This window comes from Paracoccus sp. SSJ (genome assembly GCF_030234105.1).
Classification (GTDB): domain Bacteria; phylum Pseudomonadota; class Alphaproteobacteria; order Rhodobacterales; family Rhodobacteraceae; genus Paracoccus; species Paracoccus denitrificans.
The window spans coordinates 165,637-206,796 of record NZ_JASSPE010000008.1; the positions used below are offsets into that span (position 1 = coordinate 165,637).

At 67.4% G+C, this 41,160-nt stretch carries 41 protein-coding genes, 1 tRNA gene and 1 pseudogene; 16 read left to right on the forward strand and 27 right to left on the reverse strand.

What is annotated here, in order from left to right; genetic code table 11:
* The first annotated feature begins 45 nt into the window (after positions 1-45).
* A complete protein-coding gene (locus QPR87_RS11300; protein WP_285049626.1) occupies positions 46-1,200 on the forward strand; it encodes a DUF6456 domain-containing protein in 1,155 nt (384 codons plus the stop codon).
* A 70-nt stretch (positions 1,201-1,270) separates the two neighbouring features.
* On the opposite strand, the gene QPR87_RS11305 is transcribed toward QPR87_RS11300, so the two are convergent.
* Complete coding sequence (locus tag QPR87_RS11305; protein WP_041530163.1) at positions 1,271-1,819, reverse strand: peroxiredoxin; 549 nt, start codon at positions 1,817-1,819, stop codon at positions 1,271-1,273.
* A gap of 142 nt (positions 1,820-1,961) precedes the next feature.
* Between QPR87_RS11305 and lipA the strand changes: the two genes are divergently transcribed.
* The 3 genes from lipA (at position 1,962) to QPR87_RS11320 (ending at position 4,294) form a co-directional block, all read left to right on the forward strand.
* On the forward strand, positions 1,962-2,909 hold the full coding sequence (gene lipA / locus QPR87_RS11310; RefSeq protein WP_074810345.1) for a lipoyl synthase: 948 nt from the start codon (positions 1,962-1,964) through the stop codon (positions 2,907-2,909).
* Positions 2,910-2,958: 49 nt separating this feature from the next.
* Positions 2,959-3,042: transfer RNA gene (locus tag QPR87_RS11315), tRNA-Leu, on the forward strand.
* Positions 3,043-3,517: 475 nt separating this feature from the next.
* Positions 3,518-4,294, forward strand: a complete 777-nt coding sequence (locus QPR87_RS11320) for a P-loop NTPase family protein (RefSeq protein ID WP_285049627.1) — start codon at positions 3,518-3,520, stop codon at positions 4,292-4,294.
* Positions 4,295-4,391: 97 nt separating this feature from the next.
* On the opposite strand, the gene QPR87_RS11325 is transcribed toward QPR87_RS11320, so the two are convergent.
* The 4 genes from QPR87_RS11325 to QPR87_RS11340 form a co-directional block, all read right to left on the reverse strand.
* Positions 4,392-4,751, reverse strand: coding sequence for a TonB-dependent receptor domain-containing protein (locus tag QPR87_RS11325; protein ID WP_285049628.1), 360 nt, complete (start codon positions 4,749-4,751; stop codon positions 4,392-4,394).
* Between the two features lie 7 nt (positions 4,752-4,758).
* On the reverse strand, positions 4,759-6,255 hold the full coding sequence (locus QPR87_RS11330; RefSeq protein ID WP_285049629.1) for a TonB-dependent siderophore receptor: 1,497 nt from the start codon (positions 6,253-6,255) through the stop codon (positions 4,759-4,761).
* Positions 6,256-6,355: 100 nt separating this feature from the next.
* Positions 6,356-7,264 (reverse strand): FecR family protein, encoded by a 909-nt coding sequence (locus QPR87_RS11335; protein ID WP_285049630.1) that lies wholly within the window; start codon positions 7,262-7,264, stop codon positions 6,356-6,358.
* Positions 7,265-7,337: 73 nt separating this feature from the next.
* Positions 7,338-7,598 (reverse strand): sigma factor-like helix-turn-helix DNA-binding protein, encoded by a 261-nt coding sequence (locus QPR87_RS11340; RefSeq protein ID WP_285049631.1) that lies wholly within the window; start codon positions 7,596-7,598, stop codon positions 7,338-7,340.
* A 71-nt stretch (positions 7,599-7,669) separates the two neighbouring features.
* Between QPR87_RS11340 and QPR87_RS11345 the strand changes: the two genes are divergently transcribed.
* Positions 7,670-8,224: a LysR substrate-binding domain-containing protein gene (locus QPR87_RS11345; RefSeq protein ID WP_285049632.1), complete on the forward strand. Its 555-nt coding sequence runs from the start codon at positions 7,670-7,672 to the stop codon at positions 8,222-8,224.
* On the opposite strand, the gene QPR87_RS11350 is transcribed toward QPR87_RS11345, so the two are convergent.
* Positions 8,203-9,588: a short-chain fatty acyl-CoA regulator family protein gene (locus QPR87_RS11350; protein WP_285049633.1), complete on the reverse strand. Its 1,386-nt coding sequence runs from the start codon at positions 9,586-9,588 to the stop codon at positions 8,203-8,205. The two genes, QPR87_RS11345 and QPR87_RS11350, sit on opposite strands and share 22 nt — an antisense overlap.
* 118 nt (positions 9,589-9,706) lie before the next feature.
* On the opposite strand from QPR87_RS11350, the gene QPR87_RS11355 reads away from it, so the two are divergent.
* From QPR87_RS11355 to prpB, 4 genes are read left to right on the forward strand one after another with little or no spacing between them, the layout of a single operon-like run.
* The gene (locus QPR87_RS11355; protein ID WP_011747671.1) at positions 9,707-10,108 is read left to right on the forward strand and encodes an acyl-CoA thioesterase; all 402 of its coding nucleotides are present in this window, start codon (positions 9,707-9,709) and stop codon (positions 10,106-10,108) included.
* Complete coding sequence (locus tag QPR87_RS11360) at positions 10,095-11,618, forward strand: MmgE/PrpD family protein (protein ID WP_285049634.1); 1,524 nt, start codon at positions 10,095-10,097, stop codon at positions 11,616-11,618. Before QPR87_RS11355 ends, QPR87_RS11360 begins: the two co-directional genes overlap by 14 nt.
* A gap of 10 nt (positions 11,619-11,628) precedes the next feature.
* The gene (prpC, locus tag QPR87_RS11365; protein WP_285049635.1) at positions 11,629-12,798 is read left to right on the forward strand and encodes a bifunctional 2-methylcitrate synthase/citrate synthase; all 1,170 of its coding nucleotides are present in this window, start codon (positions 11,629-11,631) and stop codon (positions 12,796-12,798) included.
* Complete coding sequence (prpB, locus tag QPR87_RS11370; RefSeq protein WP_285049661.1) at positions 12,798-13,703, forward strand: methylisocitrate lyase; 906 nt, start codon at positions 12,798-12,800, stop codon at positions 13,701-13,703. The genes prpC and prpB overlap by 1 nt, the downstream gene beginning before the upstream one ends.
* Here prpB and nrdD read toward each other — a convergent pair.
* A complete protein-coding gene (nrdD, locus tag QPR87_RS23625) occupies positions 13,648-14,277 on the reverse strand; it encodes an anaerobic ribonucleoside-triphosphate reductase (RefSeq protein ID WP_502921611.1) in 630 nt (209 codons plus the stop codon). The genes prpB and nrdD overlap by 56 nt on opposite strands.
* On the opposite strand from nrdD, the pseudogene QPR87_RS11385 reads away from it, so the two are divergent.
* A pseudogene (locus QPR87_RS11385) lies at positions 14,227-14,481 on the forward strand (Fur family transcriptional regulator); the annotation flags it as partial. The gene nrdD and the pseudogene QPR87_RS11385 overlap by 51 nt on opposite strands.
* A 138-nt stretch (positions 14,482-14,619) precedes the next feature.
* Here the strand turns inward: QPR87_RS11385 and QPR87_RS11390 are convergent.
* From QPR87_RS11390 to QPR87_RS11410, 5 genes are all read right to left on the reverse strand, one after another.
* Entirely contained in the window at positions 14,620-15,861 is a 1,242-nt protein-coding gene (locus tag QPR87_RS11390; RefSeq protein WP_350310454.1) for an ATP-binding cassette domain-containing protein, read from the reverse strand.
* On the reverse strand, positions 15,753-16,073 hold the full coding sequence (locus QPR87_RS11395) for a hypothetical protein (RefSeq protein ID WP_285049636.1): 321 nt from the start codon (positions 16,071-16,073) through the stop codon (positions 15,753-15,755). Before QPR87_RS11395 ends, QPR87_RS11390 begins: the two co-directional genes overlap by 109 nt.
* A 100-nt stretch (positions 16,074-16,173) precedes the next feature.
* The gene (locus tag QPR87_RS11400; RefSeq protein ID WP_011747663.1) at positions 16,174-16,491 is read right to left on the reverse strand and encodes a DUF6525 family protein; all 318 of its coding nucleotides are present in this window, start codon (positions 16,489-16,491) and stop codon (positions 16,174-16,176) included.
* Positions 16,491-17,159, reverse strand: a complete 669-nt coding sequence (locus QPR87_RS11405) for a DUF1826 domain-containing protein (protein ID WP_285049637.1) — start codon at positions 17,157-17,159, stop codon at positions 16,491-16,493. The genes QPR87_RS11400 and QPR87_RS11405 overlap by 1 nt, the downstream gene beginning before the upstream one ends.
* A gap of 91 nt (positions 17,160-17,250) precedes the next feature.
* On the reverse strand, positions 17,251-18,474 hold the full coding sequence (locus QPR87_RS11410; RefSeq protein WP_285049638.1) for a GTP-binding protein: 1,224 nt from the start codon (positions 18,472-18,474) through the stop codon (positions 17,251-17,253).
* A 110-nt stretch (positions 18,475-18,584) separates the two neighbouring features.
* On the opposite strand from QPR87_RS11410, the gene QPR87_RS11415 reads away from it, so the two are divergent.
* Together QPR87_RS11415 and QPR87_RS11420 are read left to right on the forward strand one after the other, a co-directional pair.
* Positions 18,585-19,037, forward strand: coding sequence for a nuclear transport factor 2 family protein (locus tag QPR87_RS11415; RefSeq protein WP_285049639.1), 453 nt, complete (start codon positions 18,585-18,587; stop codon positions 19,035-19,037).
* A gap of 146 nt (positions 19,038-19,183) precedes the next feature.
* Positions 19,184-20,431: a GTP-binding protein gene (locus QPR87_RS11420; protein WP_285049640.1), complete on the forward strand. Its 1,248-nt coding sequence runs from the start codon at positions 19,184-19,186 to the stop codon at positions 20,429-20,431.
* A gap of 22 nt (positions 20,432-20,453) precedes the next feature.
* On the opposite strand, the gene QPR87_RS11425 is transcribed toward QPR87_RS11420, so the two are convergent.
* The 7 genes from QPR87_RS11425 to QPR87_RS11460 form a co-directional block, all read right to left on the reverse strand.
* Entirely contained in the window at positions 20,454-20,855 is a 402-nt protein-coding gene (locus tag QPR87_RS11425) for a helix-turn-helix domain-containing protein (RefSeq protein ID WP_285049641.1), read from the reverse strand.
* Between the two features lie 40 nt (positions 20,856-20,895).
* Positions 20,896-21,996: a CobW family GTP-binding protein gene (locus QPR87_RS11430; RefSeq protein ID WP_285049642.1), complete on the reverse strand. Its 1,101-nt coding sequence runs from the start codon at positions 21,994-21,996 to the stop codon at positions 20,896-20,898.
* Positions 21,993-23,564 carry an NAD(P)-binding domain-containing protein gene (locus tag QPR87_RS23630; RefSeq protein WP_350310453.1) on the reverse strand — a complete coding sequence of 524 codons (1,572 nt, stop codon included), beginning with the start codon at positions 23,562-23,564 and terminating at the stop codon, positions 21,993-21,995. The genes QPR87_RS11430 and QPR87_RS23630 overlap by 4 nt, the downstream gene beginning before the upstream one ends.
* A complete protein-coding gene (locus tag QPR87_RS11445) occupies positions 23,561-24,616 on the reverse strand; it encodes a CobW family GTP-binding protein (protein ID WP_285049643.1) in 1,056 nt (351 codons plus the stop codon). The genes QPR87_RS23630 and QPR87_RS11445 overlap by 4 nt, the downstream gene beginning before the upstream one ends.
* 11 nt (positions 24,617-24,627) lie before the next feature.
* Entirely contained in the window at positions 24,628-25,134 is a 507-nt protein-coding gene (locus tag QPR87_RS11450) for a transcriptional repressor (protein WP_285049644.1), read from the reverse strand.
* A gap of 185 nt (positions 25,135-25,319) precedes the next feature.
* On the reverse strand, positions 25,320-26,216 hold the full coding sequence (locus QPR87_RS11455) for a nickel/cobalt transporter (RefSeq protein ID WP_285049645.1): 897 nt from the start codon (positions 26,214-26,216) through the stop codon (positions 25,320-25,322).
* The gene (locus QPR87_RS11460; protein WP_285049646.1) at positions 26,198-26,863 is read right to left on the reverse strand and encodes a DUF1007 family protein; all 666 of its coding nucleotides are present in this window, start codon (positions 26,861-26,863) and stop codon (positions 26,198-26,200) included. The genes QPR87_RS11455 and QPR87_RS11460 overlap by 19 nt, the downstream gene beginning before the upstream one ends.
* 188 nt (positions 26,864-27,051) lie before the next feature.
* Here QPR87_RS11460 and aztA point away from each other — a divergent pair, with 188 nt between their 5' ends.
* The 4 genes from aztA to QPR87_RS11480 all read left to right on the forward strand — a co-directional run bounded on the left by aztA (position 27,052) and on the right by QPR87_RS11480 (position 30,956).
* Positions 27,052-27,843: a zinc ABC transporter ATP-binding protein AztA gene (gene aztA, locus QPR87_RS11465; protein ID WP_285049647.1), complete on the forward strand. Its 792-nt coding sequence runs from the start codon at positions 27,052-27,054 to the stop codon at positions 27,841-27,843.
* On the forward strand, positions 27,843-28,709 hold the full coding sequence (gene aztB, locus QPR87_RS11470) for a zinc ABC transporter permease AztB (protein WP_285049648.1): 867 nt from the start codon (positions 27,843-27,845) through the stop codon (positions 28,707-28,709). The genes aztA and aztB overlap by 1 nt, the downstream gene beginning before the upstream one ends.
* A gap of 19 nt (positions 28,710-28,728) precedes the next feature.
* Complete coding sequence (gene aztC / locus QPR87_RS11475; protein ID WP_285049649.1) at positions 28,729-29,658, forward strand: zinc ABC transporter substrate-binding protein AztC; 930 nt, start codon at positions 28,729-28,731, stop codon at positions 29,656-29,658.
* A gap of 71 nt (positions 29,659-29,729) precedes the next feature.
* Positions 29,730-30,956 (forward strand): hypothetical protein, encoded by a 1,227-nt coding sequence (locus QPR87_RS11480; protein ID WP_285049650.1) that lies wholly within the window; start codon positions 29,730-29,732, stop codon positions 30,954-30,956.
* A 228-nt stretch (positions 30,957-31,184) separates the two neighbouring features.
* Here QPR87_RS11480 and QPR87_RS11485 read toward each other — a convergent pair whose 3' ends face one another.
* From QPR87_RS11485 to QPR87_RS11520, 8 genes are all read right to left on the reverse strand, one after another.
* The gene (locus QPR87_RS11485) at positions 31,185-31,865 is read right to left on the reverse strand and encodes a glutathione S-transferase family protein (RefSeq protein ID WP_011747898.1); all 681 of its coding nucleotides are present in this window, start codon (positions 31,863-31,865) and stop codon (positions 31,185-31,187) included.
* Positions 31,865-32,797 (reverse strand): LysR family transcriptional regulator, encoded by a 933-nt coding sequence (locus tag QPR87_RS11490; RefSeq protein WP_285049651.1) that lies wholly within the window; start codon positions 32,795-32,797, stop codon positions 31,865-31,867. The genes QPR87_RS11485 and QPR87_RS11490 overlap by 1 nt, the downstream gene beginning before the upstream one ends.
* A 111-nt stretch (positions 32,798-32,908) precedes the next feature.
* Positions 32,909-34,375, reverse strand: coding sequence for an MFS transporter (locus tag QPR87_RS11495; RefSeq protein WP_285049652.1), 1,467 nt, complete (start codon positions 34,373-34,375; stop codon positions 32,909-32,911).
* Positions 34,376-34,452: 77 nt separating this feature from the next.
* Positions 34,453-36,411, reverse strand: coding sequence for a TonB-dependent receptor domain-containing protein (locus QPR87_RS11500; protein ID WP_285049653.1), 1,959 nt, complete (start codon positions 36,409-36,411; stop codon positions 34,453-34,455).
* A gap of 161 nt (positions 36,412-36,572) precedes the next feature.
* Positions 36,573-37,706 (reverse strand): dihydrolipoamide acetyltransferase family protein, encoded by a 1,134-nt coding sequence (locus QPR87_RS11505; protein WP_285049654.1) that lies wholly within the window; start codon positions 37,704-37,706, stop codon positions 36,573-36,575.
* Positions 37,707-39,788 (reverse strand): alpha-ketoacid dehydrogenase subunit alpha/beta, encoded by a 2,082-nt coding sequence (locus QPR87_RS11510; protein ID WP_285049655.1) that lies wholly within the window; start codon positions 39,786-39,788, stop codon positions 37,707-37,709.
* Between the two features lie 28 nt (positions 39,789-39,816).
* Positions 39,817-40,410 (reverse strand): flavoprotein, encoded by a 594-nt coding sequence (locus tag QPR87_RS11515; RefSeq protein ID WP_285049656.1) that lies wholly within the window; start codon positions 40,408-40,410, stop codon positions 39,817-39,819.
* Positions 40,411-40,422: 12 nt separating this feature from the next.
* Complete coding sequence (locus tag QPR87_RS11520; protein ID WP_350310455.1) at positions 40,423-41,046, reverse strand: class I SAM-dependent methyltransferase; 624 nt, start codon at positions 41,044-41,046, stop codon at positions 40,423-40,425.
* Positions 41,047-41,160 lie beyond the last annotated feature (114 nt).

Below are 41,160 nucleotides of genomic sequence, written 5' to 3' on the forward strand. Positions count from 1 at the left end.
AACCCATAGGCGAGTTCGCCCACTCGCCTCGCAGGAAGCGAAGGAATGACCATGACGATTTTGACGGGAGAGTTCGCCCCGGACGCCCTGATTGCCGGCCCGCTGGCCGGCACCGAGTCCTCGGACTGCGATCCGCCCGAACCCTCGCCCGTCCAACGGGCCGAGGACAGCAATCTCAAGCTTTACCTGCGCCATGTCGAGGGCGGGGAAACGATCCGCTCGCTGGCGCGCGAGACGGGCTGCCATGCCTCGACGATCCTGCGCCGCATCCGCCGCTTCGAGACGCGCCGCGACGATCCGCTGGTCGATCGCGCGGTCGAGCGGGCGGCGGAAAAGGGCAGGGGTGCCGGCCCGGCCTCGCCGGGGCGGACGGGCATGAAGCAGATCGGCCGCATCCTGCGCCGACTGGCCGAGCCGGGCGCCCAGTTGGTCGTGGCCGACGGCATGGACAAGGCCATCGTCGTGCGTGACGACATCCGCACCGCGATCCTGGACCGCGAATTGGCCGAGCATATGGCGATCCGCGCCTGGGTGCAGCTTTTGGGGCAGGGCAGGGTCAGCCGCTATGCGATCTCGGCCCAAGGGCGCGAGGCGCTGCGGGCGATGCTGGCCGCCCGGCGCGGCAGCGCCTTGCCGCAGGGCGAGGATTTCGCCCTTGCCGCCCCGGTCGAGGCGACCGCCTTCGATCATGCCGACCGGCATCGGCAATGGGATGAACGCGAGATCGCCGACCCCGAGGACGGCCGCCGTCGCCGCGCCCGGGTCAATATCGCCGAAAGCCCGCTGCTGATGCTGGCGCGGCGGCGCGAGCCGGATGGGCAGCCCTTTCTTGCGCCGGAACTGGTCGCGGCCGGCGAGCGTCTGCGCGAGGATTTCGAACTGGCGCAGATGGGTCCGCGCATCGCGCAGAACTGGGACCGTTTCCTGACCGCCGGGATCGATGTCTCGCGCATGTCCGCCGGCCATGGCGGCGGTTCCGAAGGCGCGCGCAATCGCGTCGCCGCCGCGCTGCGCGAACTGGGCCCCGGCATGGGCGACCTGTGCCTGCGGGTCTGCTGCTTTCTGGAAGGCATCGAGATGACCGAGCGGCGGCTGGGCTGGTCGGCCCGCTCGGGCAAGATCGTGCTGCGCCTTGGCCTGATGCGGCTGGAGCGCCATTACCGCGAGACCTATGGCTCGGGCGCGCCGCTGATCGGGTAACGCCCCGGTCAGGGCCATGAAAAAGGGCGCCCCGGCGGCGCCCTTTCGCGTTTCCGGCTTGCGCTTGCGATCAGGCCGCGGCCTTGGTGGGGTTGGCGCGCAGCCAGTCCAGGACCGATTCCGGCGAGCTGGCGCCATAGGGATCCTCGGGGCAGTCGTCGCAGCGGCCGGGTTCCTCGAACCAGGCCTCGATGCGGCCATCGTCGACGATGGCGGCATAGCGCCAGCTGCGGGCGCCGAAGCCCAGATTGTCCTTGCGCACCAGCATGCCGACCTTTTCGGTGAACGCGCCCGAACCGTCCGGGATCACCTTCACATTGCTGAGGTTCTGCGCCTTGGCCCATTGGTTCATCACGAAGCTGTCGTTGACCGACATGCAGTAGATCGCATCGATGCCCAGTTCGGCCATTTCCCCCGCGGCTTTTTCGAAGCCCGGCAGCTGGTAGGTCGAGCAGGTCGGCGTAAAGGCGCCCGGCAACGAGAACAGAACCACGCGCTTGCCCTTGAAGTAATCGGCGGTCGTGACCGGCTGCCAGCGATAGGGATTGGGCCCGCCGACGGATTCGTCGCGCACGCGGGTCTGGAAGGTCACTTCGGGAAGCAGATCGCCTTGTTTCATCATTCGTCCTTTCATCATCCGCTCCTCCCTGCATCCGATGCCGCATCGCAGCATCGAAGGGGCATAGATGCACCCTGCATTGGCGTTGATCAAGGCCCGAAAAACCCGTAAGTTCGGCTGACTCCCAGCAAAGGATGCCGATATGGCGGATATGCCCCCGGTTCTGCGCCACCCCGAAAAGGCCCATCGTCCCGACCAGCCCCAGCCGAAAAAGCCGGACTGGATTCGTGTCAAGGCGCCGACCAGCCAGGGCTACAAGGACACCCGCGACATCCTGCGCAACAACCGCCTGTCCACGGTCTGCGAAGAGGCCGGCTGCCCGAATGTCGGCGAATGCTGGAGCCAGGGCCACGCCACCATGATGATCATGGGCGAGATCTGCACTCGCGGCTGTTCCTTCTGCAACGTGATGACCGGCAAGCCGAATGCGCTCGATGTGTTCGAACCCGGCCGCGTCGCCCATGCCGTGCAGAAGCTGGGGCTGAAGCATGTGGTCATCACCTCGGTCGACCGCGACGACCTGGACGATGGCGGGGCCGAGCACTTCGCCCAGACCATTCGCGCCATCCGCCACCGCTCGCCCGCATCCACCATCGAGGTGCTGACCCCGGACTTCCTCAAGTCGAAGCCCGGCGCGCTGGAAGCGGTGGTCGAGGCGCGGCCCGACGTGTTCAACCACAACCTGGAAACCGTGCCCGGCCTCTATCCCACGGTCCGGCCCGGCGCGCGCTATTTCCACAGCCTGCGGCTGTTGCAGCAGGTCAAGGAACTCGACCCCGGCATGTTCACCAAATCCGGCATCATGGTCGGCCTGGGCGAGGATCGCCAGGGCGTCCTGCAGGTCATGGACGACATGCGCGCCGCCGATGTGGATTTCATCACCATCGGGCAATATCTGCAGCCGACGCCCAAGCATCATCGCGTGGACCGCTTCGTCACGCCCGAGGAGTTCAAGGGCTATGAGAAGGCCGCTTATGGCAAGGGCTTCCTGATGGTTTCGGCGACGCCTCTGACGCGCTCGTCCTACCACGCGGGCGACGATTTCGCCCAGTTGCGCGCGGCGCGGCTGGCGAAGCTGGGCCGTGCCTAAGTCGGGGCTTGCAAAAACCTGCGTTGCGCCTTAGGCGGAGCGCAGAAAGGCCCGAGTGGCGGAATGGTAGACGCAGCGGATTCAAAATCCGCCGCCGCAAGGCATGTCGGTTCGAGTCCGACCTCGGGTACCAAATCCTGGTGGAAGACCAGGATGTCGCCTTACTCCCGTATGACACGCTCTCCCTTTGATGAACGGTCAGCCAAGGCTGATCGCAATGCCATTGGTGATGGGTATTATTTTACATAACTATGGTTATCGGTGATATTCAGCCATAGGGCAGCCCCACTGCCGCGACCACCGATTAATGACCATTCCGGGGCGATTTTTGACCAGTCAACGCACGATTAATGTCCATCGCGCGGACAGGGATAATGAGCTGATAGGAATCCGGCAGATGACGCTGACGCCGGGTGCTGCGTCCTGGCAACTTCTTGGGGACTCGCCTGGCGTCCGCAGGCCGGCACCGCCCGGGGCTCCCGCAACCTTGCCGGACCGCCGGAAAAGCCGCGCTTTTCCGTAGGGCGGCGGCCGTGCCCGAAGGAGGCCGCCCAATGACGTTCCTTTGCAACGCCGCCGGGCCCCCTGCCCCGGCCTGACGATGCAAGTTGCGTGGCCTGGAGCCGCCGCCGGACGACGAGGCACTGGATTACCCCGACCTAGAAACCGATGCCCAGCCCAGGATCAGCGATGCGGACCGACGCAAGCTCCGCAGGCGTGCCAGGCGCATCTTCGACGCCAGGCGAGCGGTCAGTGGCCTCGACCGCCTGAAACCCGGGGATCGTGCGCGGCTGGAGCCGCTGGCCAACGGGGCGCGGCTCGCCTGCATTGCCTCGGAATCCCGCGCCGATGAGTTGGCGGCGGAGCTGCATGCCGACATGCCCTGGATGGCGCCAGCCACCGAAATCATCTGGCGGGCCATGCGCCGATCGGTGCGCGAGGGCTGGCCCGGCCTTCGGGTGCCGCCCCTTTTGCTCGATGGTCCGCCCGGGATCGGCAAGAGCCACTGGGCGCGGCGCCTCGGCGCATTGCTGTCGGTGCCCAGCACCATGATCGATGCGACCACCGAAAGCGCCAGCTTCGGTGTGGTCAGATCCCAGCGTGGCTGGGGCGGTTCCTGTCCGGGGCGGCTGATCGTCGCCGGCGATCTCAACAACAAGCCGACAGTCCGCTGGCCGCCTATGCTCCGTCATCTGGGCCAATACGTCGATCCCACGAAGATCCACACCACGATTATTACGATAATGCGCTGGACGGCAACGACCGGCTGGCGGCGATCTGCGCCGAGGCCAGAGCGCATTTCCTGCAGAAGGCCGAACTCGTCTTCGGTAACACCCGGTTCCTGTGCTGCACGCTATGGACCGACTTCGCCCTGCTCGACATAGCAGCAGGACAAGCCGGTGCCATTCGATGTGACGGGATAGCGCGGATCCGAGGCAGCCTCGCCCTTCCGCTCGATGCGATACAGCGCGACCGAGGCGTTCAACCCGCCGCCCGGCAGCAGCCCTTGACGCCAAGCTCGTAATTGCGACCGGTGATCGGGTCCAGCGGCCGGGGCGTTTCGGGCAGCCCGGACAGGTAATTCGCCTGCGCCTTGTAGATGTCCATCAGGCTGGCATAGACGGTCCAATCGTCGGACAGGTCGTAGACCACGGCAGCATAGGGGGTGAAGATATCCCGGTCTTCGTAGCCGGTGACGCTGCGCGAGGTCAGCATGCCGTCGACTTGATAAACCTCGGTGATCGAGCTGTATTTGTAACTGCCGTATCGGTCGCCCAGCACGAAGCGCAGCTCGTCGCTGGCCTCAAGTTCGGCGCGGGCAGACCCTCTGGACCGCGCCATAGGCGGGTCAATGGGTGCGCGGCCCCAGCACCGCCGGGCGCACGAAGCTCAGTTCATGGAAATTCCAGATGGTAATGTCATCGGGGAAATCCGCCTGGTCGATAACGTAATCCAACTGGTGAGCGTTGCTGTCGCGCCAGGCGGTGCCGACGAGCAGCTTGTGATCGCGTCCCCATATGTGGAAGCGGCCGTTCAGGCTCAGGTCCACCGCCTTGGAGTGGTTGCCGGTCTTTTCGTAGAGCGAACCGACCATGCCTTCGCCGAACCTGCCGGTTTCCCGATCCACCGGTCCGTCCAGGGTCATCTGCAGGGTCTCGGAATCGTATTTCTGCCGCATGGCGTTGAACCTTAGCGTCCAATCGCTGCCAAACTGGTGCTCCACCCCGGCAAAGACCTCGCTGATGGCGTGATCGGCAAAGGTCCAGTCCGGCGTCAGCGCCACGTCCCGGCCCAGATCCACGAGACCGTAATCGTCATAGGTCGGCAGGCCCAGGAACCACTTGTTCCCGCGCTGGTTCTGATAGCTGATCCCCGCACTGACGGTCGTCGAGGGCGTCAGGTCGTATTCCAGGATGCCATAGAGCACCTTTCGCTTTTCGTCGCCGGGCGAATAGAAGAAATCGCGGTCCTGCCAGGCCCCGGCCAGCCGGCCGCACAAGGCACCGTAGCGGGTCAGCGGGCCGCCGATATCGGCCTCGATCCGGTGATTTTGCCAGCTGCCATAGGACAGGGCGATGCTGGATTGGACCCGGCCGGTGGGCCGCTTGCGCGCCAGATTGACGCTGCCCCCGGGCTCACCCGTCCCGGAAAACAGGCCCTCGGCGCCACGCAAAACCTCGACCCGGTCGTAGATCGCCATGTCGAAATCCGGCCGGAACGAGCTGTCATAGGATGTGCCAAGCGCATCGACCTGATAGTTGTTTATCTTGAACCCACGCGAATAATAGGTCGGTGCGCTGGTTGCCTCTCGGTTGGCCACGATCACCGGCGTCTTGGCCATCACCTCGCTCATACTGGTCAGGTTCTGATCTTCCAGCGTCTTGCGGGTCACCACGGTGACCGCCTGCGGCACCTCACGCAAGCTTTCCGTTCCGCGGGCAATGCTCGCCGCGCCAGCAGCATAGGAGTTACTTCCCTCGGTGGCCGCGCCACCTGTACGGATCGTAATCGGATCCAGCACAACAGAACCATCAGCACCGACGTTGCCCGTTTTCGGCGGTGTCAGCGTTATCGTGCCATCCACGATCCACAGCGACAGCCCCGTTCCCGCCGACAGCGCGGCCAGCGCCTGCTGCGGCGTCATCCTGCCGTTGACCGCAGTGCTGGTCACGCCGGCGGTGCGGGTTGCAGGCACTGCCATGTTCAGCCCCGATTGCTGCGCAAGCTGGCTGAGCGCGCCGCGCAGGGGCTGGGCCTCGATCGAAAATTGCCGCGCCTCTTGCGCGGCGGCCGTCGCTCCCATCAGCCGGCGCAAGCCCACCGTCGCGAACCCGATATCACTCATCCCGTTCGCCATCCTTGCGGGGGTCTCCATGCCCCCTCAATTCTGGAAACGGTCGCGGCGCGAAGTTCCTCAACGCTTGGGGCAATTTTTCCCGGGGCAATCACGCCCAGCCGAGGCTGAGGACAACGCCGCCGGGATTGCGTAGTCGGATGGGCAAACCATGCTCCAGCGAACGCAAGGCAGCCTCCGGGTGGCGCAGGTCCAGAACGGCGGTTACCGGCAATTCCGCCAGCCCTTCTCCCGAGATCCGGATCCATCCGGGATGCCAGTCGTTCAGGACCGCGACAATCTCGCCAAGCGGAAGCTCCTCGGCCACCAGCTTGCCGTCGCGCCAAGCGAAACTGTCCTTGGCGCGGCGGACAAGCGGCACGGGTGGGATGTTGCACCACAGGCGGAACACGCTGTCCGGGGCCAAGGGTTGGGCACTCTGACCGAGCAGGCGGGCGGTTGCCTGCCCGAGCGCCAAAACGGCGGTTCCTTCTTTTGTCCGCATATCGAGGTCGGCCACGCCTTGGTCTACTTCGATCCGGATATCGCCCACATCGATCATGAAGGGGGCACTCGCCCTTGCGATCTTAAACCACGCCTGTCCCGCGCGCAGGGTGGCATGCCTGCCGGGATCGCCGCCAAGGTCCAGACCGCTGCGTGCGCTCAGTTCGATCCTGCTGCCATCGGGCAGGGTCAGCACCTTGGTCTGGGCCGTCGCTGTAACGAATTCTCCCGGCACCTCCAGGCGCTTCCAGCCCCACTCCCGGCCGCCGGAAGACCGACCCCGCCGGCCAGAAAGCACGCCTCGCCAGGGATTTGGTCCATCCTCGGGCATCTCGCGCAGGGCGCCGGTATCCGCCCAAAGCCCTTTGGCCTGTGCGGCGGCATGCGCATGGCGCGGGCTGAGGGCGGCCCATTGCCGCCACTCCGCCGCTGTCGGGGCGTCACGCTCGCCCGAATTCATGCGGACAACGAAAGTCAAAGCCTCGTCCAGAAGGTCATCATCCGGTGATCGGGGCATTTCTCGCATCCTGGAATCCGGCCTTTCCCGTTTACTCCCAAACGATCCGGCGCCGCGAATCCTCAATGACCGATCAATATCCCGCTTCGGCAAGGCCATTGCGGCATTCGCACAGCGCGCGGACGATATGCTTCTCCGCCATCGAAACCGATACTCCCAGAAGGGGGGTGATTTCCCGATGCGCCATCCCGTGCAGGCGGCACAGGATGAATGCACGACGGCAATCCGCCGGCAGGGCGTTGATCGAGACGGCCAGAACCGCGATCTTGCGCCGCAGATAAAGCAGATCATCGGCTGCCGCATCCCCACCGGCCAGATTGTCGATGCTTTCCATCTCGACGCGATGTTCCGTTTCGCGGTTCCGCACCGCGCGGAAAACATAGCCGCGCGGATGGTCCCTGAGCGATGGCGGAACTGCGCCGGGCTTGCGCGACAGCAAGGCGCAACCAGACCGATCGTTTCGGCGGCATCGCGGCGCTTCTGGGGCACGAGATCGACCTGCTCATCACCCCCGATCCTCTGGACCTGCCGGGCATCAGCTATCGCCCGGTCTTCGACTACGAACTGGTGCTGGCGGTGCCCGAGAGGCATCCCATCGGCGCTGTCGCCATCCCCTTGGACCTTGCCGGCGAGGTGCTGATCACCTATCCGGTCGAACCGGCGCGGCTGGACATCTTCACCCGCTTCCTGGTGCCCGGCAATTGCCTGCCGCGCCGTCACCGGACGGTCGAGACCACGGACATGATACTGCAACTGGTCGCCGCCGGCCGAGGCGTCAGCGCCGTGCCCGACTGGCTCTTGCGCGAAGAGCGGGCGGGCCTGCCGATCCGTGCCGCGCGGATCGGCAAGGGGTTGCCCAAGGTGATCCATCTGGGCATCCGGCGCGGCGAAGAAGGCATCGACTACATCGCCGGCTTCCTGGACCTGGCGGCGCAGGCTCAGCCCGGGGCCGCCGAATAGGGGGCAAAGCGGGCCTCGGCGATGCTGACGGCCAGCGGCCGGCCGACCATGGGAAAGGCGCGCTGCGGGCAGGCGGGACGCTCGCATACCTTGCAGCCGGGGCCGATCCTGGTCGCAAGCTCGGGGTTCTTCAGGTCCAGGCCCCGCGCATAGACCAGCCGGTCGGCATGGGCGAGGTCGCAGCCAAGCGCCACCGCGAAGGTCTTGACCGGCGCCCCGAACCCGCCCCGGCCATGGCTGACCACGCGCGCGATCCACAGATAGCTGCGCCCGTCCGGCATCTGGGCGATCTGGCGGACGATCTCTCCGGGCCGGGAAAACGCCTCGTAGACGTTCCATAGCGGGCAGGAGCCGCCGATGCGCGAGAAGTGGAAATCCGTCGCCGATTGCCGCTTCGAGATGTTCCCGGCCCGGTCCACGCGGATGAAGAAGAACGGCACGCCGCGCGCCTCGGGGCGCTGCAGGGTGGACAGGCGGTGGCAGGCGGTCTCGAACCCCACGCCGAAGCGGCGCGAGATCAGGTCGATGTCATAGGCCACCGCCTCGGCCTCTTGCAGGAAGGCGCCATAGGGCAGGATCAGCGCGCCTGCAAAGTAATTCGCCAGCCCGATCCGCAACAGCGCCTGCGCGTCGGAGGCCAGGTCGGGATCGTCCGACAGCCGGGCGATGGTCTCGCCCTGTTCCAGAAAGGCCAATTGCGTGGCGATCTGAAAGGCCTGCTGGCCCTCGTTCAGATGGGGGGCGAGATGCAGGATGCGTGCGCCGGCATCGAAACGGCGCAGGCTCTCCGCGTCCAGTGCGATGCGGATGCCGTGACGCCCGGCCAGCCGGTCGACCAGCCCCGCCGCCATCCGCCCCGGCGGCAGCGCCGAGCCGATGGCCTCGGCCAAGGTCTCCAGTTCCGGGACATGGTTGCGGCGGTCATAGAACCAGTCGCGCACCGCCTCGAAGGCCGCGGGGGTGGCGGCGGCCTGCGGTTCGGTCAGCCGGCCGGCCAGCAGGTCGGCGCGCTCGGCGGTCTCGCGCAGCCGGGCCTGCATGGCGACGATGGCCCGCGCGATGCCGGGCATGTTCGAGGCCAGTTCCCGCAGTTCCGCCGTCGCCGCCGGCGCGCCCTGATCGGCCAGTGCCGCGCGCAGGTCGGTGATCAGCCGCGCCTCCTCGGCATCCGAGAAAAGCTGCACGTCGAGGCCGAAGGCGCCGTTCAGCCTGAGCAGCACCGGCACGGTCAGCGGGCGCTGGTTCTGCTCGATCTGGTTGAGATAACTGGGCGAGATCCCCAGGGCGCGCGCCAGCGCCGCCTGGGTCATGCCGCGTTCCTCGCGCAGCCGGCGCAGGCGGACGCCCATGAAGCTTTTCGTCATCTTCGCAACCTTCGCAATTTGCAGGCGCAATCTTCGCAGATCAACGCTTTTTCAGGAGTTTAACGGACATGGAGCTTTGTGGATAGATGCCTTTGCCAATTTTGCGAAGGCTGCGCCGATGCCCGCCCCAACCTGCATGGTCGAGATGATCTTTCCCGAACAGGCGAACCATTACGGCACGCTGTTCGGCGGCAATGCCCTGGCGCTGATGGCCAAGGCGGCTTTCGTCGCGGCGGCCCGGCATGCGGGCATGTCGGTGGTCATGGCGCGCTCGGAACGGGTCGATTTCGCGACGCCGGTGCGCGTGGGCGAACTGCTGGAGCTGCAGGCCCGCGTCATCCGCACCGGGCGCAGCTCGATGACCGTCGAGGTCTCGGCCGAGGCCGGGGAACTGACCGGCGCGCTGCGGCGCGAGGTGCTGCGCGGACGGTTCGAGATGGTGGCGGTGGATGCGGACGGTCGCCCGCAACCCATCGCACGGAAGAATTGCAACGAAGGAACAGACAATGATCACGCATGAGGTGCGGACCTACAAATCCGCCGAACATCTGCCGCGCCAGGAACAGCTGGCCTGGAAGATCGCCGAGGTCGCCGCCGACCCGGTCGAGGTCGAGGCCGAAGTGACCGAGATGATCGTGAACCGCATCATCGACAATGCGGCGGTGGCGGCGGCATCGCTGGCCCGCCGCCCGGTGGCCTCGGCCCGCGCGCAGGCCCTGTCGCAGGCGCTGTGCCATCCGTTGCAATGCGGCGCCACGGTCTTCGGCATGACTGACGCCACCCGCGTCAGCCCGGAATGGGCGGCCTGGGCCAATGGCACCGCGGTGCGCGAACTGGATTTCCACGACACCTTCCTGGCCGCGGATTACAGCCATCCGGGCGACAACATCCCGCCGATCCTGGCCGTGGCGCAGCATTGCCTGCGCTCGGGGCGCGACCTGATCCGCGGCATCGCCACCGGCTACGAGATCCAGGTGAACCTGGTGCGCGGCATCTGCCTGCACGAGCACAAGATCGACCATATCGCCCATCTGGGCCCCTCGGCCGCCGCCGGGATCGGCACGGCGCTGAACCTGCCCGCCGAGGTGATCCACCAGGCCGTGCAGCAGGCGCTGCATGTCACCACCACCACGCGGCAAAGCCGCAAGGGCGAGATTTCCAGCTGGAAGGCCTATGCCCCCGCCTTTGCCGGCAAGATGGCCATCGAGGCGGTGGACCGGGTGATGCGCGGCGAAGGCGCCCCCAGCCCGGCATGGGAGGGCGAGGACGGCTTCATCGCCTGGCTGCTCGGCGGTCCGAACGCCCGCTATCAGGTGCCGCTGCCGGGCAAGGGCGAGGCCAAGCGCGCCATCCTCGACACCTATACCAAGGAGCATTCGGCGGAATACCAGAGCCAGGCGCTGATCGATCTCGCCCGCCGGCTGGGGCCGAGGATCGGCGACCTGTCCCGGGTGGACAGCATCGTGATCCACACCAGCCACCATACGCATTACGTCATCGGCACCGGCGCGAACGACCCGCAGAAGCTGGACCCCAAGGCCAGCCGCGAGACGCTGGACCATTCCATCATGTATATCTTCGCCGTGGCGCTGGAGGATGGCGGCTGGCACCACGAACGCTCCTATGCCCCCGAGCGCGCGAACCGGCCCGAGACCGTGGCGCTGTGGCACAAGATCACCACCACCGAGGACCCGGAATGGACGCGGCGCTATCACGCCCGCGACCCGCGCGAAAAGGCGTTCGGCGGTCGCGTGGAGGTGGTGCTGAAGGACGGCACCCGCATCGGGGACGAGCTGGCGCTGGCCGATGCCCATCCCGACGGCGCCCGCCCCTTCATGCGGGAAAACTATGTCCAGAAGTTCCTGACGCTTTCGGACGGCATCATCGCCACCGCCGAGCAGCACCGCTTCCTGGACGCGGTGCAAAGCCTGCCCGACCTGCCCGCCGGGCGGCTGGGCGAGCTGAACTTCACCGTCTCGCCCACGCGCCTAGGCGGCCCGGTCCCCCATGGCATCTTCGACTGGAAATGAGGAGATCATAATGAGCGGTTCCGCCAGGAAACCCAAGAAATCGGTGGCCCTTTCGGGGGTCGTCGCCGGCAACACGGCGCTGTGCAGCGTCGGCCAAAGCGGCAATGACCTGCATTATCGCGGCTTCGACATTCTCGACATCGCCGAGGCCTGCGAGTTCGAAGAGGTCGCGCATCTGCTGATCCACGGCACCCTGCCCTCGGCCCCGGAACTGGCCGCCTACAAGGCCAGGCTGCGGTCCTTGCGCGGCCTGCCGCTGGCGGTGCGCCAGACGCTCGAGGCGATCCCGGCCGCCGCGCATCCGATGGACGTGCTGCGCTCGGGCGTCTCGGCCATGGGCTGCGTGCTGCCCGAGGCGCATGACCACAACATCCCCGGCGCCCGCGACATCGCCGACCGGCTGATCGCCGCGCAGGGCTCGATGCTGCTTTACTGGTATCACCACGCCCAGCACGGCCGCCGCATCGAGGTCGAAACCGAGGACGACAGCGTTGCCGGGCATTTCCTGCACCTGTTGCACGGCCAGCCCGCGACCGAGGCCGAGATCCGCGCCATGCACACCACGCTGATCCTCTATGCCGAGCATGAGTTCAACGCCTCGACCTTCACCGCGCGCACCATCGCCGGCACCGGCGCCGACGTCTATTCCGCCATCGCCGGGGCCATCGGCGCGCTGCGCGGACCCAGGCATGGCGGCGCCAACGAGGTCGCCTTCGAGATCCAGAAACGCTATGCCACGCCCGACGAGGCCGAGGCCGACATCCGCGCCCGCATCGCGGCGCGCGAGGTCGTCATCGGCTTCGGCCATCCGGTCTATACCGTCTCGGACCCGCGCAACGTGGTGATCAAGCGCGTCGCGCGCCGGCTGTCCGAGGACAAGGGCGCGCTGCGCATGTTCCGCATCGCCGAGCGGATCGAGGACGTCATGCTGGACGCCAAGGGCATGTTCCCGAACCTCGACTGGTATTCGGCGGTCTCCTATCACCTGCTCGGCGTGCCGACCGCGATGTTCACGCCCATCTTCGTCATCGCCCGTACCGCCGGCTGGGGCGCGCATGTGGTCGAACAGCGCCAGGACAACAAGATCATCCGCCCCTCGGCCCATTACATCGGCCCGGAAAACCGCCGCTTCCTGCCCATCGACCAGCGCGGCGGGCTGTTGTCGCTGGAGGCCGAATGATGCCCTATCTGATCGGCTCCGACCTGCCCGAGGCACCCGCCGGCGCGCGGTTCCGCGCAGCCCTGGCCCGCCCCGGCATCCTGCGCCTGCCCGGCGCCCATAACGGCATGGCCGCCTTGCAGGCCCGCGCGGCCGGGTTTCAGGCGCTTTACCTGTCGGGCGCCGCCATGACCGCCTCGATGGGCCTGCCGGACCTGGGCATCATCACCGTGGACGAGGTCGCCTTCTTCATCCGCCAGATCGCGCGGGCCAGTGGGTTGCCGCTGTTGGTCGACGGCGACACGGGCTATGGCGAGGCACTGAACGTCATGCACATGGTCCGCACGTTCGAGGATGCCGGCGCGGGTGCCGTGCATCTGGAGGACCAGTTGCTGCCCAAGAAATGCGGCCACCTGAACGACAAGAAACTGGCCCCGGCAGGCGACATGGCGGCCAAGGTGGCAGCGGCGGCGCGGGCGCGGCGGCACCTTGTCGTCATCGCCCGCACCGATGCGGCCGCGGCCGAGGGCATCGAGGGCGCCGTCGCCCGCGCCAAGCTCTATATCGAGGCCGGGGCGGACGCGATCTTTCCCGAGGCGCTGACCTCGGTCGAGATGTTCCGCGAGGTTCGCGCCCGCCTGCCGGGGGTGAAGCTCCTGGCCAACATGACCGAGTTCGGCCGCACTCCGGCGCTGTCTGCCGAAGAGTTCCAGGAACTGGGCTATGACATGGTGATCTGGCCTGTCTCGTCGCTGAGGGTCGCGAACAAGGCGCAGGAGCGGCTTTACGCGGCGCTGGCACGCGACGGCGCCACCACCGCCATGCTGCCCGAGATGCAGACCCGCGCCCAGCTTTACGAGTTGATCGGGCTCAATGCCTTCGAGGCGCTGGACCGATCCATCGCCCGCAGCGTGCTGCCCGCGTAGGGCTGACGCATCGGGCGGGGCGGTCCCGCCCGACGACCGGCGGGGCGCAAGCGCCCACCGCTCCGCCGGTCCATCCGCCAGCAGCTTCGCGGCGACATGCCGGCCGCGCGGAAGGGGCCGGACCTTCAGTCCTGCGGGTGAACCGGCCGGTTCCGGCGCGCTCCGGTGGTGCGGCAGGTCCCGGCCGAGGACTGCCGCGTGCCCATGTAGAGATGCAGCACCGTGCCGCCGGTATATTTGCGCTGCAGCGCCTCTTGTCGTTCCAGGGCCTCGAACGGGTCGCCGGTAAACCCGACCGGAAGCTGGCTGGAGTTGGTGTAGTAGGGCTCATCTTCGGTCCCGCCTGAAGGATGCCGGGGAAACGCTTCTTGTCCTCTACGGCAAAACGACAGGCAGTGCCCTCCGCCAGCGTCGCCTCCAGATTGTAGAGATGCCCGGTCTGTTCCTGGAAGGCGGTAGTGCGCCCCCGCGCATGATCGAGCAGCCGCAGCGCGAAGGCATGGCCCCATTCGGCGGCGATGTCATGCGCATCGTCGGTGAAATTGCAGATCATCCCGACGCCAAAGAGCTTCATCGGCGGGTGAGCAAGGTCGCGCCGGGGATCTCCATCGCCACGGTCTATCGCACGGTCAGCACACTTGAACGCTGTGGGCTGATCGTGCGCCACAGCTTCGCCGACGGCAGGGCGCGCCACGAAACCAGCGGTTCCGAACATCACGACCATTTCATCAATGTCGAGATGGATGAGGTGATCGAGTTCCGTTGCGACGAGATCGAGCAACTGCAGGAAAGGATCGCCAGCGAGCACGGTTTCGGGATCGTGGGCCACCGGCCGGAGATCCACGTCAGACCGAAAGCCGTAAAGAAGGGGCGCGAGCGGCGGAACCGTTACGCCCCCCTGCCCCATGGCGCTTGTTCAGGAGGCAAGCCGCAGGACATCCGCATCCGTCTGCCCGCCGCCACCCAGTTCGAGCGCCCGGTCCGCCGTCTTGCGGATCAGCTCCGCGTGATGGCTGACGATCAGCAGCGCCATGCCGGTCCCGCGGGCGGTCTCGGCCAGAAGCTGCGTCACCTCGGCCTGGGTGATCAGGTCCAGCCGCGAGGTCGGCTCATCGGCGAACAGGAACACCGGATCGAGCAGCAGCACGCGCAAGAGCGCCAGCCGTTGCAGCTCGCCCCCCGACACCTCGGTCGGGCGGCGCGCCAGCAGCGCGAGCGCAAGGCGCAGCCGCTCCATCAGCGCCGGGATGCGGGCGCCGTCCAGCTTGTGCAGCCGGACCAGATCCTCCAGCGCCCGACCCAGGCGGACATGGCGGGGAAAGGCGCTCGGCGGATCCTGGTAGAGCTTCTGAAAGCGGATGGGCGCGATGCCCGGCGCACGGCGGACCTGCCCCTGTTCCGGCCGCGCCAGCCCCAACAGCACATCGCCCAGGGTCGATTTGCCGCAGCCGCTGGGACCCGTCACGCCGAGGATCTCGCCGGGGTGCAGGGTCAGGTCCAGCCCCTGGAACAGCATCCTGCCGCCGCGCGAAATGCCGATGCCGCCGGCCTGCAAGACCGGCTCGCCCTGCGCGGTCCGGGGGCAGCCCTCGGGCCAGCTTTCCGGATCGGCGGCGATCAGGCGGCGGGTGTAGTCGTGCTGCGGGTTCGACAGCACCTGGTCGGCCGGACCCTGCTCGATCACCCTGCCCCTCAGCACCACCGCCAGGTCGCCCCCCATTCGCCGGGCCAGCGCCAGATCGTGAGTGATGGTCAGAAGCGCCCCGCCTTCCTGCACCTCTCGCATCAGCAACGCGATCACATCGTCTCGCCGTGCCACGTCCAGGCCCTTGGTCGGTTCGTCCGCGACCACGATCCGCGCGCCGCCGGTGCGGGCGGCGGCAAAGGCCACCCGCTGCGCCATGCCGCCCGAAAGCTGGTCGGGGCGGCGATCCCCCGCCCCCTCCAGCCCCAGCGCCGCAAGGTCGCGATCCGCGGCTCGCCCGGCCTCGGCCCAGGACAGGCCGCGCACCAGCGCATGGCCCTCGGCCACCTGCGCGCGGGCCTTCATCAGCGGGTCGAGCGACAGCCACGGCTCTTGCGGCAGCACGCCGACGACCCGGCCCCACAGCGACCTGTGCCGGCCCGGCTGCGACAGGTCCAGCGCATGACCCTCCAGCGAGACGCGGCCCTCGGCGTCAGGCGGCCTGCCGCATCGACGTTCACCAGCGTCTCGGCCACGTCCATCTTGATGAAGATGTTGCCGGAAGTGACCGGATCGGCGCCCTTGATCTCGAACGGGGCGACGACATCCAGCACGCCGTCATTGGCCAAGGCAGCAGAAGACAGGGCCGCGGCCAAAGCCGCGGAAGCGAGCAGTTTGCAGAGCATGAGCGTTATCCTCGGGAATTTTGTTATGTTATTATATCACTCACCTGGGGATGCAAGAGGGCTTCGCCCATGCGCCTGGCGGATCATCCCGCCCGGCCCTTTACCGGGCAGGCTCAACCCTCTCTTCCATGGCTCCGGGCGGGCATGTCCGCGCGGCGGGCGTCGCAAAGCCCCATATCCGCGGCGCGTCGCGCATCAGCATTCCCGCCTCGATCATGTCCAGCCGTCTGCAGACAGCCTCGGTATTGCCGGCCGCTTCGCGAACAAGCCTTTGCCACAGGCGCAGCGCCGAAACCGGGCTCCAGGGCAGTGCCGCCTGCGCCAGCCAGCGGCGCAACTCGGGCGGCAGGCGATCGTATTGCTCGATCGGACAGGGCCTGCGGCGGCGGCGCAGCGAGGTGGCAAGGTTGCCGCGCATCAATGCAGCCTCCGCGCCTCGGCGGCGGGTTCCACGGCGGGGTCGAGGGCCAGGAACAGCCGCACCTCGCCGGTGCCGGCGATGGGCGGGGAACGGTGCAGCAGCGTCGTGACCTCCTCGCCGGGCCACAGCGCCCCGCGCAGGATCGCGACCTCTCCGCTGCGCATCTTGCCGGCCGGCACGACCTGCCCGCTTGCGTCCCGCAGCCCGAATTGCGTTCCCGGCCCTCGATAGGTGCAAAGCAGGCGCGCGGGCATCTGGTCTACATGGAATTTCCGGCAGGCATCCGTCGTCACGGCTTCGAAGCGGAGATGCATCAGCGGGTTGCGCACGACCTGGGCAAACATCAGCGCCAGCGCCCCGATATCGCTGGCCAGCAGGTCGCGCATCGTCCCGGCGGTCAGCCCGGACAGATCGCAGGCGGCATGAATGCAGCCCTCGACCGCGCGGAAATCCACAAGCGCCCGCAAGGCCGGCAATTGACCGGCCGGAATGTTCCCGATCCATTCCGCGAAGCCGGACGAGAGGCTGCGCCGCCAGATCGCCGCCCCGACCCCTGGCTGGACAACCTGCTGTAGAACCAGCCCGCTGTCGGATTCGAGGATTTCCCGCGCCTCGGCTTGATCGGGGGATGCTCCTTGCGAAGTTACGGAAACGGTTTCGGTCATGCAGCGGCTTCTCCTTACTGTATGGTTCCTCTTGTGGACGGGGGCAGCAGCCCTGCCCCCTGCCCTTCGTCCTTTCTGTCAGCCGCCGCGCTCAGGCGACACGACGCTGCCCCCATTGCGGAAAGGGATCGGGCAACCGTGCCCAGGCCTCGGGCGTGAAGTCCCAGGCGTCGACCAGGGCGTCGTCCAGAGCCTTGGTGATGGCCGCAGGGTCCATGCCCGCGCCGATGAACACCAGTTCCTGACGCCGGTCGCCCCAGGGTTCCTCCCAATTCTTCGCCACCTCGGCGAGGCTGTCGGGATGGGTCGGCCAGCGTTCGCGCGGCACCGAGGCCCACCAGCCGCCCAGCGGCGCGACCGAGGAGACGACGCCGGCCAGGCTGAACTCCACCGCCCAGTTCGGGCGGCTTGCGACCCAGAAATGCCCCTTGGCCCGGATCACGCCCGGCAGGTCGCCGTTGAAAAGGTCGTAGATCTTGCGGGGATGGAACGGCCGCCGCGCCCGATAGACAAAGGACGAGATGCCGTATTCCTCGGTCTCGGGCACATGATCCCGGAACCCGTAGAGCTCTTTCGCCCACATCGGATGCATATGCGCGCGGTCGAAATCGAACAGGCCGGTATCGAAGATCGCATCGGCATCGACACGGCCGAAATCCGTCTCGATCAGCTTCGCGTCCGGGTTCAGCGCCCGCACGATCCTGCGCGCCCGGTCCAGCCTCTCGGGTCCCGCATCCGTCGCCTTGTTCAGCACCACCACATCGGCAAATTCGATCTGGTCGGTCAGCAGGTTGACCAGCGTCCGCTCATCCTCGTCGCCCAGGCTCTCGCCGCGTTCGGCGATGAAATCGTCGCTGGCAAAATCCGTCGTCAGGTTGATCGCATCGACGACCGTGACCATCGTGTCGAGACGCGAGACGTCCGACAGGCTGTCGCCGTTCTCGTCCCGGAAATCGAAGGTCGCGGCGACGGGCAATGGCTCGGCGATGCCGGTGCCCTCGATCAGCAGATAGTCGAAGCGGCCCTCCTCGGCCAGCTTGCGCACCCCTTGCAGCAGGTCGTCGCGCAAGGTGCAGCAGATGCAGCCATTGGTCATCTCGACCAGCTTTTCCTCGGCGCGGTTCAGTTCGGCGCCGTCGCGGACCAGATCGGCGTCGATGTTCACCTCGGACATGTCGTTGACGATGACCGCAACGCGGCGGCCCTCGCGATTGTTCAGGATATGGTTCAGCAGCGTGGTCTTTCCGGCGCCCAGGAAGCCGGACAGGACGGTGACGGGCAGGCGATTGTCGCGGGTTGGCTGGCTGAGTGGCATGGCGTCCTCGTAAATGTAATGTTATTACGTTACTCAAATAACCAGAATCACCGAGGCCAGCAATGCCGTTTTCAGGCCGGCCCACCCCGGACAGCGAGGAGAGCAGAGCCATGCTGGAAGATGTGACGACCAGCCGCGTCCGGGAGGATGCCTTGTTCGAGGCAGCCGCAGGACCCTATCTGGCTCAGGTGCGCAAGGCCCTGATGCGATGGGCCGAGGTCGTTTCCCTGGGCCGGCTGGAGGATCTGCTGGCTCTTTACGCCAGCGACGCCATTCTTGTCCCCACGATGGCGGATGAGATCGGCGGCCATGCCGACGAACGGCGGGCCTATTTCGAAAGCTTCCTCGCCAATCCCAAGCTGCGCTGCCGCATCGACACGCTGCGCAAGCGTATCAGCCACAAGCTGGGCACCGTGGTTGTCGGCGGGCATTACACCTTCACCTTCGAACGCGACGGCGCGGAACAGACGCTGCCGGCCCGCTACCTGTTCTCCTTCGAGGAAATCGACGGGGCCTGGCTGATCACCGGGCACCATTCCTCGCGCATGCCATCTTCGTCGTAATTCAAGCACGGAAACACGATGCCCCTCTTTTCTCCCCGCCTCACCGTCGCGCAGGTGAGGAAGGCCATGCGCTGGCTCCGAAATTCGATGCCGCAGGGCTGATCCCGGTCGTCACCACGGATGCCGCGACCGGCGAGGTGCTGATGATGGGCGTGATGAATGCCGAGGCGCTGACGCGCAGCATCGCAACCGGCGAGGCGCATTACTGGAGCCGCGAGACGCAGCCGGGCGGACGGCCCCATGCCGAGCGGGTCGCGCTGAACCGCGCCGGGGCGGCGGCACGCGGCGCCACGCTTTATGTCACGCTGGAGCCCTGCTGCCATTGGGGCAAGACCCCGCCCTGCGCCGATGCGATCATTGCTGCCGGGGTGACCCGTGTCGTTGCCGCCATGCAGGATCCCGATCCCCGCGTGAACGGCGGCGGCTTCGCCCGTGCCGTGGACCGGGTGATCGCCCAGGGGAAGGCCACCCATGTGCTGATCGAAACCTCGGGCAGCACCCATCCCTGGCCGCTTCTGGAGGCGATCCGCGCGCATCCCGCCCTGCGGCTGCACGGCTTCCTGTCGGTGGTGGACACGGTGACGCTGGCGCAGGATCACGACCTGGGCCGTGCCATCCTGCCCGCCGCCTCGCGCCAGTTGGCCGAGGGCCGGCGCGGGATCGAGAACCTGCTGGCCGAGCAGATCATGTTCGCCAGCCGCATCCTGCTGAGCAAGATGGACCGGGTGTCCGGCGAGACGCTGCGCACTGTCGCGCAGGCCGTCCACCCGCTCAACCCCTTCGCCGACATCATGGGCATGCAATGGGGCAATGTCCGGCTGGCCGATGTGCTGGCCTTGCCGCCCTTTGACCATGCGCGCGTCGCCACCCTGGGGGCGGAACTGACCGACTGGGACCGCGGCCGCGGCACCGCCTCGATGTCCGGGGCCGAAGGCTACCGGCTCGGCAGCATCGTGATCGCGGACCCCCGCCCCTTTCACCCGCAAAGGCTGTGGAAGGTCTATAACCATTCCCTCGGCACCGGCATCCATCGCAGCAAGGGCTTCTTCTGGCTGCCTTCGCGCGACCGGTTGCAACTGCTGTGGAACCAGACCGCCGGCAGCATCGGGCTGGAGATCGTCAATTACTGGAAGATCGCGGCGCTGGAGGACGACAGCCTGAACCTGCTGCCCGAGGAACGCCAAGAGATGCGCCGCCGCCTTGCCGGCATGTCGCCCGAGTTCGGCGACCGGCGCTGCCGGCTGACCGTGATCGGGGATCGCGACGGGCTTGCGGACTTCGCCGATGCGGTCAGGGGCTGCTTCTGCACCCCTGCAGAGGTCGCGGCCTGGAGGGCGGGCGAAGCCTTCGACGATCCCTGGCCGGCAAGCACGGCGCGATTGGCGCAGCGGTAAGCCGCCCGGCCGGGCATTGCACCTATCGGGCCGTCAGCGTCGTCCTGAAGCGGTCGCGATAGTCGCGCGGCGTCAGCGAAAACCGGCGCAGGAAGGCCTTGCGCAATTGCTCGTCCGTGGTGAAGCCGCAGCGGAAGGCGATGGCCTTCAGCGGCAGGTCGCAGTCCAGAAGCAGCGCCTTGGCCCGCTCGCAGCGCGCGCCTTCCAGATAGCTGGCAGGGGTCGTGCCCGGCGCGCCGCTCATCTGGCTGGTCAGGGCGGTGCCGAACTGCGACTCCGGTAGCCCCCCGATCCGGCCACGGCCCAATTCGTAGCCATGGCAATAGGGACAATGAAACGCGGTCTTGCCCCTGCCATCGTGAGTGGAGCCGCCTTCCAGGGCGACATGGAAATCGTCCCCTTGCCCTGTGGCACCGATAGCCACCGCACCGATTCAGGTCAGGAGCGGATAGCGCAGAAGCTGTTCACGCCCCGCCGCGTTTGAACGCATCGAGGACTGATGCCAGGAAGGGCTGCGGCTTGCCCGCCAGCGTATCGAAATCCGCGCGGATCGCGGCCTCGTCCAGATAGGTGCCGATCACCACTAGGCGGCTCGATGCCTGCCCCTGCGGCCAGGCGTCGAGCCGCGCGACCGGATAAAGCCGATGCTGCACGGCATGGACCACGGCCGGGGCGGCAGGATCATCCTGCAGCGCGACCAGCCCCTTGATCCGCAAAATCCCATTCCCCGGTGTCGAGGTCAGCTTGATCAGGAACCGCCTGAGCGCTCCCAGCTCCAGCGGCTGATCATGCATCAGCGGGATCGCAACGACGTTGCCGTGCCGGTTCAGGTTGTGGAAATCCGCTCCATGGTCGTGGTAATGATCGGTCTCGGCCATAAGCCAGGCCTCGACGCCCTCGCCCTTGCCGAAAGCTGAATAGCTGCCCGGAGCCAGCAGGCGCGCCGGATCGAAATCCGCCGCCGCCGCATCATGGACCCGCAGGGCGGGGTTGATCGTCCGCAGTCTTTCGGGCCAGCCATGCGCCGGGGCCGCGTCGGTCCGGGTCAGGACCGCATGATCGGCGAAGGCGATCTGGCGCAGGCTCTCGGAGTGGCTCTTCAGCGCCGCGCCAATGCCCTGGACATCGACGACCGCGATCGCGCCCGACAGGCGGAAGGCGCGGGCCACCGCATGGTCGCGCAGCGACAGCGCCGCCACCCCGCCCGGAATCAGGCTGTTGATGATCGGTGCGGGATCGGCCAGCCCCGTTGTCTCCACGATGACCCGCGAGAACGGCGGCAGGCGGTCGTCGCGGCGTCCGATAAGCAACTCATCCAGAGACGAGCGCAGGTCGCTGCCGACGGTGCAGCAGATGCAGCCGGTGGTCGTGACCACCGGCCGCTCCCGCCCCTCGCGGATCAGATCGTGATCGACGGAAACCAGGCCGAACTCGTTGATTATCAAAGCCGTGTCTTGGAAGCTCGGGTTCTCGAGGATGCGGTTGAGAAGCGTGGTCTTGCCCGCGCCGAGAAAGCCTGTGAGCAGGAAAACGGGGATCTGGTCCACGGGTTTGCCGGGCCTCATGGGGTGGCTCCTTTCCGGTGGCGTCGTGCCAGCAGGACCTGCTTCAGCGCGGTCAGATGGGGAAATTCGACCAGCATCCCAATGACGATGGTGGCAAGGGTCAAGGGCGGGTCCGGGATCGCGACAGCCGTCACCGCCAGCATCAGCGGCGCATTACGCGCCGCCGTGGTCATCGCCAGCAGGGCTTGCTGCGGATAGGGCAGCCGGAACACCCGCACCAGCACATCGAAGACCACGGCGGGGCGGGCATTGCCGATATGGGCATAATCGTAAACGGTGGGGCCGCAGACATAGATGCGGACCTCGCGCGGATTGCGGGGGATGAAGGGCTGTTTCTCGCCGCCCAGGCTGTTGGTCAGGGATAAGGTCATCTGAGGTCTCTGTCTGGAAAATGCCGGATCGGTTGCGCGGGGACGGGCCTCAACAGAGGCATTGGTCGGCATCGCAACAGGCCAGATCGTCCAGATACATGTTGTTGGCGCGATAGGCTTCCAGTGCCGCGGTCTCAGCGCCCAGCCGCCCAGCCGCCCGGCAATGGCGCTGGCGACCACGGCGAAACGCTGGCGAAACTTGTAGATGAAGCAGAACAGATGCCCGTTATGCGACACTTCCGGCCCGGCCAGGAACAGGCCCGGCAATTCGGTGGATTCGTCCTGCGGCGTCAGCAGCGGCAGGCCGGACTCATTATAGTCGAACCAGTCCGAGACCGGCCCCGTGCCGCTGGCAAAACCCGTGGCCAGGATCGGCGCATGGGCCGAAAGCCAGCTGCGCCCGTCGCCGGCAAGGATGCGGATGCCGCCCGGCTCGGCCTCCAGCGCGATGGCCTCGGCGCCTTCGACCAGCGTGATCGCCCCGCCCTTCAGCGCCGGAGCCAGCCGCTGGCGGGTGAAAGGCGACAGGGCGCGGCTGGGGTCCTTGTCGCCGTCCTGCCAGGGCGCGCCGCGCTCCAGAACCGTCGCGCGCTTGCCGGCGCGCGCGAGCCCGATCGCCGCGTCGATGCCGCTTTCATAGCCGCCGATGACGAAGACCTCGTCGCCCGGCACATCCTGCCAAAGGCCGACCGCGGCGTAATGGCGGGCAAGTTCCGCACCGATCAGCCCCCCATCCGAAGGGGTGCCGAACTGGCCGCAGGCCCAGATCACGAAATCCGCGCCGATCTCGCCGCGGTCCGTGCGCAGGACGAATCCCTCGCCCCGCGGCTCCAGCCCCAGCACCTCGATGCCGCATGCGACGTTCAGCCCAAAGGCCAGCGCCGCCTGCTCCAGATATTGCGCGTAGCGTCCGCCGTCGGGATGCTCGCGCTTCAGCGACCAGCCGGGCGAGCTGTCATAGCTGATCGCGTTCAGGTCGGTGAGGCCGAAGACATTGCCGGGAAAGGACGGCGTCAGCAGCCGCGTGCCCGAGGGCCAGCGCAGGAAGCTTTGCCCGATCCGGCCGCGTTCCAGCACCCAGACATCCGGGATCGCCAGGTCGCGCAGCACGCGGGCGACGCCCAGGCCCGCCGGCCCGGCCCCGACAATGGCGACGGTGACGTGGTCCGGGATGCGGCGATCTCGGGACAGGTTCATGATACCACCTCGGCCGAAAGATAGCCGCCTGGCAGCACATGCTCGGTCACGGCAACGGAGTTCAGGGCTGAGAAGAGATCCCGCAACTCGGGATCGGTGAAGTCGCGCAGGATCAGCACCAGTTTCGAGCGGCGGTCCCCACCCCGCCAGTCGGTCAGCAGGACCGGCGGGTGAAAGATGTGCTGGACCCCGTGGACCACGAAAGGATGAGGCACGTCCCGCAGATGGATCAGCCCCTTGAAACGCAGGAGATCGGCGCCGCGTTGCGCCATCAGCACCTCCATCCAGAGGTCGAAGGCGTTTGCCGAAATCGGCTCGTCGATCACCCAGGAGACCGACCGGATCGCGTCCAGATGCTTCAGCGCTTCCACGTCGGCCAGATGCGGAGCGGGCACCGCCTCCTGCCGCAGCCAGTCCCGGACCTCGGCCGACTTCATCGTCGGATCGAAGTGCCCCAGCCCGATCAGACGCCGGGGGTCGATCCTGCCATGCAAAGCGATCTCGACCGGCGCGGCGGCATTCAGCGCCGCGATTTCGCGGCGGGCGGCGGGCGCGTCCGCCTCGGGCAGGTCGGTCTTGGTCAGCAGGATCAGATCGGCCAGGGCGGCCTGGCGCCTTGCATCCTCGTGCCGGCGCAGGGTGTCCGGCCCCGTCGCGGCATCGACCGTCACGACGATGCCGTCAGTCACGAAACGCTCGGACAGGTCGATGCTGGTCAGCAGCGTGTGCAGGATCGGCGCCGGATCGGCAAGGCCGGTGGTCTCGATCATCACCCGGTCGAAGTCCAGCTCCCCCGCCTCGCGCCGTTCCGCCAGCTCGACCAGCGTGTCCAGCAGATCGCCCCGCAAGGCGCAGCACATGCAGCCCGATTGCAGCAGCACCACGGTTTCGGTGGTCGAGACGACCAGTTCGTGATCCAGCCCGATCTCGCCGAATTCGTTGATGATGACGGCCGTGCGGCCGAAATCGGGATGGCGCAGAAGCCCGTTCAGCACCGTGGTCTTGCCGCTGCCAAGAAACCCGGTCAGCAGTGTGACGGGAAGAGGCGTCAAGGAGGAATCCGTCATGCTCGCCCCACCCTCATCCGGCCCTGGCGCTTGGAGATGGCGGCGGCATCCCGGCAATCGGCGCAAGTTCCCTGCAATTCGATGACACGGCGTCCGACCTGGAAGCCCAAGGAGGCCGCGCGTTCGGCAAGGACATCGGCGAGGCCGGCCAGTTCCAGTTCCACCGTGGCGCCGCAGCTGTTGCAGAGAAAGAAGGCACCGGCATAACGATCCTGCGGATGTGTCGAGGGGACAAAGGCGTTGCGCGTCTCGATCCGGCTGATGAAACCCTGCTCCAGCAGAAAGTTGAGCGCCCGATAGGCGGTCGGCGGGGCCAGGGGCCGGCCCAGCCTGTGGCCCAATACCCGCAACAGCTCGTAAGCCCCGACGGGGCCGTCGAATTTCAGCAATACCTCAAGCACCGTCCGCCGCAGCGGCGTGAACCGGACACCCCGCTCGGCGCAGATACGCTCGACCGCTTCGATGCTCAGGGTGTAAGCAGGACTGGGATTGGATCCCGACATGCAACCGCCTCGCCAATGGATGAACGTAATGTTATTACGTTACCAAAACGGACGCAAGACTCGCCGGCACGAATGGCCCGCACTCGGATCAAGGCGGACGGCGCAGGCCCCTCCACCGGCCGCAACCGGCTCGGTGTGCAATTCCTCTGGTCCCTGTCGGGTAGACGCGCCGGGATCGGCGCAGTTCAGAACGGCGTCTGGATCAGGCGCAGCGCCGTCGAGAAGGCAAAGATCGCCACGAGGCCGCCAAGGACGATCTCGACCAGGCTGGCAAGAACCGGGGCGCGACCAAAGGCCGGCAGCGAGAGATGCACGCCGCGGCGCAAGGCGACAGCAGCGACCGCGGCAAGGCCCGTCACCATCATGGTGCCGATCCCCATGGCATAGGCGCCGGCGATCCCGACCGCGTCCAGACCGAACCGCCAGGTCAGGATCAGCAGGAACAGCGCCCCGGTGCAGGGACGCAAGGCCACCCCGGCGACCAGGGCCGCAGCTTCGCGCCACGAGCGGGTCGCCAGAACGTCCTGGACATCCGGGACATGCGCATGCCCGCAGCCGCATGTTTCGGAATGCGCGTGGCCATCCCGGTGCCGGCTGGCAGCCAGCCTGCGGAGCCCGCGCCAGAACAGGATCACCCCCAGCAGGGCGATCGCCGCGGCCGAGAACGGCTCGAGACCGGCCGAGGCGCCCTCGACACGATCACGCGCGCCGCCGAAGATCCAGACGCCGACATAGACGAGGACTACCGCTACCGTGGCCTGCGCAAGGCTGGTGACTGCGGCAAGACCGACCATGCGCTTCATCGGCACGTCGGTCGCGACTCCATAGGCGCCGATCAGCGCCTTGCCGTGTCCCGGCCCCAGCGCATGCAGGAAGCCGTAGGCGAAGCAGATGCCCAGAAACGTCGTGACCGCCCCGGTCTCGCCGCCCCGCAATGCCCGCAAGGCACGCGCCAGCGCATTCTGATAGTCGCGCTGCCAGCTCACCGCCATCCGCGCGACGCGATCATCCAGCCCGGTCCAGAAGACCAGTCCGGCGGCCACGGCCAGCGCAAGCAGGGCGATCAGGACGGCCTTGCGCATTCCAGCCTCATGTCGTCGGCGAAATCGCCGCCCACATCGGGGTATTTGCCCTGATCCATGATCTCGTCATTGGTCAGCTTGGCCAATTCGTCGCCATATTTGCGCTGCGCCGCGGCGATGTCGGCCTTTTCGATCTGGACGCGGCAGTCGTCCCGGCCCCTGATTTCAAGCGTCCCGACGAGATCGTAGAAGGTGTAATAGGTCGGGTCATAGACCTGCACCTCGATCCGCTCATCCTCGGGTCGGATCCGGTCCAGAAGCGCGCGGATATGGGTCACGACGATCCTGCCCTGCTGATAGCGCACCGCGACCTCCAGCGGTCCCGACAGCGCGACCGGCTTGCCGTCGCGGGTCAGGTAGAGATCGCCGGCGAAATCCTCGGGCCAGTCGCTGAACATGGCGGTGAGGCGGGCGATCTCGTCATCCGTCAGCACGCCGTCGCCGTCCTTGTCCATCTCCATATCCTCGACCATCAGCATCGACGAGAAGTCGTCGAAGGCCCAGACCACGCTGACGGCACCCAGCCTGCCCTCGCCGTCGAAGCGGAACGTCAGCCCGGTGTCGATGAAGACATGCGGATGCGCCTCGGCCCTTGCAAGGGCAAGGACCGACAGCAGGGACAGCAGGACAGGCCGGAGACAGCGCATGAGGCATGCCTTATGCCGCGATGCCGATCTGGACAAATCACAAAACCGGCGCCTCGGCATTTCCCCGCTGATGCTTTGTCCTTTCGCCGCGGGTCCTGCGGCTTTTCGGACGACCGGCGCGGCATGGCTTGCCGTTCCAGTTTAGTAATGTAATAACATCACTAAACTATCGAGTCCGCAATCCAGTGATGCCCAGAACCGATCCGAAAAAGCCCCCCTGCCCGGCGGATGCCTGTATCGCCTTCGAGGATCTGACGGCGGGCTACGGCAGCCATGCCGCCATCCATCACCTGAGCGGCAAGCTGGAGCGCGGCACCTTGACGGCCGTGGTCGGGCCGAACGGGTCGGGCAAGTCGACGCTGGTCAAATGCATCACCGGCCTGCTGGCACCGATGAGCGGCACTTGCCGGGTCGCCACAGATGCCAGCCTTGCCTACCTGCCGCAGCAATCCGAACTGGACCGCAGCTTTCCGGCGCGGGTGGTGGACCTGGTGGCGCTTGGCCTGTGGCGCGAGCGCGGCCTGCTGGGCCGGCACCGGGCCGAGGATCGCCGTGCCGTGGCGGATGCCTTGCGCGCCGTGGGGTTGGAAGGCTTCGAGACCCGCCCCATCGACAGCCTGTCGGGCGGACAGTTGCAGCGCGCCCTGTTCGCCAGGGTTCTGGTGCAGGATGCCGATCTGATCCTGCTCGACGAGCCCTTCAACGCCATCGACGAAAAGACCATCCGCGACCTGATCGGCCTGATCCTGCATTGGCATGGCGAAGGGCGCACGGTGGTCGTGGTCGTCCACGATCTCGATCTGGTGCGGGCGCATTTCCCGCAGGCACTGCTGCTTGCCCGCCGCCCCATCGCCTGGGGATCCACCGCCGAGGTCGTCACCCCCGAGAACATGCGACGCGCCCGGCAGTTTCAGGAAGCCTGGGACGAAAAGGCGCCCTGGTGCGAGCCGTCGCCCGCCCCGGTCAGAGGGGTGGCGTGATGGTCCACGGGGTCGTGGCGCCCTTCATGGAATTCGCCTTCATGCAGCGGGCGCTGGCGGGGGCGCTGCTGCTGTCGCTCTCGGCCTGCCCGGTCGGGGTGTTCCTGATGCTGCGCCGGATGAGCCTGACCGGGGACGCCATGTCCCATGCCATCCTGCCGGGCGCGGCGGCGGGCTTCCTGCTTTACGGGCTGGAGATTGTGCCGATGACCATCGGCGGGCTGATCGCGGGCGCCATCGTGGCGCTTGGCGCCGGCGCCGTGGCACGGCTGACGGTGCAGAAGGAGGACGCCTCGATGGCGGCTTTCTACCTGGTTTCGCTGGCCATCGGGGTGGTCATGGTCTCGCTGCGCGGCTCCAGCGTCGATCTGATGCATGTTCTGTTCGGCACGGTGCTGGCGCTGAACGACGATGCGCTGTGGCTGATCGGGCTTGTCGCCGCGGTCACGCTGGCGACCACGGTGCTGCTGTGGCGCGCGCTGGTGGCCGAATGCCTCGACCCGCTGTTCCTGCGCTCGGTCTCGCGCCTCGGCGGGGCGGTGCATTTCGCCTTTCTGGGGCTGGTGGTGCTGAACCTCGTCGCGGGGTTTCAGGCGCTCGGCACGCTGCTGTCGGTGGGGCTGATGATCCTGCCCGGTGCTGCGGCGCGGTTCTGGGTCAACGACGTGCTGGCGATGTGCGTCGTCTCGGTCGGGATCGGCATCGTCTCATCGCTGGGCGGGCTCTTGCTGTCCTATCACGCGAGCCTTCCCTCGGGTCCGGCGATCATCCTGTCGGCCGGAGTGGTCTATCTCGTCTCGCTTCTGACCGGGCCGCGCGGCGTGCTGCGGCCCGCCCTGCCCCGCCGCCATCACCGGACGGCCTGACGCCATGAAAGGATATCCCATGAAAGACTGGTTCTTCCGCATCGCCACATGTTCGATCATGACGTTTTCATCCCTAGCGGCTGCACAGGCGGAACCGCTGGACGTGGTCGCCACCTTCTCGATCATCGGCGATTTCGCGGCAGAAGTCGGCGGCGACCGGATCAAGCTGAACGTGCTGGTCGGCCCGGATTCCGACACGCATGTCTATGAGCCCCGCCCGGCCGACGCGATCGCGCTGGCCGGCGCCGATGTGGTGCTGACCAACGGGCTGGAATTCGAGGGCTTCCTGACCCGCCTGATCGCCGCCAGCGGAACCGATGCCGCCGTCGCCACCCTGACCGACGGGGTCGAGACGATGGAGGAACCGGGCGGCGGCCATTACCACTATATCGACGGCAAGGCGGTCTTCCATGCCGGCGCGCATGATCCCCATGCCTGGCAATCGGTGCCGAATGCCAAGGTCTATGTACAGAATATCGCCGCCACCTTCTGCGCCGCCGATGCCGAAGGCTGCGCCGCCTATCAGGCGAATGCGGCCCGCTACATCGGCGAACTGGACGCCCTCGATACCGAGATCCGCGCCGCCATCGCCGCCCTGCCCCAAGACCGCCGCACCGTGGTCGTGGCCCATAACGCATTCCGCTATTTCGAGGCCGCCTATGGCGTGCATTTCCTGTCGCCGCAGGGCGTCTCGACCGAATCCGAGGCCGCTGCGGCCGATGTGGCGGGACTGATCTGCGAGATCCGCGCCCGCAATGCCTCCGCCATCTTCGCCGAGAACATCAGCGACACCAGGCTGCTGGAGCAGATCGCGCGCGAGGCCGGACTGCCGCTGGCAGGCACGCTCTATTCAGACGCGCTGTCCGGGCCGGACGGCCCGGCGTCCAACTACATCGCGATGATGCGCCACAATGCCGGCGCCATCGCCGCGGCACTGGCCGCCCGCTGACCAGATTTCCGCCGGGACCAGCCTGCGCCCGTCCCGGCGCCCTCCCCCGAACCCCATCAAGGAGACTTTCCATGCTCAGACATCTCGCGGGCGCCAGCGCCCTTGCCCTGATCCTGGCCGGCGCGGGTTTCGCGCAGGACCATGACCACGATCATGAGGACGTGACGCTTTACCGCGTCTTCGTCGGCGATCATGAAAAGGGTCAGGTCACGGCGTTCGACCTGTCCGAACCCGATCATCGCTGGACCTTCCCGACCACCGGCCAGGTCAAACTCTATTCCGTTGCAGGTGGCGGGGTGGTGGCCGCGGTGCAGTCCGATGCCGATACGGTGCAGTTCATCCGCAGCGGCATCTCGTTCCACGACCACGGCGATCACCGCGACATCGAGGTGGGCGATCCCGCCGCCATCGACGCCAGCCTGACCGGGCCGCGGCCCTTCCACCTGGTCGAGCATGACGGCAAGGTGGTGCTGAACTACGACCAGGGCGGCTATGCCGAGATCCTCGATGGCCACGCGCTGGCCGAGGGCAAGGCCGAGCCGGGCAGGTTCCCGCAGGCCCGCGCCCATCACGGCTTCGTCGCGCCCCTGGGGGGCAACTGGCTGTCCACCGTCGCCTCGGACGAGAAGGTCGAGGGCGACGCCTCGGTGCCGCGTCTGGGCCTGCAAGCCTTTGATGCCGAGGGCAATCCGGCCGGCGATCTGGCCACCTGCACCGCGATCCATGGCGAGGCCTTCTCGGGCGCCTATCTGGCCGCTGGCTGCAAGGAGGGCGTGCTGACCGTCAAGGCCGGCGCGAACGGCCCGGAATACAAGCTGCTGCCCTATCCCGCCGACCTGCCGCAAGGCGTGACCACCGGCACCCTGCTGGGCTCGACCGGCATCCAGGTGTTTCTGGGCAATTACGGCCCCGACGGGCTGGTGGTCATCGACCCGGTGGACGAGCCGCATTACCGCTACATCAAGCTGCCCTTCCGCCGGGTGGATTTCACGCTCGATCCGGTCAAGCCTTCGACCGGCTATGCGCTGACCGAAGACGGCAGCCTGCACCGTCTCGACCTGCTGAAGGCCGAGATCGTCGCCAGCGCCAAGGTGACCGAGCCCTATTCCATGGACGGGCATTGGAACGACCCGCGCCCGCGCATCGCCATGGCCGGGGACGAAATCGTCGTCACCGACCCCAACGCGGGTCTGGTGCGCCGCATCGCGACCGAGGATCTGTCGGAACGCGGCACCGTGCCGGTCGAGGGCAAGCCCTACAACATCGCCGTGACCGGCGGCAGCGGCGTGACGCACTGACGCAGGCACGACACGAAAGGGGGCGGCAAACCGCCCTCTTTGCTTTCCGGCCGATCCGTCAGCCGCCCTGTCTGGTGATCGCCACCACCGCCGGGCGCACCGGCATGTCGTCGCGGAAATCCGGCCGGCGGGTGGACAGGTCCTCGTGATAGAACGGCCGCGGCCCTCGCAATCCTCGCCGCCGTCGCCCGGATGCTGCACGGCCACGAAAAAGGTGGTTGCGCTGGCCTAGCCGGACGCCAGCGGAATCGCGTAGTGCGCAGCGCAGCGCCGAAACCATTGCTCGACCGGGTCCTTGGCCGTCAGCAACGGGGCGCCCATGCAGATGCGATGCCATTGCAGCGTGCCGAACAGGATGTGATCGGCAAAGCCCGGCGCTTCGCCCGCCACCCAGTCCTGCCCCGTCAGGATCCGGCGCATCAAGGCCAGCTTCTCGGGAAAATGCGCCGCCTCGCCGGCCGAGCGGGCGGCCAGTTCCTCGACGCTGGCGCCGAACCGTCGCTGGCGAGCGGCCCGGAAATGCGCCTGATCGGGCGGGTCCATCATGTCGTGCATCCGACGCACCACGATCACCGACAGCGGCGGATTCAGCACCGTGTCGCAATGATGCTCGACCAGCCGCGCCAACGCCTGCTGGCCGGCGCCGGGAAACAGGCTGGGCCCGGAATGGGCGGCCTCGAGATGCAGGGCGATGCCGAAGCTGTCCCCCAGGCGATGGCCGCGATCGTCCAGCACCGGCACGCTGTCGAAGCCGCCCCCGGCAATGCGGGGAATGTCGGCGAAGGAGACGGGGCGCAGATCGAATTCCAGCCCCTTGTGCCTGAGTGCCAGGATCGCCTTCCAGACATGGGGCGAATAGTGCCGGACCCCGTCCGCGGCGCAGAGGCTGTAAAGTGCGATCCCGCCCATCAGGCCGTTTTCCGCACCAGCCGGGGCAGCGTGCCGCATTTGCCGGCGGCGCGCTGTGGCTCGGGCTTCTGCTCGACGCAACCGAGGATCTGGCGCATCACCCCGATCACCGGATCCTCGGCCCGCTCGGCGAGATAGCCAAAGACGATGCGGACCGAGTTGCGCACTTCGGACAGCACCACGATCCGCTCGTCGGGCAGCAAGGGGGCATGGATCACCCCGATGCCGACCCCGTCCGCGATCAGCGTGCGCGCCACCACCTCGTCGTCGACATTGATGATGCGGCGGGGGTGGAAGTTCCTTTCCTCGAAAAAGGTCTCGGCCATGCGGCCATAGCAGGAACGGTCGGGCGGACAGATGCAGGGCACGTCCTGCAGGCCGGTCAGGTCGCCGTCGCGCACATGCCCGGCATATTCCGGGGCACCGGCCAGATAGACGTTGAAGCGTGACAGCTCGACCGTGGTCAGATCGGACTGGTCCTCGTTCGGCTCGACATAGAAGCCGGCGTCCAGATAGCCGTTGCGGATGCCGCTGAGCACGCAGGAGGACGGGCCGCGGTCCAGCCTGACCTCAAGCTCGGGGAAACGCGAATAAAGCTCGGTCAGCAGGGTGCGCACGGTCTGGCGGTTGGAACAGCGCGCCGCGCCGATACGCAACTCGCCGGTCAGGCAACCGCGCAGACGGCAAGCCTCTTCCAGGAAGCGCTGGTGCTGCTCAAGCAGCTTGTCCGCCACCGCAAGCAGGCGCGAGCCGCCCTGGGTGACGGTCATGCCGCGGGGATTGCGCTCGAACAGCTTGATTCCCAGGCTGTCCTCCATCGACTTGATATGCGCGCTGATGGCGGGCTGGCTGCGATAAAGGATTTCGGAGGCGCGGGTGATGCTGCCCTCGCGCACGACGGTAACGAATGTTCTCAGGTGGTTGATGTCCATCCCAGGCCCTCGGATAACGGAGATCTTCGAAAAATGGCCGCAGTCGATGTTGCCTTGCGATGACCGCTGGGGGTGGAGAATGTGGATATCATAACGATCCGAGTCTTTCGGTCAAGAATTACCCCCCCGTCGCGGCGGGGTATTGCCGCTCCGCTCCAGATTGAAGGCTCCGCCTGACAGGGCGATGACAAGGCCCAGCAGCGCCAGCCCGCCGGCCAGCGCAAAGGTCACGGCCATGCCATGGGCCACCGAAGCCGTCCCGGCCGTCGCTGGATTGGCGCTGCCCGAGGCAAGGGTAAAGACCGCACCCATTGCCGAGGCGCCGGTGATCAGCCCCAGATTGCGCGCCAGGCTCAGCACGCCCGAGATCACGCCGCGCCGGTCCTGCGGCACCTCCATCATCACCGCGGTATTGTTCGCCGCCTGGAACAGCTGGTAGCCGGGGGTCAGAACCGCCAACGCCAGGACATAGCCGGCCGTGCCCAGCATGTTGGGCAGGCCGGCCAGCGCGAAAGCCCCCACAGCCATCTGCGCCAGCCCCCAGATCACCACCGCATTCGCGCCGAAACGGTCCACCAGCCGCCCCGCCGGCACCCCGCTCAGCGCCGAGATGGCGGGGCCGACCGACATGACCAGCCCGACCACCGCCGCCGGATGGCCCAGCACCCGCGACAGGTAGAAGGGTCCGACCACCAGCGTCGTCATCATGACGGTCGAGACCAGCGCGCTCATCGCCAGCGCGGCGTTCAGCGCCGGGTCGCGAAAGGCGGACAGCCGCACCAGCGGCGCGGGGCTGCGCCGCTCGATCAGCACGAAAAGCGCAAGACCCAGCGCCACCAGCGCCAGCAGGATCAGGTTCCGGCGGTGAAACGCGCCGTTCCCGGCGGTGACGGCCAGCGCATAGGCGGCAAGGGTCAGGGCAAGGACCAGCGTGCCCGGCTTGTCGAAAGCGCGGTGATCGACCCGGCCCCGCTGCGCATCCGCAGGCAGGCAGCGTTGCGCCAGGACAAGCCCGGCCAGCGCCAGCGGCGCCATCACCGCAAAGATCGCCCGCCAGCCGAGGCCCGAGATCAACAGCCCGCCCAGCGTCGGCCCCGCCGCCGTGCCGATGGCCGACATGGTGCCCAGCAGCCCCATGGCGCTGCCGGTGCGCTCCTTGGAAACGCTGGTGCGCACCAACGCCACGGTCAGGCCCATCAGGATCGACCCCGCCGCACCCTGCAGCGCCCGCGCCGCGACCAGCGCCGGCAGCGTCGGCGCCATGGCACAAAGCGTCGAGGCGAGCGCGAAACCGGCCAGACCCCAGCACAGCACGCGGCGGTGGCCGGCGATGTCGCCCAGCCGGCCGGCGCTGACGATCAGCACGGTGATCGCCAGCAGATAGGCCAGCACCACCCATTGCACCTGCGGCAACCCCGTCCGAAAGGCATCGGCCAGCGTCGGCAGCGCCACGTTGGGAATGCTGATCCCCAGCGAGGACAGCAGCATCGCCATGGCCAGCGCGACCAGCGCCCAATGCGTCGCCGGCGCCTGTTCGTCCGGTGACTGTTCGTCCGGCGACTGTGGTTTCGGTTGCATCACGCATCCTCCTTGGTCCTGGATGGTCGATGCCCGGCCGGGGCGCGGCCGGGCATCGCTGTGGGCGCCCGCCAGCATCAGAAGCGGATCGTGCCCGACAGACGCAGGCTGCGGCCCGTTTCATAGAGGTTCGACCAGCCATCGACGCCGTAATAGGCGGTCGAATGGTCCAGATATTGCTCGTCGAAGATATTGGTCAGCGCCAGGCTATAGCTTTGGTTCCGGGCCGGGCGCCAGGTGACGGTCAGGTCGTGCACGTCATAGCCGGGCAGTTCGTCAAGCTGGAAATCGGCCGGCAGGTCGGTCTGCTTCAGCACGACGGTGCTGGTCCAGCCGATCTCTAGGTTCTGCGCGGGCATCCGGTAGCCGAGCGCCAGGACGATCTTGTCGCCGCCGGGCGTCACGCCGTCCAGCCAGTCGCCGGGACTGACCGGCTCGTCATTGTATTTCACGTCGATGTGGCTGAAGCGCAGGTCGGCCGACCAGTTCTGCCAGCTGCGGCCGAGATGGGCGGTGATGCCGCGCGATTCGATCTCGCCGTCGTTTTCGCGGAACCACGGGCTGCCGCGGCCCTGCCACGAGCGGATCTTGTCCTCGATCTTCGAGGTGAAGCCGCTGATCCCGGCGCGCCAGCCGTCGCGGTCCCATTCGGCGCCCAGTTCCGCCGTGCGCGCCAACTCTCCGGTCAGCGAGGTGTCGGTCTGCGGTCCCAGCCCCAGCGGCCAGATCAATGTCAGCCCCTCGACAGGCTGCACGCCGCGAAACGCCTCGCCCCACGAGGCGAACAGCGCCAGCCCCTCGGTCGGCTCATAGCGCAGCCGCAGGTTCGGGCTGAAATGCACGCCCTTGTAGTCGTTGCCGTTCAGGTCCCTGAGCGTGGCGCGGTCATAGCGCAGCCCGGCCGAAAGCAGCCATTGCTCGGTCGGGGTGTAATCGGCCTGGACATAGAGTCCGTGGTTCTCGCCGCGTTCGAAGCCGCCAAGCCCGGCTCCGCTTTCCCCACGCGACCGCGTCCAGCCGTAGTCGTAGCCATAGGTCAGCGCGACCTGGCCGAAATCCGAGCGGTTGCGGATGTCCAGCCCGCGCGTGTCCCATTCCGAAACCTGCCGGACCTCGATGTCGCGCAACAGGCGGCTGTGGGTGTCATAGGCCGAGACCGTCATGTCGACCAGCGGATCCCCCGCAGGATTGTAGCGATAGCTGACCGAGGTCGAGCGCCAGCCCAGCTTCTGATCCTCGGGGATGGCATCGGGCAGGCCGGGCGGAATGCCGAAATTCGAGCGATAGGCCCGCCGGCCGTTATCGCGGCGATACGTGGTGCTGAAGCTCAGCTCATGCCCATCGGCCGGGCGGAAGCGCAGCTTGACCAGCGCGTCCAGCGGGTCGTTGCCGGTATCGGCGACCTTGTTGCCCTCGCCATCCTTGTAGTCGTCGGCCCAGGATTTCGTCAGATAGACCAGATAGCCGAACCGCTCGTCCGGGGTGCCGTAGAAAGCCAGCCCCGGCGTCACGCGCCGGCCATTGGTCTGGGCCGAAAGCTTCAGCATGTATCCCTGGTCGCGGCCGGGCAGCAGCAGGTCCTCGGGGTCCTTGGTCTCGTAGCGGATGGCCCCGCCCAACGCCCCCGGGCCGGCCAGTGCGGAGCCGGCGCCGGCCTCGACCTCGACGCGCTTCAGGAGGTCCGGGTCGATGCCGAAATTCCCGGAATGGGCATACATGTTGCCGCCCAGCTTCGCCCCGTCCACGGTGACGTTCAGCATGGTTTCCTCGATGCCGCGGACATAGATCTTTTGCGCCGCCATGCGATTGGCGCCGCTGACCACGACCTCGGGGCTTTGCGCGAAAAGTTCGTTCAGCGTCGCGGGCTGGCGGGTCTCGATCTCTTCGGCGGTGATCGTCTCCGAGACGGTCTCGTCATCGGCCGAACTCACGATCGTGACCGGCGACAGGGTCACGCTGCTGTCCTGTGCCAGCACTGGGCTTGCCAGCAGGGCGGCCAGGGCCGCGACGCTGCCGGGATGGGTTTGGAACGCCATCGGGTTGTTTCTCCATAACAGATACTGCCGCTGCCGGGGCCGGGGCTGGACGCCTGAATGCGCTGGCTGGGAGACAAGGGCCGGGCGCAGAATAGAAAAACCGCTCTGCCGGGCACAAATCGCAAAAACTGAAGGCAGATCTCAGCTTGGCCGAGGAGGGATCATCCGGGCGGAGCCTCCCATCCCTCGATCCGCGCGGCGAATGCGGACAGCCAGCGGCCGGTCTGGTGGCCGTCCAGCGCCCGGTGGTCGATGGTCAGCGTGACATGCGCCATGGTGCGGATCGCCAGCGCCTCGGCGCCGCCCGCGTCGCGCACCACTGCCCGCCTTTCCAGCTTTCCGACGCCCAGGATCGCCGATTGCCCGTCATGCAGGATGACCGGCGCGGCCAGCAACGTCCCCGAGGTGCCGTGATTCGAGATGGTGAAGCTGCCGCCCGCCATCTCGGCCGCCGAAAGCCGGCCGGCGCGGGCGCGGGCCGTCAATTCCTGCAACTGCCCCGCCACCTCTTCCAGCGTCAGGTCCTGCGCCTTGCGGATCACCGGCACCACCAGCCCGGCATCGCCCAGGGCGGTACCGATGCCGATATTCGCGTCGGCATGGATCTCCAGCGCATCCTCGTGCCAATGGCTGTTGACCTCGGGCACGGCGCGCAGGGCGGCGGCGGCGGCCACGACCAGATAGGGGGTCAGGGACAAATTGATCCCCTGCGCCGCCAGCAGCGGCTTGAGATGCGCGCGGTGGCGGGTGACGGCGGTGAAATCGACCTCGGCCAGCGCCGTCACATGCGGGGCGCGCGCGACCGATTCCGCCATGTTGCGGGCAATGGCCAGCCGCATCGGCGAATGCGGCACGCGACGCGAACAGGACTGCAGCGCGGGCGAGCCGCCACGGGCGCGATGCGCGGCCTGCATGTCCTCGCGGGTGACGCGGCCGCCCTTGCCGCTGCCGGCGATATCGCCGGGGTCGATGCCGTATTCCGCCGCCAGCCGCCGCACGGCCGGAGAGTGCTGGCGCGCGGCGGCTGGCGCCCCGGCCGGGGGTGCCACGGGATCGCTCGTGGGGTCGATCCGGGCCAGCACCGCGCCGGGGGTGACGATTTCGTCGGATTGCATGACGATCTCGTGCAGGATCCCGGCGGCCGGTGCGGCGATCTCCTGCGTGACCTTGTCGGTCTCCAGCTCGACCAGCGGATCATCCTGCGCGACCCGCTCGCCCGGCCGCTTCAGCCAGTGGCGCACGACGGCACGGCTGCCCTCTTGCTCGGCGGGCACGATGACCTCGATCAAGCCCATTCAGAACTCCAGCAATTCGTCCAGCCGCGCACGGATGGCCGCGACCGAGGGAACGACATGCTCCAGCAGCGCCGGATGGTGCGGGCTGGGAATGTCGGGCATGGCCAGCCGTGCGACCGGCGCATCCAGTGCGTCGAAGGCCTCGTCGGCGACGGTGGCGGCGATCTCGGCGCCGAAGCCGGCGGTGCGCAGGTCCTCGTGCACGATCAGGCAGCGCCCGGTGCGGCGGACCGAAGCCAGCACCGCCTCGGCATCCCAGGGCATCAGCGTGCGCAGGTCGATGATCTCGACCGAAAGCCCCTCGGCCGCCGCCTCGCAGCGGTTGACCATGGCGCCCCATGTGACCACCGTCGCATCCTCGCCCCGCCGGGTGATGGCGGCGCGGCCAAAGGGCAGGACATAGCCGTCGCCGGGCCATGGCCGGCGCGCCGAAGGGTGGTCCAGCATCTCGCGATGCTCCAGGAAGACCACCGGATCGTTGCCGCGCAGCGCCGCGCGCAAAAGGCCCGCCGCATCGGCCGCGTTCGAGGGCGCGGCAACGGCCCAGCCGGGCTGGTGGACAAAGGCGACCTCGTTCGTCTGGCTGTGCCAGGGATCGCCGCATCGAAAATAGCCGATGGGCATCCGCACCACGATGGGCGCGGCGAAACGGTTGGCGGTGCGCCAACGCAGGGTGGCGCAATCGTTGAGCTGCTCGGCCGCCGGGTCGGCATATTTGCGGAACTGGATCTCGGGCACCGGCACCAGCCCGGCCAGCGCCATGCCCACGGCGCGGCCGATGATGCCCTCTTCGGACAGCGAGGTGTCGAAGACCCGCAATGCGCCGAACTTTTCCTGCAATCCCAGCGTCGCGGCATGGACGCCGCCCTTGGGGCCGACATCCTCGCCGAAGACGGCGACGCGCGGGTTCAGCGCCATCTCCTGCTCCAGCACGCGGCGGATGGCGGCCACCATGTTGATGCGCTGGCCCTCGGCGCAGGGGCTGTCGGTGAAAGCCGGCGGCCTGTAGCCCAGCGGGTGCTGGCCGCCCATGCGCTGCATCTCGCCCTGGTATCGGACATGGCGGGTCACCGTCTGGGGCGCGGCGGGCGGCACGGATTCGGCGCGGGCCAGCGCCGCGGCCACCTGCTCTTGCGCAGCACGGGCATGGCCCTCCCACTCCGCCTGCGACATCAGCGCCGGGACCAGATGCGCGTGCAGGCGCGGCAGGGGATCGCGCGCCCATTCGCGGGCCACCAGTTCCTGCGGCTTGTAGCCTTGGGTATCCTGATAGCTGTGGCCCTGAAGCCGCGGCACAGACAGACGCAGCAGCACCGGCGCGCGGCTGTCGCGCACATGATCCACCGCTTCGGCCGTCAGCGCCGCAGCCTCGGCCGGGTCGGCGCCATCGCCGTCAAGGATCGCCAGCCCCTGCCAGCCCGACAGGTTGGCGGCGATATTGCCGCCCGGCACCTGCACGCCCGAGGGCACCGAGATGCCGTAGCCGTTGTCCTCGATGCAGAACAGCATCGGCAGCCGGCCCACCGTCGCCGCCCCCAGCGCCGACCAGAATCCGTTCGAGGCGACCGAGCCGTCGCCCCCCAGCGCCACCGCGATGGCGCGGTCGTAGCCGGGCTGGCCCAGCACCTCGGCATGATAGCGGATCGCCTGCGCCCAGCCGGCGGTCGGCGTGTATTGCGTGCCGACACCGCCCGACATGGGCAGTGCCGCAGGACCGCCGGGATTGGGCAGGTTGAAGACGACGCCGATGTCGCGCCCGTCCGAATAGCCCCCTGACCGCGCCATGGCCGAGACCAGCGCCTCGGTCGGCTCCAGCCTCAGCGCCAGCAGCATCGGGCGCGAACGGTAATAGCCGCAGACCGCATCATGCGGATCGTCGAGTTGCAGGCCCAGCAGGATCTGCGCCAGGTCGTGCCCGCGCGCCGAGAACTGGTAGAGCACCTTGCGCTGCGGCACCAGCCGGGTCTCCTCCAACTCGTCCAGCGCGCGGGACAGATGCAGCAGTCGGACGGCGTGGGGCCAGTCCACGGCGGCAGGGCGCGCGCCTTGCGCGGGGCAAAAGCCGCCGGCGACGTCTTCCATCTCGCTGTCCTCCGTCTATTGGCCCCGCCTATTGGGCAGCGAACGCCTGCCCGGCCTCGATGCCGAGCTTGCGCCGGATCACCGCCAGCACATCCGCCGGCTCAGGCAGGGTGTAATGGCCATACATGCGGCCGTAATGCGGCTCGTATTGCTCGCGCCAGGCGGGCTCGATCACCTCGTGCCCGTCCTCGCGGATCGCGGCCACGTTGCGACGCACGACCGGGCGGTCCCACATGGCCGGGCCCATGACCGGAAAAAAGACGATGGGGAAATTGCCGACCAGGAACATCATCGTCAGCCGGTTCATCGAGGTTCCGGCCGCCGCCGCCGCCAACGTGTTCGCGGTCGCCGGCAGCACGATCATCAGCTCATGCGCCGCCGCGATCAGCCCCGGCCGGTCGGTCGCCCAGTCCCTGGGGCTTTCGCCGCAGATCACCCGCTCGACGATCAGCGACAGGCTGTCGGTATTGACGAAACTCATCGCATCCGGCGTCAGGATCACCGAGATCGAGCAGTCCAGCCCCTCGCGGATCGCCCGGACATAGCCCGGCACCAGCATCGCATCGACCGAGCCGGTGACCCCGATCAGGATGCGCGGCTTACGGTTTTCGGAATCGGACATCGAGCCCTCCTTTCAGTTCGTGGCCGAGCCGGGCCAGGTCGTGTCGGTCCGCCGACGCTCCAGCGTCGCCTCGTAGGAATAGATCTGGCCGGACAGCGCACGGGCGACATCCAGCCCGGCGCCGGGCAGGGTCACGGCGATCCATTTCTGGTTGAAGGGATGCGGCCATTCGACATGGTGGCATTCCAGCCCCGCCTCATGGACGATCTGCGCGATGGTTTCCCTGCGATAGCGCACGATATCGGGATACAGCCAGGCGTCGCCCTGGTAATCGCTGCCGTCCAGCGTCTCGAAGAAAGTGGCCAGGAACACCGTCTGGGGCACCATGACCTTTTTCGCCTCGGCCATGCATTTGGCGATCTGCCATTGCGGCGCATGGGTAAAGATCGAATGGGCCATCATCAGGTCGAACTTGCGGCCGAATTTCGTGAAGGCGAAATCGCCGTCGATGACGAAATTCGGCTTGCGGCGCTGGACGAGCTCTTCGTTGAAATGGCTTTTCAGCCCGTCCCTGATGGCCCATTCCTCGGGGTCGATGCCGTAATAGCGGCCGGGCCGCAGATACATGATGGCGAAACGCCCACCGCGCAACGAGCCGCAGCCGATGTCCAGCAGGCTCGATGGGCATTGTTGCAGAAGTCGGCTTCAGGACATGATGGCCCTTTCCCCAGCTGAGGTCAGGCCACGCGTTCGATCTCGGCGGTGCCGAGGGCGTTGAAGCGGTTCATCAGGGCGACGCGGATGTGGATC

Bases quoted from the DNA above. Each gene is read 5' to 3' on its own strand.
- aztC (WP_285049649.1), top strand. From the start codon at position 28,729: ATGAAAGACTGGTTCTTCCGCATCGCCACATGTTCGATCATGACGTTT.
- QPR87_RS11510 (WP_285049655.1), bottom strand. From the start codon at position 39,788: ATGGAAGACGTCGCCGGCGGCTTTTGCCCCGCGCAAGGCGCGCGCCCT.
- QPR87_RS11345 (WP_285049632.1), top strand. From the start codon at position 7,670: ATGGCGGAACTGCGCCGGGCTTGCGCGACAGCAAGGCGCAACCAGACC.
- QPR87_RS11395 (WP_285049636.1), bottom strand. From the start codon at position 16,073: ATGCTCTGCAAACTGCTCGCTTCCGCGGCTTTGGCCGCGGCCCTGTCT.
- QPR87_RS11515 (WP_285049656.1), bottom strand. From the start codon at position 40,410: ATGTCCGATTCCGAAAACCGTAAGCCGCGCATCCTGATCGGGGTCACC.
- aztA (WP_285049647.1), top strand. From the start codon at position 27,052: ATGCCCAGAACCGATCCGAAAAAGCCCCCCTGCCCGGCGGATGCCTGT.
- lipA (WP_074810345.1), top strand. From the start codon at position 1,962: ATGGCGGATATGCCCCCGGTTCTGCGCCACCCCGAAAAGGCCCATCGT.
- QPR87_RS11450 (WP_285049644.1), bottom strand. From the start codon at position 25,134: ATGTCGGGATCCAATCCCAGTCCTGCTTACACCCTGAGCATCGAAGCG.
- QPR87_RS11460 (WP_285049646.1), bottom strand. From the start codon at position 26,863: ATGCGCTGTCTCCGGCCTGTCCTGCTGTCCCTGCTGTCGGTCCTTGCC.
- QPR87_RS11340 (WP_285049631.1), bottom strand. From the start codon at position 7,598: ATGGAAAGCATCGACAATCTGGCCGGTGGGGATGCGGCAGCCGATGAT.
- QPR87_RS11300 (WP_285049626.1), top strand. From the start codon at position 46: ATGACCATGACGATTTTGACGGGAGAGTTCGCCCCGGACGCCCTGATT.
- nrdD (WP_502921611.1), bottom strand. From the start codon at position 14,277: ATGAAGCTCTTTGGCGTCGGGATGATCTGCAATTTCACCGACGATGCG.
- QPR87_RS11355 (WP_011747671.1), top strand. From the start codon at position 9,707: ATGCCCGCCCCAACCTGCATGGTCGAGATGATCTTTCCCGAACAGGCG.
- QPR87_RS11480 (WP_285049650.1), top strand. From the start codon at position 29,730: ATGCTCAGACATCTCGCGGGCGCCAGCGCCCTTGCCCTGATCCTGGCC.
- QPR87_RS11455 (WP_285049645.1), bottom strand. From the start codon at position 26,216: ATGCGCAAGGCCGTCCTGATCGCCCTGCTTGCGCTGGCCGTGGCCGCC.
- QPR87_RS11495 (WP_285049652.1), bottom strand. From the start codon at position 34,375: ATGCAACCGAAACCACAGTCGCCGGACGAACAGTCACCGGACGAACAG.
- QPR87_RS11485 (WP_011747898.1), bottom strand. From the start codon at position 31,865: ATGGGCGGGATCGCACTTTACAGCCTCTGCGCCGCGGACGGGGTCCGG.
- QPR87_RS11430 (WP_285049642.1), bottom strand. From the start codon at position 21,996: ATGAGGCCCGGCAAACCCGTGGACCAGATCCCCGTTTTCCTGCTCACA.
- QPR87_RS11335 (WP_285049630.1), bottom strand. From the start codon at position 7,264: ATGCCCCGATCACCGGATGATGACCTTCTGGACGAGGCTTTGACTTTC.
- QPR87_RS11325 (WP_285049628.1), bottom strand. From the start codon at position 4,751: ATGGCGCGGTCCAGAGGGTCTGCCCGCGCCGAACTTGAGGCCAGCGAC.
- QPR87_RS11505 (WP_285049654.1), bottom strand. From the start codon at position 37,706: ATGGGCTTGATCGAGGTCATCGTGCCCGCCGAGCAAGAGGGCAGCCGT.
- QPR87_RS11410 (WP_285049638.1), bottom strand. From the start codon at position 18,474: ATGCCACTCAGCCAGCCAACCCGCGACAATCGCCTGCCCGTCACCGTC.
- prpB (WP_285049661.1), top strand. From the start codon at position 12,798: ATGCCCTATCTGATCGGCTCCGACCTGCCCGAGGCACCCGCCGGCGCG.
- QPR87_RS11500 (WP_285049653.1), bottom strand. From the start codon at position 36,411: ATGGCGTTCCAAACCCATCCCGGCAGCGTCGCGGCCCTGGCCGCCCTG.
- QPR87_RS11350 (WP_285049633.1), bottom strand. From the start codon at position 9,588: ATGACGAAAAGCTTCATGGGCGTCCGCCTGCGCCGGCTGCGCGAGGAA.
- QPR87_RS11305 (WP_041530163.1), bottom strand. From the start codon at position 1,819: ATGAAACAAGGCGATCTGCTTCCCGAAGTGACCTTCCAGACCCGCGTG.
- aztB (WP_285049648.1), top strand. From the start codon at position 27,843: ATGGTCCACGGGGTCGTGGCGCCCTTCATGGAATTCGCCTTCATGCAG.
- QPR87_RS11330 (WP_285049629.1), bottom strand. From the start codon at position 6,255: ATGAGTGATATCGGGTTCGCGACGGTGGGCTTGCGCCGGCTGATGGGA.
- QPR87_RS11490 (WP_285049651.1), bottom strand. From the start codon at position 32,797: ATGGACATCAACCACCTGAGAACATTCGTTACCGTCGTGCGCGAGGGC.
- QPR87_RS11420 (WP_285049640.1), top strand. From the start codon at position 19,184: ATGGGCGTGATGAATGCCGAGGCGCTGACGCGCAGCATCGCAACCGGC.
- prpC (WP_285049635.1), top strand. From the start codon at position 11,629: ATGAGCGGTTCCGCCAGGAAACCCAAGAAATCGGTGGCCCTTTCGGGG.
- QPR87_RS11405 (WP_285049637.1), bottom strand. From the start codon at position 17,159: ATGACCGAAACCGTTTCCGTAACTTCGCAAGGAGCATCCCCCGATCAA.
- QPR87_RS11400 (WP_011747663.1), bottom strand. From the start codon at position 16,491: ATGCGCGGCAACCTTGCCACCTCGCTGCGCCGCCGCCGCAGGCCCTGT.
- QPR87_RS11415 (WP_285049639.1), top strand. From the start codon at position 18,585: ATGCTGGAAGATGTGACGACCAGCCGCGTCCGGGAGGATGCCTTGTTC.
- QPR87_RS23630 (WP_350310453.1), bottom strand. From the start codon at position 23,564: ATGAACCTGTCCCGAGATCGCCGCATCCCGGACCACGTCACCGTCGCC.
- QPR87_RS11360 (WP_285049634.1), top strand. From the start codon at position 10,095: ATGATCACGCATGAGGTGCGGACCTACAAATCCGCCGAACATCTGCCG.